This is a genomic window from Mucilaginibacter rivuli (genome assembly GCF_019391655.1).
Classification (GTDB): Bacteria; Bacteroidota; Bacteroidia; order Sphingobacteriales; family Sphingobacteriaceae; genus Mucilaginibacter; species Mucilaginibacter rivuli.
Map to the genome: position 1 here is coordinate 1 of NZ_JAHXPQ010000008.1, position 57,671 is coordinate 57,671.

Below are 57,671 nucleotides of genomic sequence, written 5' to 3' on the forward strand. Positions count from 1 at the left end.
GCGATGGGTTAGGTTTATTTAAACCGCTTCACAAAGCCATCTATCCCACTCAAATAATCACCACCTTCTCCCAAAAACTTAACAAAAGCGCTACCTACTATGGCACCGCGGTTATACTGACAAGCTTTTTGGTATGATGTTTTATCAGCAATACCAAAGCCTACAATAGTGGGGTTTTTCAATTGCATGTCTTCAATACGTTTAAAGTACGCATCAAGCCCGTCGCTCATTTGGAGGCTGTTACCGGTGATGGATGCTGATGATAACAGGTAGATAAAGCAATCGCTCAACTCGTCTATCTTTCGAATCCGCTCATCTGATGTTTGCGGTGTAACAAGGATGATATTGCTCAGGTTATTATCGGCAAACGTCTTTTTATAAAGTGTTTCGTACTCATACATCGGCAGATCGGGAATGATGAGGCCATCCACACCAACTTCTGCCGCTTTTTTGCAGAAACGCTCCACTCCGTATTGTATCACCGGGTTCACATAGCCCATCAAAATAATAGGGATACTTACCCGCTTGCGCAGATCGGCCAGTTGATCGAACAGCAGGTTCAGATCCATGCCACTATCTAAAGACGTTTGTGAGCTATGCTGGATGGTAGGCCCATCAGCAACAGGATCAGAATACGGAAAGCCTATCTCCAGGAAATCGGCACCGGCTTTTTCCAAAGCCTCGGCAATATCAAGCGTGCTGCTCAAAGTTGGGTAACCTGCCGTGTAGTATATGGATAGCAGGTCTTTTTTGTTTCCTGCGAAGAGTTGTTGTAATCGGTTCATTAGTTAGTCATTGTGTCATTAGGTCATTGAGTCATTTTTGCCATTCGATACAATGACTTAATGACCCAATGATCAATGACCTAATTTAAAATCCAAAGTGTTTAATATACGTCGCCAGGTCCTTATCTCCGCGTCCCGAAAGGCAGATGATCACATTATCGTCTTTCTTAAATGCCATCTTCTCCAATTGGGCCAGTGCATGTGCTGTTTCAATGGCCGGGATAATGCCCTCCAGTTGCGAGCATAATAAGCCCGCTTGTAAAGCTTCCTCATCAGTAATGCTCACATACTCGGCGCGGTTAATTTTGTACAGGTGCGCGTGCTGCGGACCTATGCCGGGGTAATCCAATCCTGCCGAAATAGAATATGGTTCAACTACCTGCCCGTCATCCGTCTGCATTAAAATAGTACGACTGCCGTGCAGTACGCCCTCTTTACCTAAAAACGTTGTTGCGGCTGAGTGCCCGGTATCAACACCTTTACCGGCAGCTTCAACAGCTACCAGCTTTACCGATTCATCATCCAGAAAATGGTAAAACATACCCATTGCATTACTGCCGCCGCCTACACAAGCCATTACATAATCAGGTAATGCTTTGCCGGTATGTTCTGTGAGTTGTTTTTTAGCTTCTTCGGATATGATGGACTGGAAACGGGCCACCATATCAGGATAAGGATATGGCCCAACCACCGAACCGATGATGTAGTGCGTATCAACCGGGTTATTAATCCAGTCGCGCATAGCCTCATTGGTAGCATCCTTCAGCGTTTTGCTGCCCGATGTTGCAGGTACTACCTTCGCGCCAAGCATCTTCATACGGGCCACATTGGGGGCTTGCCGTTCAATATCTATTTCGCCCATATAAACTACGCACTCAATGCCTTTAAGCGCGCAAACGGTAGCTGTAGCAACGCCATGCTGACCGGCGCCTGTCTCCGCTATAATGCGTTTTTTGCCGAGCCTGATAGCCAGCAATATCTGCCCTATGGCATTGTTTATTTTATGCGAGCCGGTATGGTTCAGATCCTCCCGTTTAAAGAAGATATTGGCACCATACCTTTCCGAAAAACGTTTGGCATGGTACAATGGCGATGGCCTGCCTACGTAATCCTTCAATAACGACTCAAACTCGTCTTTAAACGCTTTGTCGTTAATGATAGCCATGTATTGCTGGCGCAGCTCCTCCACATTTGGGTACAACATTTCGGGGATATATGCCCCTCCAAAATCGCCGTAATAGCCCTGCTCGTTAACTCCGTATTTCATCTTAATAATTCAAATGCCTGTTTAAGGCGGTTAATATCTTTAAGGCCCGGTTCAATCTCAAAACGACTGTTCAAATCAACAGCGTAAAATGCCGGGTGTGTTATTTGCTTTACTTCGGCCAGGTTATCTAAACTTAATCCACCGCTTAAAAAGAAGGGTACATCCAATTTATATTTATCCAAAATGGCCCAGTTAAATACTTTGCCCGAGCCGCCATGTTGCACCGTTTTAGTATCGAACATAAAATAGTCAACACTGTTTTGGTAAGCGTTCAACTGTTCAAAATCAAAATCATCATCAACACCAAAAGCTTTTATTACGGTTACTTTGCCTTTATGATCTGAGCAAAACTCCGGACTCTCGCTGCCGTGTAACTGGATAGCGCCAAATGCATATTTTGCAATTAACGTATCAATATCCTGCTTTGCAGCGTTTACAAAAACGCCGGTTTTGATAATGCCTTGCGGTAGTAAATTTAATACTTCAGCAGGCATATCTGCTATAAACCTTGGCGAACGGCTATAACAGATAAAGCCCATATAGTCAGGCTTTAATGCCGCTATGGCTTTAATGTTTTCCGCATCGCGTAAGCCGCAAACCTTTATCTTCATGCCCCTACCAATGTTTTAAAACTAATGAGTGCTTTTTTGCTCAGCAGCGATTCTTCCGCTTCATAAAAACAGTCGGCAAAGCTTTTTTCGGGTTTCAGGGTTTGTATGGCCAATGCGGCATTGCACAGCACTACGTTATTTTGAGCGGTTGTGGCCTCTCCTACCAAAACACTGATAAATATATCCGCCGACTCGGGTACGGTGTTCCCTCCTGCAATTTCTTCTGGGTTTAATTTATCAAAGCCAAGGTCGGTTATCGAGTTTATCTTTTCGCCGCCTTTGCTGAATGTTTTAAAATCGCAGGTTAACGATACTTCGTCATAGCCTTCCAGCGCGTGCAGTATGGTATAGTTTTTTGATGATTTTTGATACAGGTAAGCATATACCCTTGCCAGCTCCAGGCTAAATACGCCAACGATCTGGTTTTTTGGCCTTGCGGGATTTACCAGCGGCCCCAGCATATTAAAAAAGGTTTTCACACCCAATTCGCGGCGAATTGGCGCTACATTTTTCATAGCCGGGTGAAACAAAGGAGCATGTAAAAAGCAGATATTGGCTTCGTCGATGTTTTTTTGAAGCGTACCGGCATCTGAAGTAAATTGGTAACCCAGGTACTCCATCACGTTTGATGAACCACAACCCGACGATACACCATAGTTACCATGTTTAGCCACTTTATATCCCGCGCCGGCAACTACAAATGATGCCAGGGTTGATATGTTGAAGGTATCCTTACCATCTCCACCGGTACCGCAAAGGTCAATCAATTCATCCGACGGGAGGTTAACAGGCAGGCACAATTCCAGCATCGCATCGCGAAAGCCTTCCAACTCATCAACAGTAATGTTGCGCATGCAATAGGCCGTCATAAAAGCCGCCATTTGCGAGTTATTGTATTTACCCTGCGCGATATTGGTAAGTATGGTTTTAGACTCCTCCTTGCTAAAGGTTTTATGCTCAAATAAGTGGTTTAGTATCTGTTTCATTTTGCTTTAAAAAAGCTGCTTATCAAATTGGTTATAACAAAAAAAGGCTGCCATTGGCAACCCTTTCAATATATGTATAGTTTAAACACAGGGATGCCTTACGATTAATCGTTAAGCCACCACCAATTATTTAAGCCTGTTTTTATCATTGTGCAGCAAATATGGAAATTGTTTTTTCATAATGCAAGCATACGTTTAAATTTACAGGCATAATTTAACTATATTTAATCCGTATGGGATTTAAGAAAACAAAGTTTAACCCCGAGAGCGATCTTGGTTTTGGAACGCAGGCGGTTACCAAAAATCAACGCCTGCTTAACCAGGATGGTTCGGTTAATGTAAAGCGCACGGGTTTATCGTTTTTTAATACATCGAATAATTACCACAGGCTTATTACTATGCGCTGGACGCATTTTTGGTTGTTGGTTTTAGCGGGCTACCTTATTGTGAACCTGTTATTTGCTACCATATACATGAGCATCGGTATCGAAAAACTGATCGGTATACAGGGGCATACCACCTGGGAGAAATTTTGGGACGCCTTCTTCTTTTCGGCGCAAACGGTATCTACAGTGGGTTATGGGCATATGTACCCTTACGGGATGCTCGCCAGTACTGTTTCGGCAATTGAATCCATGATAGGCTTGCTGGCCTTCGCTTTAGCGACGGGTTTATTATACGGGCGCTTCTCGCGACCATCGGCACGGATAGTTTATAGCAAGCATATGATAGTAGCCCCTTATCTTAACGGGCAGCGGGCATTCATGTTCAGGTTTGCCAACCAACGGCGCAGTACGCTGATAGATTTGGAGGTAGAAGTAAACCTGAGTTATATTGAAGTTGTAGATGGTAAACCAACCCGCCGTTTTGTACAGCTGGAACTGGAACGTAAACGGGTAAGCCTACTCAGTTTAAACTGGACTGTTGTTCACCCGCTTGATGATAACAGCCCGCTAAAAGACGTCACCCACGAAGATCTTATAAAAGCTGAAGCCACCTTTGCGATATTGCTTAAGGCATTTGATGATACTTTTTCACAAACTGTTCATTCACGCACCTCTTACCAATATGATGAAGTAGTTTGGGGGGCCAAGTTCAAACCTGCTTTTGACAGGGATGAGCAAGGTGGCATAGTGCTTGACCTGAGCAGGATTGGTGAGTATGATAAAGTTGATTTGCCTGTTTTGGTTAAGCAGTTAATTTAAACATCACACAACAAAACAGCCCTTTCCAACGATTCCATAGCATTATTCCCTTTCGGTATAAACTCCTGGGCTACAAAACCTTTAAAGCCTGTATTTTTAATGGCCTGCATAATAGCCGGATAATATAACTCCTGCGTTTCGTCAATTTCATTACGGCCGGGTACGCCGCCGGTGTGGTAATGCGCAAAGTATTGGTAGTTTTGGTTTATGGTCGCGATGATATCCCCCTCCTCTATTTGCATATGGTAAATATCATAAAGCAACTTAAAATTCTCCGATCCTAAGCGTTTAGCCAGCTCCACCCCCCAGGGTGTTTTATTACAGTGATAATCGGGATGATCTACCCTCGCGTTAAGCAGTTCCATTACCAGTACCACGTTGTGTTTTTCGGCAATGGGTAATAATGGTTTTAAGCCCTCAATGCAATTATTAAGCCCGGTTTCATCGTCAATGCCGTTACGGTTGCCGCTAAAGCAGATCAGGTTAGTATAGCCCGCCCCGGCAACTATGGGGATCATTTTACTGTAATTTTCAAATAGTTGGGCGTGGTACCGGGTATCGTTAAAGCCTTCGGTCAGACTGATCTCGGCCCCGTTACACATCGGCGAGTGCAGTTCGTGTTTTTTCAATACGGGCCATTCATCAGGGCCAACCAGGTCAATGCCAGTAATGCCAATGCGTTTTGCTTCAATACACAATTGCTCCAGCGTAATGTTGCCATAACACCAACGGCAAACGGAGTGGTTAATATTATTATTCAATGTGCAAATTTGTAAGTGTGCAGATGCCTGCCTATCGGCAGGCGGGCTCTTAATAACTAATAACTCAATAACTATCCACCTAATTCAAAGCCGGGTTTTCAGGAAAGTTAGCAATATGGGCATAACGTTGGCCTAAGCCTTTTACCACATGTTTCCATAAATTTTCCTCATCGTGGTTAAACAGCATATCCGGGTCAAATTTGTTGGTTACTATCCAACTATTTTCTTTCAGCTCATCATCTAACTGGCCTGCTTCCCAACCCGAGTATCCTATAAAAAACCTGATCTCATTGTTATTTAATTGGTAATTGTTAACCAATGCCTTAACAGTTTCAAAGTCGCCGCCCCAGTATATGCCATCGGCAATGGGGATGCCGCCTTCTATTTTATCCGGGCAACGGTGTATAAAATGAAGTGTATTATTGCCAACGGGGCCGCCGGTAAACAGGGGCATCTCTGAGTATAGTATGTCGGGCATAATATCGCCTAACAGGTATTCGCTTTCGTGGTTCAAAATAAAGCCCATTACACCTTCGGTGGAATATTCTGTGATCAGGATGACCGACCGTTTAAAGTTCGGGTCCATCATAAAAGGCTCGGATATCAATAATCGGCCGGTATCAGGGGTAATAGTACTTAGCATAGCGTGGTATTTATAACCGTCCACATAAATATATGGCTGTTAAATGTAATTTACATGAAAAATAGCGAAACGGTTTTTAAAAGTATAAAATTTGTAAATATAAAATAAGCCCGAAGCAATTTTGTAAATTTGCCACACATGGATAACACTACGATAGAAAACCTAAGGAACGAGTATAAAGCGGCATCATTGTCGGAAAAAGAGGTAACCAAAGAACCCATTAAACAGTTCGAAAAATGGTTTAAACAAGCTTTGGATGCTAATATGCTGGAGCCAAACGCCATGACACTGGCTACCGCCACTACAGATGGCCGCCCCTCGGCGCGTATTGTTCTGCTGAAAGGTTTTGACCATAATGGTTTTGTGTTTTATACCAATTACCTGAGTCGTAAGGGTAAAGAGATGGCTAAGAACCCTTTGGTATCGCTGGTTTTCTTTTGGCCGGAACTGGAGCGCCAGGTTCGCATTGAGGGTACTATAGAAAAAGTTAGCCGTGAAACATCCGAAAAATATTTTCTGACTCGCCCTAAAGCCAGCCAGATAGGTGCCATTGTATCGCCACAGAGCCAGGAAATTACTGACCGCGACCTGTTAGAGAAAAAAATGGCCGATCTTGAGGCTGTATATGCTGATGGCGATGTACCCAAACCCGCGCACTGGGGTGGATATATTGTTAAACCACGTATGATAGAATTTTGGCAAGGCCGCCGCAGCCGCCTGCACGACCGTATTGTGTATAAACTTGCCGATAAAAACACCTGGAAAATAGTTAGACTTGCCCCATGAGTTTTGATGAGATTAAGGCTTTACTGCTAAATAAATTTGGTGCCGATGTGATTGTTGGCGAAGAAACCGGTGGTTTACAAAGTGCTTTATTGATAGCACCCGAACACATTGCTAATGTTTGCTTAGTGCTTCGCGATGATCCCGGAACTTACTTTGATTTCCTGTCTAACCTTTCGGGAGTGGATTATGGTGCTGAGGATGGCCGATTTGGCGTGGTTTACCACCTGGCATCTATCCCATACAATGCCCAGTTGGTTTTAAAAGTGAGTGTGGTGAATGAGCGCTCTTTGGATAACCTGCCCACATTCCCCAGCATTGCCGCTGTTTATAAAAGCGCCGACTGGCACGAGCGCGAAGTCTATGACATGCTTGGCATCTTTTTCACCAACCACCCCGATATGCGCCGCATACTCCTCCCCGATGATTGGGAAGGTTTCCCGTTAAGGAAAGATTATGTGGAAGCGGAGGAGTATAAGGGGATTAAGATCAAGTAAGGATTACACTGATTTAGAGTGATTGCACCGATTTTCTAAATATATCTTTTAGAAAGTGATTGAATACATACGATTAAGATAACCATTGTAATGACGAATCCATTAGAAATAGGTTATTAATGGCGTAAATATAAATTTGGAATCTATTCATGTTCTTCATCTATAACATTTATATCGACAAAGTTTAATTTATATTCTTTAGGGTGTAATTCTGCTTTATAAAACTTAACATTGGAATATCCAAGTTTTATCATTAATCTACAAATTGTGGTCATTTGCTCATCAGTCATTTTCAATCCAAAAATGATTCCCGATAGAGCCTCGATTGGAAATAGAATTGCCCCACTACTTTTTGCCCATACTCTAATTTCTTGTTCATAACTCCAGTGATCTGATTTGTAAAATGGTAATTCTCCATAAATTTCCCCTTTTGGTATATCTAAGATTTTTATGTCTGGCATTAACTTTTGATAATTAACTCTTTTTAGCTCTTGGTGTATAGTTTTTAGTTTTTCAACATCAAACTCGATACATACACCTTTATGGCAATTTGAATAATGTGCCCACATTAATAAATTGTCCTGAATTTCCGAAAAGCAGCAAATCCCTATATCTCTTATGAAATGTTTCAATTTATCATATGTATCATCTAATATCTGTGGATTCTTTTTCAAATGGGAAATTAGAGTTTTAGGATCGTGCTTAAACTTTTCACTTCGAAGCAAGGATTCTAATTCCTCTTCATCTAATTCTTCATTAAAGTTTATATTGTTATCAAATGGATCGTTAAAGTCTTGAGGATTTGAAAACCACAATCTTTGACCAATCAATAAATCATAAAAATTTTGGTCAAGCTTTGTGTATTTATATATTTTTTCTGGTAATAGGTCTGATTCCATATTGCATATAAAATTTAAATATACACTATTGAATTAGCATAATATAGTTCCCCAACTGGACGAAGTTTTCAACTTTGTTCTAAAATGTCTTAAGCTTTCAGCTTAAATTGTAAACATTCACAATTGTGTATTTTCAGTTAATTTAGTAACTTTAAATATGGAAACAGTATTGGTACAAATAAACAGCAGCAAAGCCTACAAGCTCCTTCAGGACCTTGAAGACCTTAATGTTATTAAACTGCTTAAAAACAGTACCGAACCTAAACAAAAGCTTTCTGAAAAATACGCGGGCAAACTGCCTGCTGATATTGCCGATGAACTGCAAGACTACGTGACTAAAAGCCGCGAAGAATGGAACAACCGCAGTATCTGATAGACACCAACGTTATAATTGACTATTTGGGCCATAAATTAACACCATCTGGGAGTTTATTTATGGATAACATTATTGACAACGTTCCAAACGTTTCAGTTATTTCCAAAATAGAAGTTCTTGGCTTTAACGCTCCGGATGAACATTATCAGTTATTGGTTAATTTTATGAATGACGCTTTAGTACTTGACCTGACAAGTGAGATTGTTGACGTAAGCATTGCCATTCGCAAAAAGCACAAGACGAAGTTACCCGATGCGATAATTGCTGCTACGGCCAAGTTTTATGGTTTTACACTTATTTCACGCAATACTTCCGACTTTAAAAACATCGAGGGGTTAACAGTCATTGATTTGTATAAATTACAATAGGAAAATGTACTTGTCGATAAATGAAGAGAATAATTAAAATAGTTATCACAGGCTTATCAGTCCTCCTTATTGTTTAGTGCATAATTTTTGTTTAAAGCTACTTCGGTGAACGTAGTATGCGTAATAAAAATGTCTCAAGCATTCTGCTTGCCAATTCCATCACCCTTAAAACTTATTAGCGTTCAAATTAGGGTTACGGCTAGCATTAACCTGGTAGGTATAAACTGCGTTATCATCGCCTACTTCAACAATACGGTATCCTTTGTAATCGGTGCCCCAGTTGCCACCTGTATGGCTGTCAAAAAAATGAGGTAATTTATCAGTATAACGTACCCCATCGAGTGAATGGTCATGCCCATGAAATACCGCTTTGATATTCGGATAGCTGTGTAGCAGCTTTACTGTATCGGGGCAGTTTAAAAATACCGAAGCTTCTTCTTTAAGCCATTGCACAGGGGCGATATGCAGTATCACAAAGATCATCTTTTTATTGGTTAACTTATCAAATGAGGCTTTTAGAAAGTCGTTATCGGGCGATACGTATACGCCCTTGGTATCGGCAGTGTTGGCAAATACAAAAGCGATATCGCCATGCTCAACTACATATTTATCATCATAACCAAATACCTTTTTCCATATTGCTCCATCAGCAAAATCGTGGTTGCCTGGTACGGTGTGGTATGGCACGGCTATCTTATCAAAGTATTTTTCTTTTAAAACAGGCAGCAGGTCAGGCCGGTTATGTACCAGGTCGCCATTAATGATCACCCTATCTAAATGATTTTGATCATGCTCATCATTCATCCATTTTACCAGGTTAGCAGCGTTGAGGTCGAAATCGGTACCCGGTTGCGCATAATGCAGATCGGAACATAAGGCAAACCTTAGTTTTAGCTTTTTGGGAGCATTGGGTACAGGGTTACTTACCGTAGCGGCAAAAGTATTAACGGCAGGTAACAGCGTAATACCTGCTAAGCCGGTCAGGGTATTTGTTATAAATTTTCTACGGTTGCTCATCGATATAATTTTCGCCTAAAATAAGGCAGTAATGTTAACTAAATGTAATTAACCTGACGAATTTTACAAGAGAAATGAAGCCTGCCTGAGAATGTTGCATCTTCAACCTGAATGTCTCAATACCCGCCCCTCAACCTATCCGCAAACTCATTTGGCAAAGGGCTACCTTCAATCGCTTTAGCCGAAGCTTCCACATCATAAGCAAAGTGTATAAATTCTACATAAATAGGTTGATCGGGCTTTAAAGAGATCATTATATAACAACCCATTGGATTATTATCCTTTGGTTTACCTACCGAACCTATGTTGATCACATGCCGTTCTTTACCATTCGGCAACGTAACTACCCTGTGATACGGTTTGTGTGAATGACCTGCACATAATATATCGGCACCGGCCTCATCCATCAATTGGTTTACATAATTCTCATCCAAATCGGCCAATAAATATTCATCGTTACTGCGTGGCGTGCCGTGTACCAACATCAAGTTTAATTGCTCCCCACCTAATTTGTACTCCAAACGGATATGTGCGGGCAGGCTGTTTAAATACTCACGGTGTTGTGCCCCGATGATGTGATAAGCATAGTTTTTACCTGTATTAGTTAATTCTTCGGGCGCAACCGGTGCAAGCTTACTTACTTTCAAATCGTGGTTACCGGCAAGGGTGGCAATGCCGCGCCTGCGTATTTCGGCTATTACTTCGTTGGGGTAAATATGGTAGCCTACCAGGTCGCCCAGGCAATACACCGCGTCGGGTTGGCGGCTGTCCAAATCTTTCAAAAAAGCTTCAAATGCCGGTAAATTGGCATGTATGTCTGAGAAGAGGGCTATTTTCATATATTACTATCTGTGCCGGTACTTAAATATTTCCAAACAGGTATTGCCAGCGCTGCTCCCAATACAGGTGCGACAAGATATATCCAGATATGCTCTAAATGGCCCGAAACAATAGCCGGGGCTAAAGAACGTATGGGGTTCATGGATGCGCCGCATATAGGCCCGGCAAACATGGCCTCAAGGCCTACCACCGAGCCAATTGCTATTGCCGCGAACATGCCCTGCTCCTTGTTGCCATGCGCTACGTGCATAATTACTAACATTAAAATAAAAGTGAGTATCAGCTCCATTACAAAGGATTGCAGTTCGGTACCCGCGGGCATGGTAGCGCCCAATAAGGGACTGCTTGGGAAAAGCAATTTCAACGTAATGCTTGCCAGTAATGCGCCAGCCAACTGGCTAACAATATATCCCGGCAGCAACCGTGCCTTAAAACGCCCGGCAAGTGTAAAAGCAATGCTCACAGCAGGGTTAATATGGCAGCCGGATACATTACCCAGCGCACTTATCAAACTCATTACAATAAGCCCCCAGGTTATGGCAACGCCTGCATGACTTACCGCGCCGCCTGTTTGCTGGTCTATCACCATAGCCCCCGTTCCGCAAAATACAAGTATAAAAGTGCCTAACAGCTCTCCAATATATTTTTTCACGCCGGTAAATGGATTTGTATAAAACTGGCTGAGTATGTTTTGATCATCTCCCGTACCCGCCTAAACTCTTCCATTATTTCATCAGCTGTACCTGTTGCCTTGGCGGGATCAGGAAAGTTAAAATGAAAACGCTCTGCTTTAGTTGGGAAGTACGGGCAGTTTTCTTTAGCATTATCACAAACAGTAATTACATAGTCAAAGGGAATGTCTATATATTCATCTACGTTGTTTGAGGTGTGTTTTGATATGTCAATATGGTCTTCGGCCATTACCTGTATGGCTTTAGGGTTTACGCCGTGGGTTTCTATACCAGCGCTGTAAACCTTAGCTTTATCGCCCGCGAATTGTTGTAAATAGCCATGTGCTATCTGGCTGCGGCAGCTGTTGCCGGTGCATAGTACTAAAATATTCTTCATGTATTGTGTAAATTAATTAGCAGCAACCTCCGCCAGGTGTACAGCATGCGTCAGCGGTTACAGCAAGGTTCTTTAATTCAATTTTGGGTTTTTCAGTATTAGGTGCACAGCACTCTTCGCCTGTATCTGTTGTGCCACAGCTGCCGCCACGGTTTATGGCTTTGCATTGTACAGCATCAGGGCGCAGGTCAACCACAAGGTTATCACCATCAGCAATCAGTTCATTAGGGTACATCTGGCGGGTATCAAAACCCGAATTACCAAATTCAATTTTTACTGTGCCTAATGGGTTTAGGGGTAACACCTTCTCAACCACATCAATAATGGATAAGGCTTTACTTACCTTCATGGCACGTAACTGCTGTTGATTTTCAGGCTCCCATAGCTGTACAATGATCTCCGTCCAGCTATTCATCACACCGCCGCAATCAACCGATACAATGGGCGCCTGCTTTATTTCGGTGATGTGATACGATGCATCAACCCATTTATCGCCCGCGTATTGAAACTGCAGGTCCATATCCGGGTTTTGTAATAACAGGTTTTTAAAGGTTTGCCAGTTAATTGCTTCTGTATTATTCATGGTCGTATATTTAAATTAGCAACAACTTTGGTTTGATGCGATGATTTGCAGATCGCCGAAAAGTGTATTGAACTCCGCGTTGAAATCTTTAAAAGTATCCCAGTTGATACAGTAGCATGATTTTTTACCATCCACGGTGCCTTTTATCAGGCCGGCATTCAACAATTCTTTCAGGTGTTGCGATACTGTAGCCTGTGCTAATGGCATTACCTCCACTATCTCGCCGCAAATGCAGCTATTGTGTGCTGCCAGTATCCTCAGGATGGCTATCCTTGCGGGGTGCGACATGGCCTTTGCAAGGTCGGCCAGCTTTTGGTCAATAGGCGTAAATGCTTCTTTTTTGTTGATTGCCATTACGTTAAATTATATATCGCAAATATACGATAATAAAAACATAAAAAACCAACTTGATGGAAAAATTTAGTGAGCTTAGTTGTATATGAAATTTCCTGTTACAAAGCTTTGCAACAGGAATAATATAGCCGGAATAGAATAAAGTGGGATTCGCAGGTTACAAAACCTTTTCGCCAAAAGCATCGTGCAGATCTTTATCTACCTGCTTTAGTTTTTTAGAAACTACTTTAATACCTAAGCCCAATGCAACAGCAAGTAAAATTACGATCCCTGAGTTTATGGGTAGGCTATCTGTTTGCCCGGTTGCCGCATTAGCGCTAAAAACAATAGCGCAGCTTATTAATAACGTAAATAAGGTAAAGGTTACTTGTTTCATACAAGGGCATTTAATTAATAGTTACCCTTTATTACGAGAATTTGCAAGCTATGGTTTCATCTCAAACGAAAATTTTGCTTAATAAATAAAATATTCAGTCGAGATACTGCAAAATGCATGACTGATCAAGGCCGGGAAATTCATATCTTCAAACATTATAGCCTTTTTTGCTATTATAGAAAATTTAAGCTAGTCCTAATTATGTTTCATAAAGCCACCGTGTTGATTGTTTTTGCACTTAGTATAAGTATTGCCTGTGCTCAAAATTCATCAAATGATAGTTTAGCCCGCGTATTATTTGTAAAAAAGCAAACAGGCAAAGCTGACTCGTTAACCGCTATAGCGCTATCTGTAGCTAAACCAGGTACTGATAATAAGCAGCTAAACCAGGCTTTAACTCAAATTGACCAGGCGCTGCATATTTACTCCAGGTACCGTGATCTGGATGGCGTGCGGCAAAGTTTTGATAATTTAGCTTTTGTTTATCACCTGCAAAAAAAGTACTCGCAGGAGAAATGGTATATACTGCAATCAAATACATTGTCGCGCACACGGCTTGATACGCCTAATATCATCAACTCGCTGCAAAAGCTCGCAGCCGTTAAATGTGCTATTAAAGATTATGGGTTAGCCGCACGTGATGTGAATGAAGTAGTTTACCTGGCTGAACAAACCGCAAATACCCCTGTTAAAATTTTGGCTTTAAAAAGCCTTGCAGGTATATATCAAACTACCGGCGACTTAAAAAGATCAGCAGATATATTGAACAAAGCAACCCGCCTGCAAGATTCATTAAACAACTATTCTGTTCAGCAGAAAGCTGCGGCCAATCAAACAGACAGTAATGCCCGAAATAACCCCACTCAGCAGGTTGGTAAAACAAATGGTGGAAGTATAATTAATAAAAAATATATAGTACTGATTATTAGTATTTTAATACTTTTTATCTTTATTGTTTATTTAGTAAAATGGATGAAGAATAAAGGCAAGTCAGGCGTGTAAAAGGGTGTAATTCTACACAATGGGAAGTGATTTCTACAATATTCCCATATTTGTGGAAATGCTTTCTCGAAAAGCTAAATAAATGACCTGTTTATTTATTAAAAAGCCTGATAACCAGTTGTTTTAACCAAAATACAATTGTGGCATAAGTTTGGATATTGTTTAAATAACTTAAACTCGCTTAAATCTAAACAACATGGACTCACTTATCATCATTGCATGCATTGTAGTTGGCGTTCTAATTATTTCTAACGCTTCAACAACAATTATCGAGCGTTTTAAAATCCGCTAAAATTAAATCATCATTACCACCTTATGTTAAATAAAGTGGTAATGATTTTTATCTTTTTAGCTTATACGCTACTCTACCCGTAAAAGTTATAGTTTTTTTATTTCAGCACTTCGGCTAATCGCGAAGTTTCATGGTCTGCAAGTTTCTGCAGCGGACCGCTCACCAACATTTTCATCATCATATTCAGGTCGGCCGATATTAGGTAGGTAACTATCGTCTCCTCTCCTGCCGCTGCTAATACCCATTTCAATTCAAGGTCAAACGGAGGTGTTTCTGCCGGGATGATCTGTATTTCCTGGTTCTCTACCAGTGTGCCGGTTTTTAAAGCAAGCTTAGCCATGTTTTGAATGGTAAAGCGAGCCTCTGTAGCCGTTGACGACCAATTGTATATATTCTCGGGCATCAAAGCCTGATGATTGTTCAGATCAGCTAAAAATGAATAAACAGCCGCTGCCGGCTTAGCTATAGTAACCTTACTTTCTATAATGGTCATATTTATGGATTGTAAATTATTATCCTATCTCAACCTGGCCCCACTCTGATGGGTTTTCGCGCCATTTTTGTAATAGTTGAACATCCGCTTTTGATATATATTGATGCTTTTCGGCATAATCTATCAAAGCATTATAATTTGATAATGTTGCAAAAGGGCAATTGGCTTTTTTAAAATTCTCTGCCGCGGCATCAAAACCATAAGTAAATATGGCTACCAGGCCTGCAACGTTATAACCGGCATTGCGTAAAGCATCAACAGCTTGTAAACTGCTTTTACCGGTAGATACCAGGTCTTCAATAACAACAACCCTTTGCCCTGCAAAAATTTCTCCCTCAATAAGGCTGCCTGTACCATGTTCTTTCGCTTTTGCGCGCACGTATACAAATGGTAAGCCTAACTCCTGCGCCACTAATGCGCCTTGTGGGATACCTGCAGTTGCCACCCCGGCCACACACTCAACTGTACCAAATTCTTCCTGTATCAGTTTGGTTAAGTTTTGGCGTATATAAGTACGGATAGTTGGGTGCGATAATGTTGCACGGTTATCGCAATAAATTGGCGACTTCCAGCCAGATGCCCATGTAAATGGATTGGCAGGTTGTAATTTAATTGCTTTAATTTGCAGCAGAAACTCGGCCACTTGCTGTTCGATCTCACTTTTATTAAACATGGCTCAAATTTATAGAATTTATATTAACCAAAAAGCACTGTTGATAACTGAGGCTGCTCCTCACAACCTCAAAAAATTCCAACAGATTGATCAGCGGGCTTTTGATCTGAAAATAATATACCCATTTATTAACGATAATTATCCCGGGCATAATTTTTTTGTATTAGTTACTGATGCCAAAGCCTTTTTTAAGAAGATATTAAAAACAGTGCCTGTAATAACAGCCGCCGGTGGCTTAGTTAAGAACGAAAAAAAGGAGTATTTGTTTATCTATCGTAACAATACATGGGACTTACCTAAGGGGAAAATTGAAAAAGGCGAAACAATAAAAGATGCTGCCGTACGCGAAGTAGAAGAAGAATGCGGTATAACCGTACAAAAATTGGGTAAAAAGATATGCAAAACCTATCATGCATACATTTACAAGGGCGAAGTGGTGATCAAAAAAAGCTACTGGTTTAAAATGAAAGCTGTTGGCCAAAATAAACTTAAACCACAAACGGAAGAAGGTATAACTGATGTGCGCTGGTTTAGTAGGGATAAAATGTCGCCTATAACTAAAAACACTTTCCCATCCATTGCCGAAGTAATGGAAAAAACGAATTTACTTATAAGTACTGCAGCGCCTCTTTCGGAATAAACTGGTCGGCATTGCCATTGTAACGCAAAATTTCGCGTACAATAGTTGAGCTGATGGATGAGTAGCCCGGTTTGCTTACAATAAAAATGCTTTCAATAGCTGGCTCAAGCGCATGGTTCATCTGTGCGATGGCCTTTTCATATTCAAAATCTGATACGGTACGTATGCCACGTATCATAAACGTAGCTCCTATTTGCTTGCAGAAATCAATAGTCAGCCCCTCGTAAGCTACAATATGGATCTTGGGTTCGTTTTCAAATACTGCCCTCAACATTTGCTCGCGCTTCTCTACACTTAAAAAACCCTTTTTACTGCTGTTGGTACCAATGCCAATGTAAACTTTATCAAACAGGCTAATAGAGCGTTTAATAATGTCAACGTGCGCTTTGGTAACAGGATCGAACGAGCCGGGAAAAAGGGCTATTTTCATAATACTATGATTTAATTTTCATTAATCGGGTCAATCAATTTAAGATCATTGATCTTTCTAAAATCCTTAACATTTCTGGAATAAAGCGTCAGGTCATTAATCAATGCAGTAGCAGCAATTAAGCTGTCTCCTAAAGTTAAATTATGAGCTTTTCTTATCTCAATACTTTTATTAAAAACATCAGATGTTGGATATATAATCGGCACGGATTTAAAGAAATCTTTATAATAAGATTCTTCATCAAAACTTAATTTGTGATAACCAAGAACTTCTATCCTGGATATTTCTGAAGCGTAAACAGTTTCAATAAAAATCTTTCTCAAATATTCATATTGTGGCCAATAGGAATAAATAATGATGTTGCTATCTAAAAGATACATTATTTTGAAAAAGGAAGGTCTCTGTCTTGCCGTTGTTCTTGTTGCCACTTAACAGGGTCTCCAATTGATGGCGGTTGTTGGGCTTTGAAATTAAGTACGCGCTTTTTTGCAAGCTCAATATTTTCAATATCGTCGCTAACTACATCTTTACGCTCAATAATTACATTAAGCTTTTTAGCTAAGTTTATAATTTTGTCGATACTGTTTTTATCGTTAGATCTTAATAAAAGCTCCATTACTGTATGTATCAATTGAATTATAAAGGTACAAACTTAATCACAAAATATAAAGCATAAACTCAGGCGCTCACTGGTTTAAAAAACGAAAACGACGAATGCCCGTATTTGCGCTGCTCCACAAAGCCGGGCTGCTGACTCAAATTTTGCATACTCTGGTGCTCAACTATCAATAAACCATCGGGCTTAAGTAAATTCTTGGCGGCAACAATTTTTGGGATATCGGGTATCCTGTTCAGGTCATACGGCGGGTCGGCAAATACCAGGTCGTACTGCTCGCTTTCCATATCCAGGTACTTAAAAACATCAGCTTTAAAGGTTTTTATATTTTCCAGCTTGTGCTGGCGCGATGTATCATTCAGGTAGTGGATACATTGCACGCTACGGTCAACCGAGGTTACCAGCTCCGCTCCTCTCGATGCAAACTCCATGGATATATTTCCTGTGCCGCTAAACAGATCAAGCACGGTAATGCCTTCAAACGTTATCTGGTTATTCAGAATATTGAAAAGTGCTTCTTTGGCCATATCCGTTGTAGGCCGCACCGGGAGGTTTGTAGGCGGGTTAAGCCTTAACCCCTTTAATTTACCACCAATGATTCGCATAGCGTTAGTCCGGCAAGCATAAGTATTTGGTGAGATATAAAGCCGGATGGCAGCATCACTACCTGGTTTTGGTTAAAATCAACCTTTGGCAGCAGATCGCTTACGCGCTGTATCTTTTTATCCGATACGGTAATATCACCGCTTAATATAACCGATGTAGCATCGAGGTTTATATTTAACTCGTTGGCAGTTAATACAATATAGTACATTAGTTCATCGGCGTTGTTAAACCTGAAATTATTATAAAAATCAAGCTTGCCATCTTTAATGTGGTATAGCTGAATAGTATTGCCTTCAATATTTACATACAAAGGTTGCAGGTAAGGTTTTGCTATATTAACAGCCGCTATCCAGGGTTTTGCGGCAAAGAAAACCATGTTCAGGTCAAAGTGTTGCTCAATGGTTTGGGCAAGGGCTTCATCCAGTTTAAATATCACGTGGTTGTGTGCATCCAGCTTGTTAACTAATACCACATCGCCTGCCTGTGTGTCTAAGTACCGGGCGTAATCAGCAACCTTATTATCCTGGTACAGGTCATCATGAATAATGGTAAACGATTGCGACAGTACACCAATTTTTACGCTATCAAAATCAGCTAACAGTATCTCGTTTAACTCCTGCGGGTCTTTTAATTCCTGTAGTTTGTACTGTTCGCCCCATACCAATACTTTTTTCGATGCTTTTTGAATAATGGTAAATGAAAAGTAATCGCCCGTTATCATGATCAGCAGTTCGCTATCATGGCTAACATTAGCAAGTGTAAATTCAGGATCGTAGTAATTATAGCGCTGATTGCTCATCAAAACAAAAGTAAAAAAATAATACATCTCTTACTAAGCCTTTTTATGCGCATTTTTGGGATGTGAATCCCGAAGACGAATACATATCAAAATGTTTCCCGCATACACCAACAGGCCAGCAGCTTGAGTTGTTCAGCCGGCTACATGCCTTTTTAAACAGCGATAACGGAGATGATTGCTTTATTTTGAAAGGATATGCAGGCACGGGTAAAACAACGGTTATCAGCGCGCTGGTGAAGGCTTTAAGGCATTACCAGTATAAATCGGCATTGCTTGCTCCTACCGGTCGCGCAGCTAAGGTAATTACAGGATATTCGGGTAAAAAAGCTTTCACTATCCATAAGCGTATTTATCGTAAAAAATCGGCCATGAACATTGACGATTCATTTATGATAAGCGATAATATGGCTACAGATACACTTTTTATTGTTGATGAAGCTTCCATGATATCAGACGAGCCGAATGGCAGTAACCATAAAAGCCTGCTGCAAGATCTCATTAATTACGTTTACAATACCAAAAACTGTAAACTGATGCTGGTGGGCGATACCGCGCAATTGCCACCTGTAGGATCAGATACCAGCCCGGCATTAGAAGCAAAGGTACTGAAAGACCATTTTCACCTCACTGTTTTTAGTTACGAGCTAACCGATGTGGTACGGCAGGAAAAGGATTCGGGTATTTTGATGAATGTTACCGGTATCCGCAACCTTATCCGCAAAGGTGTGCCGGGTATACCTCAAATTATAACCAAAGGTTTTAAAGATGTATACCGCATTAACGGTGATAAGCTTGAGGAAGGGTTAAATTATGCCTATAATAAGTTTGGTATGGACAGAACGCTGGTGATATGCCGGTCGAACAAAAATGCCAATTTATATAACCAACAGATACGTAACCGCATCCTTTTCAGGGATGAGGAAATAACCGGCGGCGATCAGTTGATGGTGGTACGCAATAACTATTTCTGGCTGCAGGAAGAGGAAGAGAACAGCACCGGCTTTATTGCTAACGGCGATATTGCGCGCATAAAAAAGATACGCAATTTTGAAGATATGTACGGTTTTAGGTTTGCGGATGCCGTTTTGGAGTTTACCGATTATGCCGAAAACCTAACTGTAAACTGTAAGCTGATGTTGGATACTTTATACGCCGACGCCCCTGCCCTTGCACCAACCGATCAGAAGCTTTTCTTTTTGGAGGTAATGAAAGATTATGACCATATTCCTAATAAACGCGATAAATACAAGGAGTTAAAAACTAACCCTTACTATAACGCGCTGCAGGTTAAATTTGCTTATGCTGTAACCTGCCACAAAGCACAAGGTGGCCAATGGGACGCTGTTTTTGTTGATCAGGGCTATTTAACTGAAGATATGATAAACTATGATTTTTTGCGTTGGTTTTATACGGCTTGTACCCGTGCTACCACTACGCTTTTCCTGGTTAATTTTAACCAGCGATTTTATCCTACCGGCACCGGTACGGGAGATATGGATTGAGGCAGCATCATGGTAAACGTACTGCCTTTGCCTTCAACACTATCAACAACAATATCTCCGCCGTGTTTTTTTACAATTTGCCGAACAATGCTCAAGCCAAGGCCTACCGAGTTTTCGCCACGCAAACCTTTGCGGCTTGCCTTCGAAAACCTGTCGAATACATGTGGCAATAGCTCTTCCGGAATGCCAAGGCCTTTATCTTTAACCTTAACAAAGCATTTACCGTCGGCGTTTTTTAACGTGATCTCTATCTGGGTACCCGCATCCGAAAATTTGATCGCGTTACTGATCAGGTTATCCATAACCCGCTGCATTTTTTCTTTATTTATCCAGGTATAAACCGGTTTTTTGGTGCCTGTAAATACCAATTTAGCCGAGCCGGTTTTATTTTGCAGCCACTCGTGTATTACGGCCAGTAAAAAATCGTTCAGGTCTACTTCCTGTAAACCAAAGCCATCTTCGTTATCATTACGGGCAACTTCTATCAGATCGTTTATAATTATCCGGGCTTTCTCACATGATGCCTTTATCATGCTTAAATTCTCAGTTGTGCTTTCGTTCTTATCCTCATTTTCAATTTCCATTAACATGGCTATTGATTCGATGGCTCCTAAAGGGTTTCTCAGGTCATGCGCTACAATGCCAAGTATTTCATCTTTAATATGATTGGCATTCTCTATCTGGTCGTTTTTATTTTGGATGGTTTTTAACTGGATGTAATGGTTGGCCCTGTATGAGAACACGTGCCTTGATGAGAAGAAGAACAGAGTAAGCAATATCACTATTACTATCTCATTTTTAAATACCTCTGTAGTGCTGGTTTGAAAATGTGGCAATATCAGGCTGAATGACACGAATGAGATCAGCATGATCAACAGCGTTTCGTAAAACTCGAACACAAAGAAAACGCTTACGGTTGTTAACCATATCATATACATCGTCAATGTGTTACGAGGATTATGTACAGCATTAAATGTGGTCATCATTCCCCTGCTGATCACGTATAAAGAGAACGCTATGACGATCAGTTGCGACACCAGCAGAAACGCGCCACCCTCGTTAAACCGTTTTGTTAACAGGTAAGTTACCCCATAAAAAACAGGTATAATAAATAACGACAGAAAAAGAGATGATGAAAAACCTGGTATTTGAATAGCCTTATCAAGATCGAAATTTAAGATAAGCGTGGTAAGCTGGAAAAGCATTACAATGCCGAAATAAAGAGCGCTGACGCTCTTCGCCATTTTTAAGTTCTGGAAAATGTAATGAGCGCGAAAATCACTTCGGGTTTGCTTATCAGTACGGCTAAACAGGTAAATTTTCACACCAATAGTTCTTATTCCTGCCTAAATATATAAAGATTATCTAAATACTTATCAAACATTTTTTTAATGATTGATATACAGGCAATTCTATAAACTTGAAAACACGATTGACAAAAAGAGGCGACCATAAATATGGCCGCCTCACTAATTGTATCATTTTTGTTGTTACCTGCGCTGAAACTCAGGCGAGCCAATAATTATACCTACTACCTGTGCAAGCATATTGGCATTTGGTGTATTGCTCGTCTGCATGTTAACTTTTGGCGCTGCCTGGGGTTTTGATGCACCCTGGTTATTGGTCATGGTGGCCATATCCTGCACGGGCGTTAAATTGGCCGGTTGCGGCGCTGGTACTTTATTAGCCGCGTTATTAATTTTAGCCACCAGTTGCGGATCGTTTAACAATGGTGCCAACCTTTGTATGGTTTTATCCAGGTCGCGTTCGGGCATAACCAGTTTACTGTAGGTTAACAATGCCGCCTGTGCGCTTTCGGGCTCATGGTGGTTATTCAATGCAGCCAGGTTAACCGTTACTCCCGGTATTTTTTGCGAAGCCAGGGCCAGGCCAAAATTCATGCGGTTTAATAATGAACCGGTATTTATCCAATAATTACCCCTATCCGGGAAACCGGTTGGAGCCTGATAATAGTACATTTTTTCGCCCATACGGTTAACCCAGTTATATACCTGGTATGGGTCGGTAATGCTGGCATTTAAACCACGTATTGAACTGATAGCCAACTCAAAAGGTGATTTTGTTTTTTCGCGCACAGCATCCTTTTTCCAAAACTCCGGCGAACTTACCATCGTGATGATCACTTGCTTAATATCGCCATCCTGCTCGGTAAAGGTTTTAGCCATTTTGGCTATCAATGCCGGCGATGGATGGTCGCTTACAAAACGCACAGCCAGTTTTTTGCAGATAAATTTAGCCGTAGATGGATGATGTGCAAGCATCTCTAACAGGTCAACACCCTCCTGGTATCCTCCATTCGCATCAAAATGATGGCCCAGCACTATTTTTTCGCCCATATCATGACGGGTTGGTGTAAATAAAAAGTCGCCTATGTGTACAAAACCTTTTTGTTCAAGGTTGCTCACTCCTATCCTGTTTACAAGGCCTTTCATCGCGGCGCCATAACCATCGGCAGCTATGGGGTAAATAGTCCAGCCGGTTAAAACGCGTGCGGCCTGGGTAACATCGGTTTGGGTATAGCCACCATCCACACCTAAAGTATGCAGTTCCATCACTTCGCGGGCAAAGTTTTCATTTAAACCGGTCACATTTTTTTGCGGGGTAATGGTTTTAACGGTCGGCGCCTGCTTTTTAGGTGCTGCATCCATCATCATCATACTTTGCTCGGGCTTTGCCGTGGCAGGTTTGGCTGCTGCCGATTGCATCCCATCGCCCATCATGGTATTACCATTATCTGCAGGTTTTACAACAACAGGTTTATTATTGGGTTTAGCAGCGGCAGGCGGCCCAACGCTGGCAAAATTATCCAGGTAATACAACATCGCCGGCGATTGTGCCTCGGCTATCAGCATCTTATCAAATTTGCCTAAAACATTGGGGCGTATCACATCGCGCTCATAAGCGGGTATAAATGCGGCGCACTCCCCTTTTGTAAGCGATACATTAAAATGGTTGAACCAAAAATCGGTTAACACTTCCTGCAACTGGTTATTGGTGTAAGCGGCCCGTAATATCTTCTGGCTAATAAATTGTTTATACAACTCTTGTTCAGGGCGGTAACCTTTACGCGCCATATAAGCATTCAAAGTATCGTTAAAGGCTTTTTTATTTACAGCCTTATCCACAGAGTCTTTATTTATCGCACTATCTCTTATGGCATATTGTCTTACCACAAAGCCCGGCGGGAATTTCTGTTCTACTTCGGTATTCGACAGATTTAACGCATCGTATTTGCTGAGCTTGTTATTTAACGAGTCATCAGGCAATCCGGCGGTCAATTGCTGTTCAAACCATTTTTCAAGGCCCATGCTAACTACCTGATCAACCTGACCTGGTGTAGCACCGTAGCTAAAGCGGTCTAACAAATGCGCGGCGGCTTGTCTTTCTGTTAATCCTCCGCGCTTGTAGGGGAACTTCATTTCCTTTACAGGAAGTGCTGTTGTGTCAAAAAATGAAGCTAATAATATCCCGCTCAGCGAAATAATTACAGCTATTGTAATGTACTTAAATGTTTTCATAAGGCAGATCAGTTACATAGGGTATAGTTTAGACAAGTAACCTTATGCAAAGTTTAAACTGATACTTAATAATTTTAATCCACGAGTGCGAGCCTGGCAATCATCTTCTCTGGTATTCCGGCGAACCGATGATGATGCCCACAACCTGATTAAGCATACTATTATTGCCCACGTTACGCACAGTATATGTTCCGGGATATAACCCCTTATTTACATTTATTACTGTAATTTCTCCACCGGTCATCATCATATCCTGATTATTGATCGTTTCGGTTGGTTTTGATGTCGGTGTAGTGGCAGCATTGTTAATAGTTGCTGCAAGGTTGGTTTGCGTTAGCAAGGGCGTTAAGCGTTTTATGGTTTGGTTTAGGTCGCGCTCGGGCATAAACAGCTTGCTGTAGATATTTAAAGCTGCTTCGGCACTTTCGGGTTCGTGGTTGCCGTTAAGTGCTTTCAGGTTAAAGTTCACACCCGGTATACGTTGCGATGCCAGCGCCAGTCCAAAATTCATTCTGCTCAATAATGAGCCAGTGTTTATCCAATATGTGCCCTTATCGGGGAAGCCTGTTGGCGCCAGGTAATAATACATACGCTCGCCCATGTTACTTACCCAATTGTAAATTTGCCTTGGTTGTTTAACATCGGCATTAATACTGCGTAAAGAGCTTATGGCCAGCTCAAACGGCGATTTTGTTTTCTCCCGCAATGATTGCGAACTCCAAAACTCCGGCGATGATACCATTGTGATGAGCACTTCCCTGATATCACCGTCATGGTCGGTAAATGATTTTGCCATCTTGTTCAGCAAGCTTTGCGGCGGGTTATCACTCACAAAGCGTATGGCTATTTTTCGGGTAATAAATTTAGCTGTAGATGGATGGTGCGCCAGCATTTCCAATAAGTCAACACCTTCCTGGTAGCCACTGCCATCAAATTGGTGATCCAAAACAGTTTTTGGGTTTTTATCATGACTGGTTGGATTAAACAGAAAATCGCCCTGGTGTACAAAGCCTTGTTTTTCCATACCCTCAACGCCATTCCTGATGTATAACTGCGATACGCGGTTATTTGCATCGCCGAAAGGGTAATTCGTCCAGCCGGTTAACACCCGGGCAGCCTGGGTAACATCGCTTTGTGTATAGCCGCCGTCAACACCTAAAGTGTGCAATTCCATTACCTCACGGGCATAGTTCTCGTTCAAACCTGATGTTCTCCGGCGACGAATGGGTACCGGCGGCGTTTTATGCGTGGTATCCCCCATCATCATCATGTCCATCTGCGGCGGCGGGGCTACCGCGGCCATTTCGGGTGCCGGCGCAACACTGGTAAAATTATCAAGAAAATGTAACATGGCCGGTGATTTGGCAGTAGCCATTAATATCACATCAAACTTTCCAAATACATTCGGGCGGATCACATCCCGCTCATATGATGGTATAAATAACTGCGGCCCGTTTTTACTGTACGATACATTAAAATGATTAAACCAAAAGTCAGTCAATACCTCCTGTAGTTGATTGTTAGTATAGGTTGCCCTCAATATCTTTTGATCGATAAACTGGTTTTGCAGGTCCTGGTTGCTGCGATAGCCTTTTAGTTTCATAAAAGCCTGTATTTGCGCGTTAAATGCACGCCTGTCTTTAGCCACATATAGCGAATCTTTACTTACATAACCGGCTGCAGCGGCCATATTGTACAAGGCTTCCCTTTCGGGGTAAATATCTACCGCCTGCTTATTGGTAAAAGCGAGAGCGTCATATACACTCAGTCTTTTATTTAAAGAGTCATCGGGCAATTTGGCATCCAGTTGTTGCTCAAACCATTTTTCGAGGCCAGTATTTACCACCTCGTCAATTTGACCGGGTGTTGCCCCGTAAGTAAAACGGTTTAGCAGATGTGCAGCGGCCTGTCTGTCGGTTAAACCGGTTTTTTTATAGGGGAACTTAAGTTTTTTAGTAGATGATTGCGGCCCTGAATAGAAAGAGAATAGCACGATGCTGCAAAAAACAACAATTGCTGAGGCGGGTAATTTTAACTTCATAATGGTGTAATTTAGGCAGGTGTAAGGCTTTGACCATTAAACAATTGGATGGTTTAAGTGCGCTGAATCAAATATAAAACTTTTGTGTTATATGGTTGGGTAACAATTGCTTGACAATTAGTCATTTAAAAAATGTTTCGCCTGACTTTTTTTCAGTTTAAACACTGTGGCAATAGTTTTGATTGTACTTGATTACTATGAATTTTAACAATTTTACCATAAAAGCACAGGAAGCTGTTCAAAAGGCTTCCGAAATTGCAGTTGGAAATCAACAACAGGCAATTGAGAATGCTCATTTACTAAAAGGTCTGCTTTTGGTTGATGAGAATGTTGTAAGCTACCTGTTAAAAAAACTGAATGTAAACATCAACAGGTTAAGCGAGCAGCTCGACCAGCAGATAACAACCTATCCAAAAGTTAGCGGCAGCGATGTATACCTGTCATCGAGCGCTAACTCAGCATTACAAAAAGCTACATCATATTTAAAAGAATTTAAAGACGATTTTGTATCGGTTGAGCATATTTTATTAGGCATACTATCAACAAGCGATAAGGCATCTACCCTATTAAAAGATTCGGGCGTAAACGAAAAGGATCTGAAGAAGGCCATAAAGGAATTGCGTGGCGATAATAAAGTGAACGACCAGAACGCTGAAGCTACATATAACGCATTAAACAAATATGCCCGTAACCTTAATGAGTATGCAGAGTCGGGCAAGCTCGACCCGGTTATTGGCCGTGATGACGAGATACGCCGCGTGATACAGATATTAAGCCGCCGTACCAAAAACAACCCTATTTTAGTTGGTGAGCCCGGCGTAGGTAAAACCGCTATTGCAGAGGGCATTGCTTTCAGGATATTAAAAGGTGACGTACCGGAGAATCTGAAAAGCAAAACTGTCTATTCGTTGGATATGGGGGCGCTAATAGCAGGTGCCAAATACAAAGGCGAGTTTGAGGAACGCTTAAAAGCCGTTGTAAAAGAAGTAACACAGGCCGATGGCGAGATCATCCTGTTTATTGATGAGATACACACTTTAGTTGGTGCAGGTGGCGGCGAAGGCGCTATGGATGCCGCGAACATATTAAAACCGGCCCTTGCGCGTGGCGAATTAAGAGCCATTGGCGCAACTACTTTGAATGAATATCAGAAATATTTAGAAAAGGATAAAGCGCTGGAACGCCGTTTCCAGAAGGTAATGGTGGATGAACCGGATACCGCTGATGCGATCTCGATTCTTCGTGGATTAAAAGAACGTTATGAAGCGCACCACAAGGTGAGGATATTAGATGAAGCTATTATCGCTTCCGTTGAAATGTCGCAGCGATATATTTCGGACAGGTTCCTTCCCGATAAGGCGATTGATCTGATGGATGAAGCCGCGTCAAAACTGCGTATCGAAATGGATTCTGTTCCCGAAGTGGTTGATGAACTGGAACGCCGCATTATGCAGCTGGAAATTGAGCGCGAAGCCATTAAACGCGAGCATAATGATAAACGTGTGAAAGAACTGGGTGAAGAGATTGCCAATTTATCTGCTGAGCGTGATTCACTTCGTGCAAAATGGAAGGCTGAAAAAGATGTGGTTGACGGTATTAACACCAAAATTGAGCAGATAGAAAACTTTAAACTGGAAGCCGACCAGGCCGAACGTGCAGGTGATTACGGCAAAGTGGCTGAATTACGTTACGGTCGTATCCGCGAAACACAGGAAGAAGTTGAGAAACTAAAAGCTGAGTTGTTAGCCAATAAAGACAACTCGCGCATGTTGAAGGAAGAAGTTACTGCAGACGACATTGCAGGCGTAGTTTCACGCTGGACGGGTATCCCGGTTTCTAAAATGATCCAAAGCGAGCGCGAAAAACTGCTTAGTCTTGAAGATGAATTACACAAACGTGTTGCCGGGCAACAGGAAGCCATTGAAGCCATTAGCGATGCCATACGCCGCAGCCGTGCCGGTTTGCAGGATAAACGTAAGCCTATCGGTTCGTTCATATTCCTGGGTACTACCGGCGTTGGTAAAACCGAGTTGGCAAAGGCCTTAGCCGAGTTTCTGTTTAACGATGAGCAGGCGCTGGTGCGTATCGATATGTCGGAATACCAGGAGCGCCACGCGGTGTCACGATTGATTGGTGCGCCCCCTGGTTATGTGGGTTATGATGAAGGCGGACAGTTGACCGAAGCCGTACGCCGTAAACCATACAGTGTTGTTTTGTTGGATGAGATAGAGAAAGCACACCCCGATGTATTTAACATCTTGTTACAGGTATTGGACGATGGCCGCCTGACTGATAATAAAGGCCGTGTGGTGAATTTTAAGAATACCATCATCATCATGACATCAAACATTGGTTCGAATATTATACAGGAGAACTTTACCGAACTGGATGAAGGTAACCATGATGAGATTGTTGCCAAAACCAAGAACGAATTGTTTGAGCTGCTCCGCAAAACCATACGCCCTGAGTTTTTGAACAGGATAGACGAGATCATTATGTTCACACCTTTAAGTCGTGATGAGATAACCGATATTGTGAAATTACAGTTCAGGCACCTGCAGGATACGTTAGCTGAGATGGGCATCACGATAGAAGCCAGCGAAGAAGCCCTGGATTGGTTGGCCCAGTTAGGTTACGACCCTCAATTTGGCGCACGCCCGCTAAAACGCGTTATCCAAAAGAAAATCCTGAACGAGCTATCAAAACAGATACTCGCCGGTAAGGTAAACAAGGACAGCAAGATCAAACTGGATAGCTTTGACAACCAGTTTGTATTTTTGAACGAGTAAATTTAGATACGCCTCCCACTTCAACAAAACCATCCCGTGTTAGTACAGGATGGTTTTGTTTTTTTCAATATTAATCTTTGCTCACAACCGTTGCTAATTACCAGTTAGCAGCCTGAATTATAAACTATAAATTTCATAAAAAATGAGCAAGCTTATCCAAAGGGGTATTTGTACTTTAATGTTATCGGCTATTGTGAGTAGCGTTTTCGCTGATGTTAAGTTAGCCAGTCCTTTTACCAATCATATGGTATTACAATACAACATGCCGGTACCGGTTTGGGGTATAGCAACTCCCGGCGAAAAGGTTACTGTAAAGTTTGGGAAGCAAATTAAAACAGCCATTACCGGTGCTGATGGTAAGTGGATGATAAAACTTGATAAACTAAAGCCAGGCGGGCCCTTCAGCCTGTCTGTTATCGGGAATAATAAAATTGTGCTTACAGATGTATACGCAGGTGATGTTTGGTTATGTTCCGGCCAATCAAATATGGATATGACGGTTGCCCGCGAAGATCGCTACTGGTGTGGTGTTTTTGATGAGAAGTTTGAAGTGGATAATGCTAACTATCCGCTCATACGGGTATTTGATACCGACTTTGCGCCCAGTGCCGAACCCAAAACCGAAGTTGCAGGCAAATGGGAAGTGGTATCGCCTAAAACTGTAGGGCATATATCGGCAGCAGCTTATTTTTTTGCACGCGACCTGCAAAAAAAGATCAAGATACCCATAGGTTTAATTACTACATCTTTTGGCGCCAGTACAGCCGAGGCATGGACACGTAAGGAAGCATTGCAGGCTAATCCAAAAACTAAATACCTGGTTGATAACTTTGAGGCTAAACTGGCAAAATACCAGGCAGATACAGTAGGTAAAGCGGCATATCAGGTAGCGTATGCGAAATGGAAAATTGAATCTGCCAAAGCAAAAGCCGAAGGTAAAGATGAAGTGCGTGGCCCTAAAAACAACGACCCTGTTCGCGACCAACATAATGCATCTGTTTTGTGGAACGGTATGGTAGCACCGCTTATTCCCTATGCTATTAAAGGCGAGATATGGTACCAGGGCGAATCAAACAGCCCTACAGCAAGTATATTCGGGGATATTAATGAAACTATGATAACCGACTGGCGCAAGCAATGGGCACAAGGCGACTTTCCGTTCATCTATGTTCAATTAGCTAATATTGGTAAATCAGTAGAAGATGTACCGGCAAAAGGCGGACAAGAAGCTGTTAAACGTGAAGCTCAATTGCAAAACCTATCTATACCAAATAGTGCCATGGTATGCGCTATAGATAACGCCGACCCCTTAAATATGAACAATGTACATTGTAAAAATAAACAAGCCATTGGCTACAGGCTTGCTTTGGCTGCACAGGCAATAGCTTACCATATTAATACACCCTATTCTGGCCCGCAGTATGATAAAATGGAAGTAAAAGGCAACACCATACGTTTGTACTTTAAACATACCAATGGTGGTTTAATAACCCGCAATGGCAGCCTGGATGGCTTCGCCATTGCGGGGCAAGATAAGAAGTTTGTTTGGGGTACCGCTAAAATCGAGGGTAATACCATCGTGGTTTCTAATACCGGAATTGAAAAGCCTGTTGCGGTGAGGTACGCCTGGGGTAATAACCCACCTACCAGTTTATATAACGGCGCAAACTTACCGGCAATCCCATTCCGTACTGATAATGATTAGCCAATAGCAAGGCGCTAAATAATTTAATGGTATAAGGATTGCTATGCATAGTTTATAATTTATAAACTATGATTAATCTGACTACCAAAAGAATTTTAAGACCGGTTTTGGCTCTTGCTGTTTTAGTTACAATCTTTACTTTTCAAGCCTGCCGGAAAAAGAAAGCCCGGTCGGACATGGGTAAAACTTTGTACGATAAAACCCATAATAAAGTATTTAAAGATATTACGCCGGAAGCCTTTGCGCCCATATTCCAACAGGCTTTAGCGGCTCAAAAAGCCAAACTGGTTAATCCAAAACTCATTACTGCATGGTATGAACAAAACGATTACGACCCTGCCTTTGTAATGGAGCATTTGCCGAATGATGATCTGAAAACTTTTGTCGGCTATCTTGATCATTCAGAAGAGCACGGCCTTGATTCTGTTATGTTTCAAACCGCTAAAATAAACGCCTTACTGGCTAAGTTTTACAGCAAAGAGGCCATTAAAAATACTACTGAGGCTTACCAGGACATGGCGCAATTGGAAATATTGGTTGCCAATGCCATGATCAATTATTCGAATGCCTTGCAGTTTGGCGTGATGAATCCGCGTAAGATATACGCCAATTATTTTACCAAAACCAAGCGCCCCGATAGCGCATCAATGCTCAGGGTATTTAATGTTCATGATTTTAAAAGCTACCTGGATAGCATCCAACCTAAAGGGCCTCAATATGTTGCATTACAAAATGCTTTAAAGAGCGGCAAAAATGCCCCCGGTATGTCAAAGGAAGAAACCCAACGCATATTGGTTGTTAATCTGGAGCGTTTACGCTGGAAGAACAAGCCCACCGAAAACAAATATGTTATTGTTAATATTCCTGATTTTCAACTGGATGTGGTTCAGGATGGCAAGTCAATCATGAATATGAAAGTTTGTGTTGGCGAAGGACGAAATAAAGACCACGCAAATACTTTGGTTGATTATGATGAAAGTGATAAGGTTGACAGGCCGTTCTCGCACGAGACACCGCAACTGAACAGCATGATCTACGTTGCCGAAGTTAACCCGGTATGGAATATCCCATCAAGTATCGCCGTAAAAGAGATCATGGGGCTGGCAATGAATGACCGCTATTACTTGTCAAATAAAAACATTGACGTATACAAAAATGGTCAGAAAATTGAGGATAGCGAAACTATTAATTGGGACGACGTAAAAAAAGATCCTGACTCTTATTCTTTTAAACAACAACCGGGCGCCGATAACGCATTAGGTAAAGTTAAATTCCTGTTCCCTAATGCAACCAATGTTTACCTGCATGATACACCAGCACAACTGCCTTTTAAAAAGGATATGCGTGCTGTTAGCCACGGTTGTGTACGGTTAGAAAAACCGCTTGATTTTGCCAAAGCCATGTTTGGCGATGGAGATAAGTACGATACCATTGCAAAGGATATGAGCGAAGATAATGCTACCCCTACTCAATTAATGTTGCCCAAAAAGGTACCGGTGTATTTAACCTATGTTACCTGTTGGGCAGACGCTAATGGGGTTATACAGTTCCGCCATGATGTTTATGCGTTGGATATTGTACTGTATGGCCATATGAAAAAATTCTTTTCTGCATAAGATTTGACAACTTTTAGAAGTTGTTAAATCTATTCAAATAAAAAAGCCCCGGTAACCATCGCGGTAACCGGGGCTAAAAAAAATCACTTCCTAAAATTATAATGAAGCGTTTAACGCTGTTGCGTTTACAGGATTGCCAAACGAAAAGTTTGCTGCAAGATCCTGGTTTAGGTATTTTGAGTTATAACTGCTATCATTCGCATTAATAAATAATACAGTTTTTCCTTTTATAGTATTGATAACCTGGTTTACCACCGATGGCGATACTGCAGGGCAACCCTGGCTTCTGCCTAAGCGGCCCAAAGCATTTATTGAACCCTGGCTAACATAAGGTGCTGCGTGTACTACAATATCACGGTTGTTGGCTTGGTCGTTAAAACCTTCGTCCATACCATCTAAACGTAGTGATACGCCATGTTTACCGTTATAAACATTATTGGTTACGTAAAAGCCAAGGCTGCTTTCAAACGAATCCTTTTGGTTTGAAAAACGGCAGGGCACGTCTTCGCCACTCCCATTTCCATGAGCTACCCATGTGTTTAGCAATAGCACCTTTTTGCTCAGGTCAACTATCCACATACGTTTTGATTTACTCGATTTGTTGAAATCAACTACTGTGATAACCGAACTGTTTGCCGATAACTTATTGGCCATTTTAAGATTAAAGTAACCTGTAACCGCTTTTTCAAATACAGCCTCATCAAGTCCTGCTTCATTTAAGCGTGCTGTGGTGAAAATATCAGCCACATAACTACTAAACATTTTTGTGCTTGTGTTGGCTAATGAATCGGAAGATGTTTTTGATTTTGGGCCGCCAAATTTATCCGACGTCCAACTGATGATAATAAAGGCTAAAACGATTGTGGCGCAAATTTGCCATAAAGAGTTTTTTCTCATACAATAATCAAAATAGTTTAATTAATAGTTTATGTTCTTTTACGGAAACGGTGATCAAAATGTTTCGCCTCCTTTATCGGCCTGAAAGAAACATTTAATCTTAAATTACCAACCAAAACAATCGGTGTAATTTATTTAACTATTAATATAACGAAGTACTTTGTAGATTATTGTATGAGTTGTATTACCCGAACAGATTACTGCTTAAATACCTGTCGCCCCTATCGCAGGCGATAAAAACGATAACACCATGTTCAATCTCGCGGGCTACCTGCAACGCGGCCGCGCATGCGCCCCCACTGCTCATTCCGGCAAATATGCCTTCCTTTTTAGCCAGCAGGCGCGTCATTGCAGTAGCATCAGCTTCTGATATGTCTATGGTACGGTCAACGCGCGTAGCATCAAATATTTTTGGCAAATAAGCTTCGGGCCAGCGGCGTATGCCGGGTATTGATGAGCCTTCAACAGGTTGGCAACCTACAATCTGTATATCAGCATTTTTCTCTTTAAGGTAACGGGAGTTACCCATAATAGTACCGGTAGTACCCATCGAGCTAACAAAATGAGTTATCTTACCCTCGGTATCCTTCCAAATTTCAGGGCCTGTAGTTTTATAATGGGCCATATAATTATCAGGATTGGCAAACTGGTTCATTAAATAGAATCCCTTGGTAGCACCCTTCTCTTCGGCATAATCGCGACATTTTTCAATATCATCAAGCAAGGTAACTTTTGCACCAAAAGCCTCCATAATAAGGGTGCGCTCCCGGGTTGAGTTAGATGGCATTACCAGTTCAATATCAATGTGATATAAGCTGGCCATCATAGCTAAAGCAATACCGGTATTACCGCTTGTAGCCTCAATAAGTTTAGTACCGGGCTTAATATCCCCCCGTTCAATCGCGCTGCGTATCATATTCAGTGCAGGCCGGTCTTTCACGCTGCCACCGGGGTTGTTACCCTCCAGCTTGGCATAGATCTTTACGTTCGGATTCGGGTTTATATTCTTTAATTCTGCAAGCGGTGTGTTACCAACCAGGTCTATTATGCCAGCCATTACTAATCGTTATTTACTAATACAGTTATTTCGGGTGTGTGGTACACGGTAGATCCGGGCGCTATGCTTTTAGTTAGCCACACGTTACCCCCTATTACACTATTTTGGCCTATTATTGTTTTTCCACCCAGTATGGTAGCACCCGAATAGATCACAACGCCATCTTCAACAGTGGGGTGGCGTTTGGTATTGGCCATACTTTTATCAACACTTAAAGCACCCAGCGTAACGCCCTGGTATAGTTTTACATTATTACCAATTTCGCAGGTTTCGCCAATAACAATACCCGTACCATGGTCAATGTGAAAATATTCTCCTATTTGTGCCCCGGGATGTATATCTATACCAGTATGTGAGTGCGCAAACTCTGTAAGTATACGTGGCAGTAAGGGAACAGCTAATAAATGCAATGCGTGTGCCATACGATAAAACATTATCGCATAAAAGCCCGGATAAGTACGTATCACCTCAAATTCAGTTATCGCAGCCGGATCTCCATTAAATATGGCTTGAATATCGGTATTTAATATCTCGTATAGCTTAGGTATCTGGTTGAAGAACTTTTGGGCAACTTTGTCATTATTGCAATTGCTGCATGCCTGGGTAGCATTCATTATTTTGCATAACTCATCCTGCAATACAGCAAATTCATCTTTAATTTGTTGTGCCGATGTAAAGCTATATTTGGCCTGCTCCGGAAACAACAAGTGAATAACGCGATGTGCCCAATCCGCTATCTCCTGGTTTGAAGGTACAGCTTCAACAAGTCGTTGTTTTTTTAAAATATGTTCGTAAAAATCCTTGTCCATTATATATGTACCCTACCGTTTTACTATTTTACGGTACAAGTTTATGAAAAAGAATGTTATTGATATGTAAAAGGATTTTTTAGTGTGATTATACTATCGTACAACACTCACACTACCTGATTGCCTGATATCTATATTACTATAATTATCGTGCCCGTTAAATAACCAATAATAGGTGCCAACGGGTACATATTTGTTATATGATTTAGCATCCCAGTATTTTGTAGGATCGTTAGTTTCAAATAATAACTTACCGTAAGAATTATATATTTTGAATGATTTTAAAGTAACGTAAAATGGTACATTAAACTTATAACCATCGTTAACGCCGTCGCCGTTGGGTGTAAAAACATTGGTGCTAAAATCAATAGGTGGTGGCGGGTTCACTACTACTTTTACAGCATATACATTATAACAGCCATGTATATTTGTAGCCTTTATATAATACGTAGCTGTACGGTCAACAATAGAATTAGGTAGTTGCCTGGTAAGTGTTGTATCTCTCCAAAAGGTGTAAAAAACATCTGTTTGCGGGGTAAATGTAGTTTTGAGGTCGGTTACTGTAGGATAAACAACCGGAGCCGGGTTGGTAACTATAATTGGTGCCGGCGGTGCAAAAATACTAACATCAACAGGTTTGATTACATCACAACCATTACTTGTTGTGGCACAAATATAATAGGTACCGGTTTGGGTAATGGCATTTGGGTTTGTTAATGGTTGGGTTTTCGCCGCATCCAGCCAATAGGATATTTTAAAATCAGATGAGCTGCCCGCGGTAACTAAGGGTGAAGTAATATCAATACTTATACAACCGGGTGCAAGCGCGTTAACTACCAGTTTAGGCAACTTATTTACAATTACCTTTACCGGTTTAATTGCCTCACAACCAAAAGTGGTGGTCGATTTAATATAATATGTCCCCGAGGAATCAATAGCCGTAGGGTTATTAAATTTTATAGTGGCTTTATCATCTTTCCAATATGTAAGGATAGATCCTGAGTTACTTCCGGTAATAACCGAGGGATCGGTTATATCAACAGTAGCAGGTTGGCACACTGCCGGCGGATCGGTAATGTTTAAAAAAGACTGCCCCACAAACACCACTACAGGTTTTACTGCAGAGCAGCCACCCGGTGTGGTGGCTTTAATATAGTAAGTGCCACTTTTTGTAACAGCTTGCGGACCTAACAAACTACTATTGCATGCAGCATCGGTGTAATAAGTATAAGTAAAATTAACGTTGCTGCCTGATGTGATGGCCGTATCTGTTAAGTTTACCGATGGTGATGTGCACTGCATAATGGTATCTTTTACTTTTAATACCAATGGCTCGCTTTGACGGATGGTGGTAGTTATCACATCCTCGCAACCTATGCCGGGGTAAGGTACTATCTTTACGCTGTAGCTTGAACCTATGGGCGCTGCCGGTGTTAGCGTTAAGGTATTCCCCCTGCCTATCACTTTCGAAAAATCTTTATCATTATACCAATAGTACTCCTGGAAACCCGAAGGGGCAGATAATACCGTTTGGCTGCTGCTAACTATTCCCGGGCAATATACGTTTCCCGAAACCGGCGATGTACAATTTTGATTAACATCAAGATAAACGTAACCAAAATGCCCGCCGGGAGAACAATCATTTGTTGTAAACTCAAGCCGTAGCGTTTTTCCTTCTAAACCCAATAAGTTAAGGGTTACAGCCGACCAATCCTTGTATAAAACAGAGTTGCCTGCCGGCGATGGTAAAAATCCCGGTAAGCTGGCACTCGCTTCAAAATTAAAAGCACCGCAAGTAACATATTGATTATCAGTAATATTAAAAACATTTGCCGTAAAGCGTGGTTGCTGTAATGGTGTATGGTTGGGGTTTTGAAAAACTACTGCGTAATAATATATCAAGCTAAAATCAGGGTCGTTGGCGGGTACTGTAAAAGTATACGTAAGCTGTTCTGCTTGTGCACCGGTACTGCTGTTACCCAATCTTACGCAAGCGCTGCTGCCATTGGGGCTTGCAATTAAAAACCTACCATAGGGATCAGTTGCATGGTCTTTAGCATAAAAAATTGTTTGCCTTCCATCAACCAGTCCCGGCACATCAATTGTGATCACCCCGGTATTTGCCACTTTACCCGTGCCGCCGTCCCAATTGGTAAAATCGCCAAAATCAAACCCAATATTTATTGGGCATTGTGCAAAAGCAATGCTTGTAATCAGCATGAAAAATATCCCTGTAAGGGATACCTTAAACTTATACATTGAAGTAGTTTTTTTTCAAATGGTTATTGAGTAAGCTCAAAATTAATAATTTAAACACAAAGTGTTAACTACTAATTCCTGTTTTTCCACAATTCGCACCAATTAAAAAAAATCAAATGCTTCTTAACCGGTACGTTTTTCCTTTCAGCGTATTAAACGTTGTTAAATAACCAATATTACTTTTAACTGATTTTATTGTTATACCTGCTATGCTAAGCGGTGTAAGGGTACGCAATTTACAAACCCCTCCTATTTGTGATGTTATAGTTGCCGATATTAATTTGTGGTTTTTCCAGCTTATAGCAACATTAAAATCACCCCGCGCCTTTAATCCTTTTATCGAGCCTGTCGCCCATTCATCCGGTAAGGCAGGTAACAGGTCTATCTCGCCAAGGTGGCTTTGCAACAGCATTTCAGACATGCCCGAAACACCGCCAAAGTTTCCGTCTATCTGGAATGGCGGGTGCGCATCAAACATGTTGGGGTATGTGCCTGAGCCGCTGCCTACATAGTTTTCAGTAGTGCTCCCTCCTGCCGCATGCAGCAAGTCGCGTACCAGGCCGTAAGCGTGGTTTCCATCAAGCAAGCGTGCCCAAAAGTTTATTTTCCAGGCCAGACTCCAGCCTGTACCGGCATCGCCACGCAGTTCCAGTGTTTTTTTTGCAGCATTGGCCAGATCGGGAGTTGTAATAGGTGATATTTCGCGGCCTGGATGCAAACCAAACAAATGCGATACATGCCTGTGATGCGAATCAACATCTTCCCAGTCTTTATACCACTCCTGCAGGTTTCCTTTCTTGCCGATGTGTAACGGATATAATTTATCGCGTTTGGCGATGATCAGATCGCGGAAAGCATTGTCATTTCCTAAAATATTGGCCGCATCTATAATATTGGTGAACAGGTCCCATATGATAGACATATCCATTGTAGTGGCTATGGATACGCTTCCCTTCTGTCCTTTATCATCAATAAAATCATTTTCGGGCGAAAGTGCCGGTGCGGTTACCAATAAGCCATTTTTATCTTCAACCAACCAACTTAAACAAAATTTGGCCGCTCCTTTCATTAACGGATAAGCAGTTTCTTTCAGGAACTTTTTATCGCCGGTGTATTGATAATGTGTCCATAAATGTTGTGACAGCCATGGCGATCCCATCGACCAGTTGGCCCATTTCGGGTCGCCCTTCATATCCCCAACAGGGTTTGATAATGCCCATATATCACTATTATGGTGTACCGCCCAGCCATCGGCATGGTAAAACTCTTTTGCAGTAGCCGCACCCGTTACCGACAGGTTTTTAATGAAAGCCAGCAAAGGTTCATGCATCTCCGAAAGATTAGCTACTTCGGCAGGCCAGTAATTCATCTGTACATTAATATTGGTGGTGTAATTTGAGCTCCATGGCGGACGAACGATATTATTCCAGATACCCTGCAAATTGGCAGGCACACCACCCGGCCGCGAGCATGATATAAGCAGGTAGCGCCCGTAATTGTAATACATGGTCTCTAAAGCCGGGTCTTTAGCTCCTTTTGTATATCCTATTAATCGCTGGTCGGTTGGCATAGCCGCGTTGGCATTATCAGCCGGGGCTTCTAATTGGAATGCTACACGGTTAAAGTATTTATGGTAATCGGCAACATGAGCGTTAAACAACATGTTCCAATCTTTTTTGATTGCAGCATTTAAATAGTTTTCGGCAAGTTTTACTTCATCCTTACCATCCGTATCCGGCGATCTGTCAAAACCATTAAAACTGGTAGCGGCAGACAGGAATATGGTAACATTTGTACCACCTTTTACAGTGATACCTGCCGTGTCGGTAGTTATTACACCATCACCTAAAGCTCTGGATAATAACACATAGCGCATACCCTGGTGGCCCAGGCTATCAGTGTACATCACAGGTGTCTTGTTGTATTTAACGTATGACGGATCAGCATGAAACGGCGCATGTCCGTTCATGGAAATTTCACTTGAACTAATTACCGAATTTTTAAATTGGATTGGGCTTTTGGTATTCACCTTAAAATTGAGCGCGCCGGGTTTGTTGGCTGTAAAGCGCATTACAATAACCTGATCGGGTGCCGATACAAATACCTGGCGGGTAAATTCGGTGCCGTCAATAGTAAAGCGGGTGGTTGCTATGGCATCGGCAATATTCAGATCACGGTAATAAGCCGTAGGGCTGCTTTCCTTAAAATCCTGAGTAATTACCAGGTCGCCCAGAGGCTCGAAAGATTCTGAATATACGCCCTGCAACTTGCGGGCAAGCTGTGCGGCTTTACCGTAGTTTTCTGCAAATAAGGCTTCTCGTGTTTGCCCTAAAAAGGTATATGCATCAGGGTTAACATTGTGTTTTACAGGGCCGCCTGTCCACAAGGTACTTTCGTTCAACTGTATTAACTCGCTGTTTACACGGCCAAAAATCATGGCACCCAAACGGCCATTACCTACAGGCAGGGCTTCTGTCCACACTTTTGCAGGTTGTTTATACCATAGTGTAGTATTATTTTGACAAAGGCCCGTAAAGGGTAATGCCAGTATGGCAAATAGCAGCTTGTTTTTCATAATAATGTATAATGGTTACAATTGAGCAGGGAAAATAGCATATATTTCATCAACAAACCCTCCTGTACTGTTATGATTTAACAGTGCTTTTTAAAAAACACGTGTTAGTTTAACACCAAACATATTATATTTACGAACATAAACCTATTGTTTAATATAACACTGCAATTTCCCCATGTATAAAAAGCTTAATGTTTTTATAGCCTTATTGTGCTTTGTATTTTTATCAAACTATGGCAATGCCCAAATAAGGCTGCCTAAAATCATCGCTGATAATATGGTACTGCAGCGCAATCAGCCTGTACCCGTTTGGGGATGGGTTAGACCCGCACAGCAAGTTAAAATAAACTTTTCCGGGCAAACAAAAACAGCGGTAGCTAATAGTGAAGGCTATTGGAAAATAATGCTTAACCCTATGCCTGCCAATGATAAGGATCAGCAAATGATCATCACATCAGACACCAGTAAAATAATATTAAAAAACATATTGATAGGCGAAGTTTGGTTTTGCTCGGGCCAATCAAACATGGAGTATAGTATGAAACTGATGAAGGGTTATACTAAGCCGGGTAAAGGTATTGATAGCGCTGAGCTGGAGTTGTCTGTAGTTAACCCTAATATCCGTTTGTTTAAGGTTGAGAAGGTTTACAGTTTGCCCGATGTTACTACTAAAAGCTGGAACATATCAGCAGGCACTGCGTTAGAAGAGTTTTCGGCTGTTGGTTATTATTTTGCTAAGAACGTTTATGCTAAGCTCCACATCCCGATAGGAATGATCGAAGCATCATGGGGTGGCAGCCGCATTGAACCCTGGACACCGCCTTACGGTTACGCCGCATCTGCTGCTTTTAAAGCCGAAAGCACGTTAGATCCGATGGTTGTTGATAGCTCGGCAGTAGGTAAAATGTACAAAAGCATGGTACACCCTATTGCTCCGTATGCTTTGCATGGCTTTTTATGGTACCAGGGCGAATCGAACTGTATGATAAACGAAAAAGAAAACCGCTATGTTGATAAGATGCAGGCTTTAATAGATAGCTGGCGCAAAGAGTTTGAAGCTCCAAAAGCTTCTTTTTACTCGGTACTTATCGCCCCATACTATTATACCAAACGTAAAGACCACGTGCCGCATACCACCGAAACATTGCCGGAGTTTTGGGAACAGCAAATAGAATCGACAAAGATACCTTACAGTGATATTGTAAGTGTAACCGACCTTGTTGATAATTTTAGCAACATACACCCATCTTATAAATGGGAAGTTGGCCGCAGAATGGCGCTTGTTGCTTTAGCAAAAGATTATAATTATAAAAATGTAGTTTATAGTGGCCCACGCTATCAAAAAATAGAAATAAAAGACGGCAAAGCTATTTTGTACTTCAATAATGCTACCGGCTTAAAAAGCAGCGACGGGCAGGCGCTAAATTACTTTTCGGTTGCGGGTGCCGATGGCAATTATATGAATGCGGATGCTAAAATTGAAGGCAATACGGTTGTAGTATCATGCTTATTGGTACCTAAGCCCAAAAATGTAAGGTTCGCGTGGACAGAAACCGCCACCCCAAATTTAGTAAATGCCGCGGGCCTTCCCGCTTTCCCGTTCAGAACAAGCAAAAAATAAGCAAATAATTATAAGTGTTAATATGTAGCCCGGGCAATGTATTTGCCCGGGCTTTTTTTGTTTCATAATATTTTGATCAGCATATAGTTATAGCAGATAATACCTATCTTGTTAAACAATTAATAAGCATCCCCGGCTTAATTGTCTTTCACCCAATTATTACAACCATATTAAGGAGAAGCCGAAAACCTTTAACAGAGTAGGCGTCAAAAATTTTCAAAAACAAATCATCATGAAAAAGTTATTAATAATAACCTTTGTTTTAAGCCTTTCTATTTTTACAGTAAAAGCCCAGGATACCTGGACACAAGGGTACTTAACCGGATGGACAGCCGTAAACGTTGGGCCGGGTGGCATTAATTTAGTCACCACATCTGACGTTGATATAACAGGAGTAAATAATAATGGATGGACATTGATATACCTTTCTGTTTATGCCGATGTGAATACACCCGATGGCGATTTTGGCTACTTTAATAAAGTAGGCCCGGATTATTTACCAACCCAGGGAATAGCCTACCCTGCGATTGATTATCCTGATAATACGGTTCAAATTAATAACCCGGTGCCATCAACAACGTATTATACTATAAACTTTCAGTACTACGCTGTATACCAGGATAGCAGTTTGAATTTACATTACGACTATATAAACCAAACTATATTGTAGCGTAAACTGTGGTTGTAGTAAGGGTAACCACTTTAAGTTTGTCTTAAAGTGGTTTTTTTATTTATACCACTGCCGACTCGCAGCAATAAGTAGGCACTATGCCAAGCGAGTTAATGCGTAATTCGGCGTCACGCTGTAAGGTATTACCTGTAAATACCAACATGGTATCCAAACCAAACTTGTTGCCGCCCAAAATATCAGTAGTCAGGGTATCTCCTATCATCAGGATATCCTTTTTACCTACACCCGGAAAACTCTCGCGAACAAGATCATAAGCGAACATAAACATCTGCGAATCGGGCTTGCCGAAGCGGATAAAACGTTTGCCCACAATACTTTCCAACATACTGGCAATACCGCCAATGGCTATTGATATTTCGTTGGCATTTAATGGGTATGATCCGTCGGTATTAGCCACAATGCAAGGGATATTACGGCGGCGCAACAGGTTAACGGCTTTATTTAGGTCTTTAAACCAATCGTATCCTTCATCATCAAGCAATACCAGCGCGTTTACCTGGTTAATATTGGTTTCATCAACAGCGCCTACAGGTAGTGTATGTAAACCCGATGATTCGATATAATGAGCAGAGTTTGGTGTTCCCAAATAGGCAACAATACCGTCATGCACTTTCAGATCAAGGTACTCCTTTGCCAACATACCCGATGATATTACGCAATCTTCGCGCACAGCATGGAGCCCCATTTTGTGAAAGCCTTGCGCCAACTGCAGCGGACTGCGCGATGCATCGTTGGTAACAATGTAGTATTTTTTCTTTTGCTCTTCCAGGTAATCCAGTGTTCTGTCAACTCCCGGTACCAGGCCTTCGTAGTTTTTTATTACACCAAAGGCATCAAAAAATATAACTTTATACTGATCAATAATCTCTTTAAAATTCCGGGTTTCTATCATTCGGGGTTAGGTTAGGCTGAGTGTAATTAATGGTGTGTTAATTCGGGGTATTTATGCCAAGCGCAGTAATTATCTTTTCGGCATCAAATTCCTTTTCAATTGATGGCAGGTAAATATTAAGTGCCTCGGTACGGAGCTTTTTGGCGTATTGCTCGTTAAAAAAGTAGCGCCCGTCTTTTATCACATAATTCAGGATAAAAAAGCGGTAAGCGTCTTTCATAAAATGTATTTCGGGGGCTGTTAAAGGATACTCTTTATGGTACTCTTCTAAAAACATCATAAAGCGCTCTTCCATCATCGGTCCTATTACATAACTGAATACGGTTCGGTCGCCGGCATTGGATACTACCCTGCTCAAAAAGTAAAAATCCATCATGCGGCTACTCATCCTAAACCAATCATAATCCCAGCGCGAGTAGAGCTGCACTTTATCATTAACCGAAAAATTACCTATATTCCAATCAATAAATACAGGGATAGTACCCAAAGAACCTACCGCGTTGTATTTGGTGCGGTTTTTCATAAACACATCGCAATGCTGCCTTAACATGGTTACCTGCTCGGGTGTGCCAAATTTATCGGGCGTTTTTTCCAATTGCTCTATCAGAATACGAATATCCGTACCCAGCGTTTTTGAAGATTTTGGTAAGTTTTTAATGCGAAAACAGGCTTTATGAAACTTTGCCATTTGTGTTCCCAGTGTCCTGATATGGTGCTCTTCCAGGCGGCGCGGCAAACGCTGATCAATACGTACAGGATTATAAAATACTACCCAGGCATCTTCTTTGCGGTACCTGTGGCGATAGGTATAAACCCTGTTGTTTTTTAGTAATGATTTAGCGATGAGGTTTTCGAAGGGATAAAGCAGGTTGTTGGATAAGGTATGGATGATACGGTGATCTTCTTTAAAATTCTCGTACTTACCGTATTTAGATAATTTGGCGATGATGATATCATCGTCTTCAAACCGGATGCGGAATACATGGTTGGTTGATACCATAGCGCTGATATCGTCAATATCGCGTATCAGCTTAGATGCGTCATAACCCGCCCATGCCTTTTTTATGATTGAATGGTAGTTCATATTCTTTAACCACAGAGTTAACAGAGTTTTTCACAGAGAGACACAGAGCCTTTAATGTCCGTTAATTACCCTTTTAATTCCGTCTTTTAGCATAATACATTAAAATTTATTAGTAACCCTAATCGGTAATTTCCAAGTTTCATATAGGTTAGTGTTTGAGCGAGGTGAATATCATTAAGGACATCCACACTTTTCACTTCAATTACTATTCTATTCTCAACTAAAATATCAATTCTGTAGCCTACATCAAGTTTTACTTCTTCGAAAATAAGAGGCATCCCTCTCTCCTTCTCAACATATAAACCCGATTGAACTAATTTATAAAACAAACACTCCTTATAAGCACTTTCTAATAACCCAGGCCCTAAAGCCTTGTGTACTTCTATAGCTGCACCAATTATACTCCCCGAAATCTCATTATCAGTCATATATTCCCTCTGTGAAACTCTGTGCTTTCTTGCTCTGTTACCTCTGTGGTTAATTAGTTATCAAATAACCTCAAAATACCTTTTCAATTCCCAGTCGGTAACGTGTTTGGCGTATTGTTTGCATTCCCATAAACGTGTTTGTGTAAAGTGTTCAACAAAACCCTCGCCAAATAGTTCTTTGGCTATAGCCGACTTTTGCATATCCATACTGGCATCATACAGGTTTGAGCGTAACCTTCCGTTTTTAGTATCCAGGTAACCGTTACCTGCTGTTGGCGCAACATCAAGCTTTAATTTGTTTTTGATACCGTATAAGCCCGAAGCTAACGCTGCCGACATAGCCAGGTACGGATTACTATCAGATCCGGGTATGCGGGTTTCTAAACGGGTGTATTTTTTTGATGGGTGCAATACGCGTAAGGCGGCCGTGCGGTTATCAAAACCCCAGGTTATTGTTGTTGGTGCCCATGCGCCTTCAATAAGGCGTTTATAGCTGTTAATGGTTGGCGCGTACATGGGCAGCAAATGTGGCAGGCAATACAACTGCCCGGCAAGATATTGTTTCATTAAATCGCTCATGTTATGGGTATCACCTGCGCTGTAAAACAGGTTATCTGTTCTATTTTTATCCCACAAACTTTGATGGATGTGGCCACTGCAGCCCGGTAAACTCTCGTTCCATTTGGCCATGAATGATGCCATAATGCCGTGTGCGCCTGCTATCTCTTTTACCGCAGTTTTTAACAGTGCAGCCTTATCCGCAGCAGCCAAAACATGATCGTGCAAAATGGCGGCTTCATAAACACCGGGGCCTGTTTCTGTATGTAAGCCCTCTAAAGGGATATCAAATTTCTCTAACTGGTTAAACAGCGCGTAATAAAAATCGCTCTGTTGCGATGTACGTAAAACAGAATAGCCAAACATACCGGGTGTTAGTGGCTGTATGTTGGTAAAGCTTTTATCTTGTAATGATTGTGGTGTTTCTTTAAAATTGAACCACTCAAACTCTTGTGCAAACTCAGGGTGGTAGCCCATATCTTCACATTGTTTGGTAATGCATTTTAACAAACTGCGCGGGCAGGCATGCAAATCATCACCATTGGCTTTGCTAAAATCAGCAATAAAAAAAGGTATATCATTTTGCCAGGGAATGTTGCGCATAGTTGATACATCTATCCGGCATGGCCTGTCGGGGTAACCGGTATGCCAGCCTGTTAAATCAACATTATCATAGCAGCTATCACTGCTATCCCAGCCAAAAACCACATCGCAAAAACCGTAACCATCATCAAGGCCGTCAATAAATTTTTGAGTGTGAATAATTTTGCCCCGCAAAACACCATCTATATCCGCGAAAGCGAATTTTATTTTATGTATATTATTATCTTGTAAATACTTAACTATCTGATCTTTATTCATAACAATATGATGCAAAGCAATTATTTAGGTGGCTGCAAATATAAGCTAATCCAATTTACGAAATAATGATGGGATATTGCGCTGTGAATGAAAATTTAAGGCAAAAAAAAATCCCCTGAATTTACATCCAGGGGATTTGTTATCTATGTTAGATCAGCTTACAATTTTGCTGATTTTACAGTTTTGATGATAACCGCAGCTACTTTGTACGGATCGGCAGCCGAGTTAGGGCGACGATCTTCTAAGTAACCATTCCAGCCTTTTTGTACTGTGTAAAGCGGGATACGGATAGAAGCACCACGATCAGATACACCGTAGCTGTAATCGTTGATTGAAGCAGTTTCGTGTTTACCTGTTAAACGTTGCTCGTTATCAGCACCGTAAACAGCGATATGCTCAGCAACAACTTCTTTCGGACGGAAAGCTTCTAATATTTTAGTGTAAGTTTCTTTGCTGTTCGCAGTTCTCAAAGTAGTGTTCGAGAAGTTAGCGTGCATACCAGAACCATTCCAGTCTAACTGACCTAATGGTTTGCAATGCCAGTTGATAGATACACCGTAAGTTTCGCCTATACGCTCTAATAAATAACGTGCAACCCAGATCTGGTCGCCTGCTTCTTTAGCACCTTTAGCAAATATCTGGAACTCCCATTGACCGGCAGCAACTTCAGCGTTGATACCTTCAACATTTAAACCAGCCTCTAAACATACATCTAAGTGTTCTTCGATGATATCGCGACCGAAAGCATTGTTAGCACCTACTGAACAGTAGTAAGGGCCTTGCGGACCTGGGTAACCACCTTCAGGGAAACCTAACGGTTTGTTGGTTTTTGGATCCCACAGGAAATACTCCTGCTCAAAACCAAACCAAAAATCGTTATCATCATCCTGGATCAAAGCACGGCCGTTAGATTCGTGTGGCGCGCCTGTTGAGTCAAGTACTTCGCACATTACTAAGTAAGCATCTTTTCTTTGTGGATCAGGGCAAAGGAAAACCGGTTTCAGGATACAATCAGATGAACCACCTGGTGCCTGCTCAGTTGAAGAACCGTCGAAGCTCCAGTTTGGAAGGTCTTCTAATTTACCACTGAAATCTTTTTCAATTTTTGTTTTGCTGCGAAGGCTTTGTGTTGGTTTGTAACCATCAAGCCAAATGTACTCGAGTTTTGTTGCCATTGTTTAATTGTTTTGTAAAGCTTGCTTCAAATATGTGATTTTTATTAGAGATATTGCAAATATAAATGCGAATTTATAAAAACTTTTCTTTTTTTCAGAAAAATCTATAGAAATAATCTACTTAGTAGACTGAAATTTTTACTTTATGGTATTTTCAATACAAATGGCGTACTTTTTTAGTTAAAACACAATTAAATGCGCTATAAAGCGCTAAAAAACTATTGTTTTTTGTGATTTTCATCATACTTTGTAATTCTCGCAAAAAGCCCGGCAAAAACACTGGTAAAAATGTAATTTCCTTAAAAAAAATAAATTCACCTTTTCTATCCGTTGCCCATTACTCATTTTTTGAAAATGACACCTATGATTTAAAGCTAAGTTTAAAAAGTTATTTTTTTTGGATAAACCACTTAAATTTGCTCTCTTAGCAATATCTACACGTATAAATAATGAAGAGATTTTTAGCCAATTTTTTATCTGTTATATTAATACCATTATTGGCGCCTACCTATCTTTATATCATCATTCTATTCTTTTTCCCGCAAACAGCGCACGTTATTAATTTAAGTGATAAGTTGCTGGCTATTTTATATATAGCCTTAACTACTACCCTGCTGCCTTTTATAGTGGTGTTTATATTATATAAACGAAAGGTGATCTCAGACCTGACATTACACAGGCAGGAAGACCGTACTATCCCGCAGATATTTTCGTGCGTTATCTATTTAGGTATCTCATTGTTTTTGGTTAAACAGGTAGGTTTTAGCAACCCGCTTGCTTTATCAATGATAGCGGTTACCATTTCAGTTATGTTTTTAACCATTATTACCCCGTTTTGGAAGATAAGCACACACGCTTGTGGCGCCTGGGGTATGTTCGCTATTCTATATGTATTGCAATACCGTTTTTACGAAAGTAATTTTGTGATATTATATTATGTGATCCTTGCATCGGTAATAGGTGTTTGTCTGGCAAGGTTGTATTTAAAGGTGCACACACCATTACAGGTATTAGCAGGCAGTATTTTAGGAACAGCTATCGGTTTTTCGCTGTTTCATTTTTATCTGGCTTAAGCTACCATTGCGAATACGGGTGTATTGACAGGTTAGAATTAAAATAACGTTTATCGGCAGTAACTTCTTCACCCAACCATTCGGGTAGCTCAAAGGTTTCCGTTTCACTATTCAGTTCAATTTCGGCTATAAGCAAGCCTTTATTATCACCTGCAAATTCATCTACCTCCCATAGCTTACCTGCAAAGCGTACTTCAAAGCGTTTTTTGGTGATAACAGATCCGCAAAAGTCATTTAAGAGTTCTTCGGCATCGGCTAAGGATATTTCATATTCATATTCGCTGCGCGACATGCCGGATGATTTACCTTTAATGGTAATAAAACCTTGTTTATCGGCAACTCGTACCCTTACCGTTTTTTCCGGTTCTTTAACCATATAACCTTGCCTTAAATACTTAGGTACAGGTTTAGTTGCAGCATCCCACTTTTCAAGGTTTACCAGATATTTACGTTCTATCTCTACTCCCATAACGCTAAATTACGAAAGTGCGGCCTTCAATAGCTAATTCAGTGTTTGGGAATACAGACGAAGCTTCGTCATACAATTCGGTAAGTGTTTTATAGCGGGCTGAGAAATGACCTATAATGAGTTTTTTTACATTATTGATCCTTGCTGCTTCGCCGGCCTGGAAAGCTGTGGTATGGTGCGTTTCGTTAGCACGGTCGAGCATGTCATGTGCAAAGGTAGCTTCGTGGTAAAGTAAATCAACACCGTTTATCTGGTCAAAATAACTTTGATTGTATAGTGTATCCGAGCAGTAAGCATAAGTTTTGGGCTCTTCGGAGTTTGTGGTAAGTTCACTGTTAGGGTGTGTTGTGCCATCCAAAGCAAAAAAATCTGCACCGCGTTTTAAGGCGGGATAATACAACATAGGCACGTTTAGTTCTTCGGCCCTTTCTTTAATTATTTTACGCAGGCGGCGCTTTTGGCGGAAAAGAAAGCCTGTGCAGGGTATGCGATGATCAAGAATAATAGTCTCGACAGTAATATCCTGGTTATCTAATATTACTTCGCTCGCTTCCGTATTGGTTGGCTTGAATATCAGTTCGAAATGGAGTGTTGTTTGCGAATACTTCAACTGCATTTCAATGATCTCGATAAGCTGCGGCGGGCCAAACAAAGAGATGGGTTTTTTACGCCCGTTTAAATGTAATGACGAAAGCAAACCCAATAAGCCTAAATAATGATCGCCGTGCAGGTGGCTGATAAATATATAATCGATACGGCTGGCTTTAATATCAAAACGCAGCATTTGCTGTTGCGTGCCTTCGCCGCAATCAATAAGGTATAAGCGCTCGTTAATATTGAGTGCTTGCGCCGTTGGATTTCTGTTATAAATTGGTGTTGCCGAACTACTGCCCAGGATCGTTACATCAAACCTCATGTCCGGAAAAAAATAGAAAGAAATTATTTACCTCACTTCTCTGTTCAACCCTTTTTCGATCTCTTCCATAAAGATCAGGTCGATAGCTTCTTCGGTTTTATTAACTATTGCCAGCACATTATCTAATTGCGATATGGTTACTAACCTGGCAACAGAATCGGTTAAACCGGAAAGAATAAAACAACCATCGGCATTTTTACATAAACGATGGCCTACCAATAAACTGCTTAAGCCCGATGAATCAGCAAACTTGATGGACGAAAGATCTAAAATGATATTTCGTTGCCCTTCGGTATTCATCAATATCAATTCAGATTTTAGCTGAGGTGTTATGGACGAGTTAAGCTTTGTTTCATTCAGCTTAACCAATACATATTTCTCGTGTTTATCTACACTAAATTTCATTGTTTAAATTTAAGATGATAAAGATATATATTTTTACCTGCAATAAAAATAGGGTTAAAAATTACTTAATGCAAGCATAATATTTTGCTCCACCCTGTTTACTACATCTTTATTTTCGGGTTTTACAAACTTTTCGCCAATGATCTGCTGGTAAAGTTCAATATATCGTTCGGATATTGATAGCACTTTTTCGGGTGTCATCACAGGTACTTCCTGCCCTTCTTTACCCTGAAACCCATTTTCTATGAGCCACTGGCGCACAAACTCTTTTGATAATTGCTTTTGTGCCTCGCCTTTTTCCTGGCGCTCCTGGTAACCTTCTTTGTAAAAGTATCGCGATGAATCCGGCGTATGTATTTCATCTATCAAAAATATTTCATCGCCAACTTTACCGAACTCATATTTAGTATCAACCAATATCAATCCGCGTTTGGCAGCCATTTCTGTACCGCGTTTGTAAAGGGCGCGTGTATAAGCTTCAAGCTTAAGATAATCTTTTTCGGTAACAATGCCTTTGGCTAATATATCCCCGCGTGATATATCTTCATCGTGCCCTACGGCAGCTTTTGTTGTTGGTGTAATAATAGGCTCGGGCAGTTTATCATTCTCTTTTAAGCCTTCGGGTAAGGTTACGCCACATACTGTGCGCTTACCTAATTTATATTCGCGTGCGGCATGGCCGGCAAGGTAACCACGTATCACCATCTCCACTTTAAAGGGCTCGCAAATACGGCCAATGGTAACATTCGGGTCTGGCACGGCCAATACCCAGTTTGGTACAATATCGGCAGTAGCTTTTAAAAAGGTGGCGGCTATTTGGTTCAATACCTGCCCTTTATAAGGTATTGGTTCGGGTAAAACCACATCAAAGGCCGAAATACGGTCGGTAACAACCATAGCCAGGTATTTATTATCAATAGTATAAACATCCCTTACCTTACCTTTGTAAAAGCTGCTTTGGTTTGGGAAGTTGAAATGTGTTTCTTTTAATGCGTTCATGTGTTGGGTTGTTGGGTATTGAGTTATTAGGTTATTGAGTTGTTGGGTTATTGAAAAAACAACGAATAACCTTACTAACTAACTCAAAAACTTAGTAACTCAGCAACTTAATAACTAATCTTACTGTATATCCCCATAGGCAGATAATATCTTTCTTACCAGTTTGTGGCGCACCACGTCTTCGCCGGTAAGGTAAATAATATCTATTCCTTTTATGTCTGTTAATATTCTCAACGCGGTGTGTAAACCCGATTGTTGTTTTTTAGGAAGATCTATCTGGGTAACATCGCCGGTAACAATAAACTTTGCTGATGGGCCCATACGTGTTAAAAACATCTTCAACTGCATATCGGTGGCGTTTTGCGCCTCATCCAAAATAACAAAGCAATTATCAAGCGTACGGCCACGCATAAATGCCAACGGCGCTATCTCGATGGTGCGGTTCTCCAGGTAAGTTTTCAGTTTCTCCGCAGGGATCATATCATCCAATGCATCATATAAGGGGCGTAAATACGGATCGATCTTTTCTTTCAGATCACCGGGTAAAAAGCCGAGGTTCTCCCCTGCCTCAACTGCAGGGCGGGTAAGAATGATACGTTTAATTTCTTTGTTTTTTAAAGCGCGCACAGCCAGTGCAACAGCGGTGTAGGTTTTACCTGTACCTGCAGGGCCAATGGCAAACAAGATATCGTTGGTGGCGATAGAATCTACCATGCGGCGCTGGTTAGCCGTACGTGCCTTAACCATAATACCGTTAGGGCCAAATACGATCACCTCGCCGGTGGTTGATCTGTCGGCAGTTGCATCCGGCTCAGGCTCTTCTATGCTTGAACCTAATATGCGCGACAGGTCGTTACTATTCAGGCTGTCAAATTTCTCTACGTGCTGTATCAGTTTGTTTAGCTTGTCTTTGAACAGGTTTATCTCGTTCTCGTCGCCCAGTATTTTAACATCGCTGCCACGGGCAACAATTTTAAGTTTTGGATACTGTTTTTTAATGATCTCGAAATGATCATTATTAGCGCCCCATAATACTGCGGGGTTAATGTTTTCTATAGTTAGTTTTAATTCGTTCAAGCTATGGATTTTTTAAAAATGCAGTTTTTTATGGATTAAATTTGAATATTTGCACGCTGATTATTGCATGTACAAGATTAGTAAATATATTTCTAAAAATTAATGGCAATTATAACTTTAACTACTGATCTGGGCGACAAAGATATTTATCAGGCGGCGCTTAAAGGTAGTATTTTAAAGTTAATGCCAACCGTAACCATTATTGATATTACACATTCGGTCGCGGTGTTCAATGTACAGCAAGCTGCCTTTATTTTAAAGAACAGTTTCCATTATTTTCCGGATGATACGGTACACCTTATCGGGATAGATACCGTGTTTAGTGAACATACCCGTTATTTAGCTGTACGTTACCAAAATCAGTATTTTGTTGGGGCGGATAATGGTATCTTCTCGCTCATGTTTAATAAAGACGCGCAGGAGATGGTGGAGATCAATATTATGCAGGACCTCAAGTTTTTGCACTTTCCGCTGGCCGATATTTTTGTGAAGGCAGCATGCCATTTAGCCGAAGGTGGCGCGTTAACAGATATAGGCATCCCGGTAACGGAGTTTGAAAAGAAAATGAACCTGCAACCGGTGGTGGAGAAGAATGTGATAAAGGGTAGCGTTATTTACATCGATTCGTTCCAAAACGTAATTACAAACGTTACCAAGGAATTTTTTAACAAGGTACAGAACGGCAGGCGCTTTATTTTATATTTTAAACGCAATGAAACCATAACCACATTAAGCTGGCATTACAACGAAGTACCCGAAGGCGAAAAGCTGTGTATGTTTGGTATTAGCGATCATTTGGAAATTGCTATAAACAAAGGGAACGCAAGTGGGTTATTAGGATTGAACCTGGGCGATAGCGTGATCATCGATTTCCAGTAGTACTTAATTAACCATGAAAAAACTATTGATATGCCTTTTTCTATTGGCACCCCTTACATCCGTATTTGCAGTTAGCAATACCGATTCCCTTGTTTACCAGTTACAACGTAAAAAAATTAACGGATTGCTTGAAGAGCGTAGCCGCAAGTTTGGCCAATATACCCAAAGCCTCGACCAGCATACCGGCATATTTGGCTGGCAAACCAAAAAAGATATTAAACGCTCGGGCGAAATATTGATGGACATTGTGCAAACGGACAATAACATTTTTAAAGAGTTGAAAATATTGTTCGATTATAAGAATGTGCAGCAAACACAGGTGCAGCAACAATCACACGAATCTGAAAGCCAGCTTGCGGGTTATATGCTTACCATTAACAAATTACGCCAGCAAAACGAAATACTGGTAAAACAGCAAAACGACCAGGAGAGCGCATTGAAAGGCCGCCAAACTACTTTATATATCATTATTGTATTGCTTGTGTTTACGTCTGTTTTTATGTTTACCAAGCGAAACAGGATCAGGAAAAGATAACCGGCGTAAAAAAGTTAAAGTAATTTGATTGGGTATCCGTCTACCTGTTTAGTAGCAACAGGGTTGTACTCCATTGCATTGTCAATTTAAAAGTGCAGTCTGTCTATTTTTGCTATCTTTCAAACATAAAACACGGAATAACATAAATGGCCAAAGGAAATTATATAAGAGGAACAACTAAAGCGGACATCCCAAAAGCAAAACTAAATAAGGAAAACCTGCAGAAGTTTGGAAAACTGCTGAGTTACATAAAACCTTACCGGGGCAAGTTTATAGCGGGTTTTTTCTTTTTGGTGATGGCCAGCTTAACACAGTTGGCATTCCCGGCTTTTTTGAAGGCTCTGCTTGATGCTACACAAGGGCATTATAACGCAATAATACCCAAACAATTCAGGAGTTTGATGTATGTGGGCCTGGGTGCCATGTGTATTCAATTGATAGGTGCTGTAGTTTCCTTTTTTCGTGTTACTTTTTTTGTGCAGGTTTCTGAGCGGTCGGTGGCCGATATTCGGCGTGATACGTTTTTTAAGCTTATCACTCTTGACATGAACTTTTTTGCCAACCGACGCGTTGGCGAGCTGAACAGCCGTATCTCTACAGATCTGTCGCAAATACAAAGCGCCATCACCAGCACCTTTGCAGAAATGATAAGGCAAACCATAATTATTATCGGCAGTATCACATTTTTGGTTATCCTTTCGCCCAAATTAACATCAGTATTATTGCTCACCGTTCCGGTACTCATTATTTCGGCTAAATATTTCGGGCGCTTTATCCGGAAATTATCACGTGACACACAGGATAAGCTGGCAGAATCGGCCACTATAGTGGAAGAAACGCTACAGGGTATATCGAATGTAAAGGCATTTGTAAACGAAGCATACGAAGCAAAACGATATGTGGCTGTTATTAAGGATGTGGTAAAGTTATCTATTAAAGGCTCTAAATTCAGCGGGTTATTTTCATCGTTCATCACTTTTGTGATGTTCGGGAGTATCTTTTGTATGATATGGTACGGAGCCACGCTTATAGCAACCCCTGGTAGCGGTTTTGATTTTCCGGCCTTACTTGGTTTTATTTTATATGCCGCTTTTGTTGCGGCGGCCATGGGTAGTTTGCCCGAGCTTTATGCCAATGTGCAAAAAGCTATAGGCGCCAGTGAACGGGTATTGGAGATATTGGAAGAAAAAGGCGAAGACATTTCTATCCACGAAAGTGAGAACGTTATTAAGCAAAAAATTAACGGGAACCTGGCGTTTAATAACGTGAAATTCCATTATCCATCGCGGAATGAGGTGGAGGTATTGAAAGATATATCCTTTGAGGCTAAAGCCGGACAAAAGGTAGCCATTGTTGGGCCGAGTGGCTCGGGTAAATCAACCACGGCGGCCTTGATACTGCAGTTTTACCATCCGCAAAGCGGCGAGCTGATGTTTGATGGTAAGCCGGCCTCAGCTTATGACCTAACCGATATACGTAACCAGGTGGCTGTAGTACCGCAGGATGTAATGCTGTTTGGCGGCACCATACGCGAAAATATCGCTTATGGAAAACTAAGCGCTACCGAAGATGAAATTATAAGGGCGGCCAAACAAGCCAATGCTCACGAATTTGTGAGCGGTTTCCCGGAAGGGTATGCTACTATAGTTGGCGAGCGCGGCGTAAAGTTATCAGGCGGACAAAGGCAGCGTATAGCCATAGCCAGAGCTTTGCTGAAGAACCCGGCAATACTGATACTCGACGAAGCGACATCATCGCTCGATTCGGAGTCTGAACGTTTGGTTCAGGAGGCTTTGGAGGTACTGATGAAGAACCGCACATCGATTATCATAGCCCACCGCTTATCTACCATCCGCGAGGCCGACCAGATAATTGTACTGGAAAAAGGTGAGATCATAGAGAGAGGCAACCATGATGAGTTGGTGAAAAATGAAGGTGGTTTGTATAAGTACCTGAGTAGCCTGCAGTATGTAGCGGAAGCCCCCTAACCTCTGAAGGGGAATGAAATTTTATAATATGGAGGGAAATCCGTATATTGTATGGGTTGGCATACTTAGAAATGATGTGTGCAAATGTTCTTTAAGAAATACCAGTGAATGCCACGCTTGGGGTTCATTTTTTGTTTATTGTTGATAGAAATTGTTTACAAAAATATACCCATAAATACCCAAGGTTTTCGTGAAATGCATGGCGTTAAGCGCTAAACATCGGTTGGGTTGAAATTGCGAAATTGATAATTCAGGAAGTGAGATTTAGCTGAAAACACCCAAGAATACCCAAGGTTTTACCTGGTATTAGGTATTGTAATTATAAAAATGATAAAAATTAAATGTAAGATGTAAAGCGTAAGATGGAAGATGTATAAAAGGCGTGAATGAATATGCCTTCACATATTTCATCTTACATCATCCATTTTACATAGATGATATAAAATATTGATGAAGTTAACCATACATGGTGCAGCCCAACAGGTTACCGGGAGCATGCACCTGCTCGAAATAGGAAAATATAAAATACTGGTTGATTGTGGCCTTGATTACGAAAAAGACCATAATGTGATGATGAACGAAGAGTTTCCGTTCAGGCCGGAAGAAATTGATGTGGTAATATTAACACACGCGCATATTGATCATTCGGGCAATTTGCCAACTTTAGTGCGCATGGGCTTTAACGGCCAGATATTGTGTACCCCTCCTACAGCCGAACTAACTGAGTTGTTGTTGCTCGACTCTGTAAATATATTTTTACGAAGGGAAGAAAAATCGCGCAAGCATAACCGTAAAAGGCCAGGCAGCGGCGGCAGGCAACCTTTGTACCTGCAAAAGCATGTAATGGATACGGTTGACAGATTTATTACGATCGGTTTTAACCGTCCGTTCCATGTTACCGGCGATGTGGAGTTAACTTTTATCCCTGTCGGGCATTTACTGGGTGCGGCTGCCGTTATTTTGAAGATCAACGATAACGGAACAGAAAAAACCATAGCCTTTACAGGCGATATAGGCCGCAAAAATTATCCGGTACTTAATGACCCGCAAGAGCTGCCGAAAGTTGACTACATCGTATCAGAATCAACCTACGGAGGACGTCATCATACCAAAGATAAAACCATTGAGCAGACGCTTGTAGAAACCATAAACACCGCATGTATAAAAGAACAAGGCAGGCTGATTATACCGGCATTTAGTATAGGGCGTACTCAGGCCCTGGTATTTTCGCTGAATAAGATATTCAGCAGCGGCTTGCTCCCTCCTGTTAAGGTTTTTGTGGATAGCCCCATGGCTAACGCCTCCACAGGGATATTCAGAAAATACCATAACCTGCTGAACGAAGAAGCGCACGATTTTTATAACCGCAAAGGCGATGAGTTTGAATTTGATAACCTGAGCTATGTTGAGAATTTACACGAGAGCAGGCAGGTGTCGAACTATTTTGAACCTTGTATTATCATTTCATCGGCAGGCATGCTGGAAGGCGGGAGGATACAGGATCACCTGTATCACAATATTCAAAACTATTATTGCACCATACTGTTTATAGGATATTGTGCTAAAGGTACGCTGGGTTACAGGCTGTTGCGCGGCGACCCGATAGTACATATACGCGACCGCGATTTGGCCGTGTATGCCACCATTAAAAAAACAGACCTGTTTAGCGCTCACGGCGACCATGATGATTTAATAAATACAATTAAGAGTCAGGATCCGGGTATATTGAAAGGTGTTTTTTTAGTGCATGGCGAAACGGAAAGTATGCAAATGATGGCAGATACATTGCAGGCCGATGGATATAAAGTTACCATTCCTGTTAAAGATATTGTTTACGAGTTGTAGCAGTACTGCATAATATAAATAGTATACCAACGTTTAGGTTTTTATCGATCAAAAGCATTGGAAACTATGAAAAGGATTATTACATCAGCATCGTTAATATATGTGGCCATCTTTGTTTTTGCGGCTTTCGCGATTACATCATGTACAAAACAAGAGGGGCACCTTACCGGGATCACCGGGGTTACAAAAACAGGTAATGTACAATTCTTTATCCAGGGCGATACTACGCACACACTTACTACCCCCGCCGATACCATATCGTTTGTGAGTGTAGCCACACCGCAAACTTTGGTTAAGAGCCAGAACGGGGCAAAATTCAGTATATGCAATTTGCAATTTAGCGCCAATACCAAGGGTACATTTAACCTTGACGCGTTTACAGTAAGATATAAGCAAAAATCGGGCACGGTATTTAC

At 41.3% G+C, this 57,671-nt stretch carries 58 protein-coding genes (1 of these 58 running past the window's edge); 19 read left to right on the forward strand and 39 right to left on the reverse strand.

The annotated features are described in order from the left end of the window. Positions 1-14: 14 nt before the first annotated feature. The 4 genes from trpA to trpD form a co-directional block, all read right to left on the reverse strand. Positions 15-785, reverse strand: a complete 771-nt coding sequence (gene trpA, locus KXQ82_RS17175; RefSeq protein WP_219489696.1) for a tryptophan synthase subunit alpha — start codon at positions 783-785, stop codon at positions 15-17. A gap of 85 nt (positions 786-870) precedes the next feature. After that, complete coding sequence (trpB, locus tag KXQ82_RS17180) at positions 871-2,052, reverse strand: tryptophan synthase subunit beta (protein ID WP_219489697.1); 1,182 nt, start codon at positions 2,050-2,052, stop codon at positions 871-873. Continuing rightward, complete coding sequence (locus tag KXQ82_RS17185) at positions 2,049-2,663, reverse strand: phosphoribosylanthranilate isomerase (protein ID WP_219489698.1); 615 nt, start codon at positions 2,661-2,663, stop codon at positions 2,049-2,051. The genes trpB and KXQ82_RS17185 overlap by 4 nt, the downstream gene beginning before the upstream one ends. After that, the gene (trpD, locus tag KXQ82_RS17190; protein WP_219489699.1) at positions 2,660-3,649 is read right to left on the reverse strand and encodes an anthranilate phosphoribosyltransferase; all 990 of its coding nucleotides are present in this window, start codon (positions 3,647-3,649) and stop codon (positions 2,660-2,662) included. The genes KXQ82_RS17185 and trpD overlap by 4 nt, the downstream gene beginning before the upstream one ends. 233 nt (positions 3,650-3,882) lie before the next feature. Here trpD and KXQ82_RS17195 point away from each other — a divergent pair, with 233 nt between their 5' ends. Beyond that, the gene (locus KXQ82_RS17195; RefSeq protein WP_219489700.1) at positions 3,883-4,854 is read left to right on the forward strand and encodes an ion channel; all 972 of its coding nucleotides are present in this window, start codon (positions 3,883-3,885) and stop codon (positions 4,852-4,854) included. Here KXQ82_RS17195 and KXQ82_RS17200 read toward each other — a convergent pair. Then, on the reverse strand, positions 4,851-5,615 hold the full coding sequence (locus tag KXQ82_RS17200; protein ID WP_255563707.1) for a hydroxypyruvate isomerase family protein: 765 nt from the start codon (positions 5,613-5,615) through the stop codon (positions 4,851-4,853). The genes KXQ82_RS17195 and KXQ82_RS17200 overlap by 4 nt on opposite strands. Before the next feature lie 79 nt (positions 5,616-5,694). Beyond that, a complete protein-coding gene (locus tag KXQ82_RS17205; RefSeq protein WP_369412479.1) occupies positions 5,695-6,282 on the reverse strand; it encodes a YqgE/AlgH family protein in 588 nt (195 codons plus the stop codon). A gap of 114 nt (positions 6,283-6,396) precedes the next feature. On the opposite strand from KXQ82_RS17205, the gene pdxH reads away from it, so the two are divergent. Then, positions 6,397-7,044 (forward strand): pyridoxamine 5'-phosphate oxidase, encoded by a 648-nt coding sequence (gene pdxH, locus KXQ82_RS17210; RefSeq protein WP_219489701.1) that lies wholly within the window; start codon positions 6,397-6,399, stop codon positions 7,042-7,044. After that, the gene (locus tag KXQ82_RS17215) at positions 7,041-7,538 is read left to right on the forward strand and encodes an NADH-quinone oxidoreductase subunit C (RefSeq protein WP_219489702.1); all 498 of its coding nucleotides are present in this window, start codon (positions 7,041-7,043) and stop codon (positions 7,536-7,538) included. The genes pdxH and KXQ82_RS17215 overlap by 4 nt, the downstream gene beginning before the upstream one ends. Before the next feature lie 143 nt (positions 7,539-7,681). Here the strand turns inward: KXQ82_RS17215 and KXQ82_RS17220 are convergent, their stop codons facing one another. Further along, positions 7,682-8,437, reverse strand: coding sequence for a DUF2971 domain-containing protein (locus KXQ82_RS17220; RefSeq protein WP_219489703.1), 756 nt, complete (start codon positions 8,435-8,437; stop codon positions 7,682-7,684). A 157-nt stretch (positions 8,438-8,594) separates the two neighbouring features. On the opposite strand from KXQ82_RS17220, the gene KXQ82_RS17225 reads away from it, so the two are divergent. Both KXQ82_RS17225 and KXQ82_RS17230 read left to right on the forward strand, forming a co-directional pair. Next, the gene (locus KXQ82_RS17225; RefSeq protein ID WP_219489704.1) at positions 8,595-8,810 is read left to right on the forward strand and encodes a hypothetical protein; all 216 of its coding nucleotides are present in this window, start codon (positions 8,595-8,597) and stop codon (positions 8,808-8,810) included. Then, on the forward strand, positions 8,789-9,181 hold the full coding sequence (locus tag KXQ82_RS17230; RefSeq protein ID WP_219489705.1) for a type II toxin-antitoxin system VapC family toxin: 393 nt from the start codon (positions 8,789-8,791) through the stop codon (positions 9,179-9,181). The genes KXQ82_RS17225 and KXQ82_RS17230 overlap by 22 nt, the downstream gene beginning before the upstream one ends. Positions 9,182-9,346: 165 nt before the next feature. On the opposite strand, the gene KXQ82_RS17235 is transcribed toward KXQ82_RS17230, so the two are convergent. From KXQ82_RS17235 to KXQ82_RS17265, 7 genes are all read right to left on the reverse strand, one after another. Beyond that, the gene (locus KXQ82_RS17235; RefSeq protein ID WP_219489706.1) at positions 9,347-10,198 is read right to left on the reverse strand and encodes a metallophosphoesterase family protein; all 852 of its coding nucleotides are present in this window, start codon (positions 10,196-10,198) and stop codon (positions 9,347-9,349) included. A 116-nt stretch (positions 10,199-10,314) separates the two neighbouring features. Beyond that, on the reverse strand, positions 10,315-11,037 hold the full coding sequence (locus KXQ82_RS17240) for a metallophosphoesterase family protein (RefSeq protein WP_219489707.1): 723 nt from the start codon (positions 11,035-11,037) through the stop codon (positions 10,315-10,317). Continuing rightward, positions 11,034-11,690 carry an MIP/aquaporin family protein gene (locus tag KXQ82_RS17245; protein ID WP_219489708.1) on the reverse strand — a complete coding sequence of 219 codons (657 nt, stop codon included), beginning with the start codon at positions 11,688-11,690 and terminating at the stop codon, positions 11,034-11,036. Before KXQ82_RS17245 ends, KXQ82_RS17240 begins: the two co-directional genes overlap by 4 nt. Next, entirely contained in the window at positions 11,687-12,106 is a 420-nt protein-coding gene (locus tag KXQ82_RS17250) for an arsenate reductase ArsC (protein WP_219489709.1), read from the reverse strand. Before KXQ82_RS17250 ends, KXQ82_RS17245 begins: the two co-directional genes overlap by 4 nt. 16 nt (positions 12,107-12,122) lie before the next feature. Then, positions 12,123-12,689, reverse strand: coding sequence for a DUF6428 family protein (locus tag KXQ82_RS17255; protein ID WP_219489710.1), 567 nt, complete (start codon positions 12,687-12,689; stop codon positions 12,123-12,125). A 15-nt stretch (positions 12,690-12,704) separates the two neighbouring features. Further along, positions 12,705-13,043 (reverse strand): ArsR/SmtB family transcription factor, encoded by a 339-nt coding sequence (locus tag KXQ82_RS17260; RefSeq protein ID WP_219489711.1) that lies wholly within the window; start codon positions 13,041-13,043, stop codon positions 12,705-12,707. 157 nt (positions 13,044-13,200) lie between these two features. After that, on the reverse strand, positions 13,201-13,419 hold the full coding sequence (locus KXQ82_RS17265) for a hypothetical protein (protein ID WP_219489712.1): 219 nt from the start codon (positions 13,417-13,419) through the stop codon (positions 13,201-13,203). Between the two features lie 201 nt (positions 13,420-13,620). On the opposite strand from KXQ82_RS17265, the gene KXQ82_RS17270 reads away from it, so the two are divergent. Then, the gene (locus KXQ82_RS17270) at positions 13,621-14,421 is read left to right on the forward strand and encodes a tetratricopeptide repeat protein (RefSeq protein WP_219489713.1); all 801 of its coding nucleotides are present in this window, start codon (positions 13,621-13,623) and stop codon (positions 14,419-14,421) included. 389 nt (positions 14,422-14,810) lie between these two features. On the opposite strand, the gene KXQ82_RS17275 is transcribed toward KXQ82_RS17270, so the two are convergent. Together KXQ82_RS17275 and pyrE are read right to left on the reverse strand one after the other, a co-directional pair. Continuing rightward, positions 14,811-15,206, reverse strand: coding sequence for an SRPBCC family protein (locus KXQ82_RS17275; protein ID WP_219489714.1), 396 nt, complete (start codon positions 15,204-15,206; stop codon positions 14,811-14,813). Positions 15,207-15,225: 19 nt separating this feature from the next. Beyond that, complete coding sequence (pyrE, locus tag KXQ82_RS17280; protein ID WP_219489715.1) at positions 15,226-15,879, reverse strand: orotate phosphoribosyltransferase; 654 nt, start codon at positions 15,877-15,879, stop codon at positions 15,226-15,228. Here pyrE and KXQ82_RS17285 point away from each other — a divergent pair. Further along, on the forward strand, positions 15,878-16,519 hold the full coding sequence (locus KXQ82_RS17285) for an NUDIX hydrolase (RefSeq protein WP_219489716.1): 642 nt from the start codon (positions 15,878-15,880) through the stop codon (positions 16,517-16,519). The genes pyrE and KXQ82_RS17285 overlap by 2 nt on opposite strands. Here KXQ82_RS17285 and coaD read toward each other — a convergent pair. The 5 genes from coaD to KXQ82_RS17310 all read right to left on the reverse strand — a co-directional run bounded on the left by coaD (position 16,488) and on the right by KXQ82_RS17310 (position 18,970). After that, entirely contained in the window at positions 16,488-16,949 is a 462-nt protein-coding gene (gene coaD, locus KXQ82_RS17290; protein WP_219489717.1) for a pantetheine-phosphate adenylyltransferase, read from the reverse strand. The two genes, KXQ82_RS17285 and coaD, sit on opposite strands and share 32 nt — an antisense overlap. Before the next feature lie 11 nt (positions 16,950-16,960). Beyond that, positions 16,961-17,329: a type II toxin-antitoxin system VapC family toxin gene (locus KXQ82_RS17295; protein ID WP_219489718.1), complete on the reverse strand. Its 369-nt coding sequence runs from the start codon at positions 17,327-17,329 to the stop codon at positions 16,961-16,963. Continuing rightward, positions 17,329-17,565: a hypothetical protein gene (locus KXQ82_RS17300; protein ID WP_219489719.1), complete on the reverse strand. Its 237-nt coding sequence runs from the start codon at positions 17,563-17,565 to the stop codon at positions 17,329-17,331. The genes KXQ82_RS17295 and KXQ82_RS17300 overlap by 1 nt, the downstream gene beginning before the upstream one ends. 62 nt (positions 17,566-17,627) lie before the next feature. Next, positions 17,628-18,170 carry an RsmD family RNA methyltransferase gene (locus KXQ82_RS17305; protein ID WP_219489720.1) on the reverse strand — a complete coding sequence of 181 codons (543 nt, stop codon included), beginning with the start codon at positions 18,168-18,170 and terminating at the stop codon, positions 17,628-17,630. Further along, the gene (locus KXQ82_RS17310) at positions 18,146-18,970 is read right to left on the reverse strand and encodes a DUF3822 family protein (protein ID WP_219489721.1); all 825 of its coding nucleotides are present in this window, start codon (positions 18,968-18,970) and stop codon (positions 18,146-18,148) included. The genes KXQ82_RS17305 and KXQ82_RS17310 overlap by 25 nt, the downstream gene beginning before the upstream one ends. A 62-nt stretch (positions 18,971-19,032) precedes the next feature. On the opposite strand from KXQ82_RS17310, the gene KXQ82_RS17315 reads away from it, so the two are divergent. After that, on the forward strand, positions 19,033-20,472 hold the full coding sequence (locus tag KXQ82_RS17315; protein ID WP_219489722.1) for an ATP-dependent DNA helicase: 1,440 nt from the start codon (positions 19,033-19,035) through the stop codon (positions 20,470-20,472). Here KXQ82_RS17315 and KXQ82_RS17320 read toward each other — a convergent pair. The 3 genes from KXQ82_RS17320 to KXQ82_RS17330 form a co-directional block, all read right to left on the reverse strand. Continuing rightward, positions 20,436-21,716 carry a sensor histidine kinase gene (locus KXQ82_RS17320; protein ID WP_219489723.1) on the reverse strand — a complete coding sequence of 427 codons (1,281 nt, stop codon included), beginning with the start codon at positions 21,714-21,716 and terminating at the stop codon, positions 20,436-20,438. The genes KXQ82_RS17315 and KXQ82_RS17320 overlap by 37 nt on opposite strands. Before the next feature lie 246 nt (positions 21,717-21,962). Further along, entirely contained in the window at positions 21,963-24,011 is a 2,049-nt protein-coding gene (locus KXQ82_RS17325; RefSeq protein WP_219489724.1) for a DUF1800 domain-containing protein, read from the reverse strand. Between the two features lie 100 nt (positions 24,012-24,111). Further along, positions 24,112-26,052 carry a DUF1800 domain-containing protein gene (locus KXQ82_RS17330; RefSeq protein ID WP_219489725.1) on the reverse strand — a complete coding sequence of 647 codons (1,941 nt, stop codon included), beginning with the start codon at positions 26,050-26,052 and terminating at the stop codon, positions 24,112-24,114. A 197-nt stretch (positions 26,053-26,249) separates the two neighbouring features. Here KXQ82_RS17330 and clpB point away from each other — a divergent pair, with 197 nt between their 5' ends. From clpB to KXQ82_RS17345, 3 genes are all read left to right on the forward strand, one after another. Then, the gene (gene clpB, locus KXQ82_RS17335) at positions 26,250-28,841 is read left to right on the forward strand and encodes an ATP-dependent chaperone ClpB (RefSeq protein ID WP_219489726.1); all 2,592 of its coding nucleotides are present in this window, start codon (positions 26,250-26,252) and stop codon (positions 28,839-28,841) included. Positions 28,842-28,983: 142 nt separating this feature from the next. Then, the gene (locus KXQ82_RS17340; RefSeq protein WP_219489727.1) at positions 28,984-30,546 is read left to right on the forward strand and encodes a sialate O-acetylesterase; all 1,563 of its coding nucleotides are present in this window, start codon (positions 28,984-28,986) and stop codon (positions 30,544-30,546) included. Between the two features lie 176 nt (positions 30,547-30,722). After that, entirely contained in the window at positions 30,723-32,162 is a 1,440-nt protein-coding gene (locus KXQ82_RS17345) for a L,D-transpeptidase scaffold domain-containing protein (protein WP_255563709.1), read from the forward strand. Positions 32,163-32,258: 96 nt separating this feature from the next. On the opposite strand, the gene KXQ82_RS17350 is transcribed toward KXQ82_RS17345, so the two are convergent. The 5 genes from KXQ82_RS17350 to KXQ82_RS17370 form a co-directional block, all read right to left on the reverse strand. Further along, the gene (locus KXQ82_RS17350) at positions 32,259-33,059 is read right to left on the reverse strand and encodes a murein L,D-transpeptidase catalytic domain family protein (protein WP_219489729.1); all 801 of its coding nucleotides are present in this window, start codon (positions 33,057-33,059) and stop codon (positions 32,259-32,261) included. A gap of 184 nt (positions 33,060-33,243) precedes the next feature. Beyond that, complete coding sequence (cysM, locus tag KXQ82_RS17355) at positions 33,244-34,116, reverse strand: cysteine synthase CysM (protein WP_219489730.1); 873 nt, start codon at positions 34,114-34,116, stop codon at positions 33,244-33,246. 2 nt (positions 34,117-34,118) lie between these two features. Then, positions 34,119-34,925 carry a serine O-acetyltransferase EpsC gene (gene epsC, locus KXQ82_RS17360; RefSeq protein ID WP_219489731.1) on the reverse strand — a complete coding sequence of 269 codons (807 nt, stop codon included), beginning with the start codon at positions 34,923-34,925 and terminating at the stop codon, positions 34,119-34,121. A gap of 93 nt (positions 34,926-35,018) precedes the next feature. Then, positions 35,019-37,184: a T9SS type B sorting domain-containing protein gene (locus KXQ82_RS17365; RefSeq protein WP_219489732.1), complete on the reverse strand. Its 2,166-nt coding sequence runs from the start codon at positions 37,182-37,184 to the stop codon at positions 35,019-35,021. 112 nt (positions 37,185-37,296) lie between these two features. Then, positions 37,297-39,759 carry a glycoside hydrolase family 95 protein gene (locus KXQ82_RS17370; protein WP_219489733.1) on the reverse strand — a complete coding sequence of 821 codons (2,463 nt, stop codon included), beginning with the start codon at positions 39,757-39,759 and terminating at the stop codon, positions 37,297-37,299. A 175-nt stretch (positions 39,760-39,934) separates the two neighbouring features. Between KXQ82_RS17370 and KXQ82_RS17375 the strand changes: the two genes are divergently transcribed. After that, positions 39,935-41,380, forward strand: coding sequence for a sialate O-acetylesterase (locus KXQ82_RS17375; RefSeq protein WP_219489734.1), 1,446 nt, complete (start codon positions 39,935-39,937; stop codon positions 41,378-41,380). Between the two features lie 232 nt (positions 41,381-41,612). After that, the gene (locus KXQ82_RS17380) at positions 41,613-42,050 is read left to right on the forward strand and encodes a hypothetical protein (protein ID WP_219489735.1); all 438 of its coding nucleotides are present in this window, start codon (positions 41,613-41,615) and stop codon (positions 42,048-42,050) included. 61 nt (positions 42,051-42,111) lie between these two features. On the opposite strand, the gene KXQ82_RS17385 is transcribed toward KXQ82_RS17380, so the two are convergent. The 5 genes from KXQ82_RS17385 to KXQ82_RS17405 form a co-directional block, all read right to left on the reverse strand. Further along, positions 42,112-42,963, reverse strand: coding sequence for an HAD-IIA family hydrolase (locus tag KXQ82_RS17385; protein WP_219489736.1), 852 nt, complete (start codon positions 42,961-42,963; stop codon positions 42,112-42,114). 37 nt (positions 42,964-43,000) lie between these two features. Next, the gene (locus tag KXQ82_RS17390) at positions 43,001-44,047 is read right to left on the reverse strand and encodes an aminoglycoside phosphotransferase/kinase family protein (protein ID WP_219489737.1); all 1,047 of its coding nucleotides are present in this window, start codon (positions 44,045-44,047) and stop codon (positions 43,001-43,003) included. An 86-nt stretch (positions 44,048-44,133) separates the two neighbouring features. Beyond that, positions 44,134-44,475 carry a GxxExxY protein gene (locus tag KXQ82_RS17395; RefSeq protein WP_255563710.1) on the reverse strand — a complete coding sequence of 114 codons (342 nt, stop codon included), beginning with the start codon at positions 44,473-44,475 and terminating at the stop codon, positions 44,134-44,136. A 60-nt stretch (positions 44,476-44,535) separates the two neighbouring features. Beyond that, complete coding sequence (locus KXQ82_RS17400) at positions 44,536-45,894, reverse strand: glutamine synthetase family protein (RefSeq protein WP_219489738.1); 1,359 nt, start codon at positions 45,892-45,894, stop codon at positions 44,536-44,538. Between the two features lie 158 nt (positions 45,895-46,052). Then, positions 46,053-47,069: a glutamine synthetase beta-grasp domain-containing protein gene (locus KXQ82_RS17405; protein WP_219489739.1), complete on the reverse strand. Its 1,017-nt coding sequence runs from the start codon at positions 47,067-47,069 to the stop codon at positions 46,053-46,055. A 449-nt stretch (positions 47,070-47,518) separates the two neighbouring features. Here KXQ82_RS17405 and KXQ82_RS17410 point away from each other — a divergent pair, with 449 nt between their 5' ends. After that, entirely contained in the window at positions 47,519-48,142 is a 624-nt protein-coding gene (locus KXQ82_RS17410; protein ID WP_219489740.1) for a phosphatase PAP2 family protein, read from the forward strand. 1 nt (position 48,143) lies between these two features. On the opposite strand, the gene KXQ82_RS17415 is transcribed toward KXQ82_RS17410, so the two are convergent. The 5 genes from KXQ82_RS17415 to KXQ82_RS17435 all read right to left on the reverse strand — a co-directional run bounded on the left by KXQ82_RS17415 (position 48,144) and on the right by KXQ82_RS17435 (position 52,008). Continuing rightward, entirely contained in the window at positions 48,144-48,611 is a 468-nt protein-coding gene (locus tag KXQ82_RS17415; protein ID WP_219489741.1) for a CYTH domain-containing protein, read from the reverse strand. A 4-nt stretch (positions 48,612-48,615) separates the two neighbouring features. Further along, entirely contained in the window at positions 48,616-49,527 is a 912-nt protein-coding gene (locus KXQ82_RS17420) for a ribonuclease Z (RefSeq protein ID WP_219489742.1), read from the reverse strand. A 27-nt stretch (positions 49,528-49,554) separates the two neighbouring features. After that, entirely contained in the window at positions 49,555-49,932 is a 378-nt protein-coding gene (locus tag KXQ82_RS17425) for an STAS domain-containing protein (protein WP_219489743.1), read from the reverse strand. Positions 49,933-49,986: 54 nt separating this feature from the next. Then, a complete protein-coding gene (locus tag KXQ82_RS17430) occupies positions 49,987-50,931 on the reverse strand; it encodes a phosphoribosylaminoimidazolesuccinocarboxamide synthase (protein WP_219489744.1) in 945 nt (314 codons plus the stop codon). A gap of 120 nt (positions 50,932-51,051) precedes the next feature. After that, positions 51,052-52,008 (reverse strand): PhoH family protein, encoded by a 957-nt coding sequence (locus tag KXQ82_RS17435; protein WP_219489745.1) that lies wholly within the window; start codon positions 52,006-52,008, stop codon positions 51,052-51,054. A 102-nt stretch (positions 52,009-52,110) separates the two neighbouring features. Between KXQ82_RS17435 and KXQ82_RS17440 the strand changes: the two genes are divergently transcribed. The 5 genes from KXQ82_RS17440 to KXQ82_RS17460 all read left to right on the forward strand — a co-directional run. After that, on the forward strand, positions 52,111-52,887 hold the full coding sequence (locus KXQ82_RS17440) for an SAM hydrolase/SAM-dependent halogenase family protein (protein ID WP_219489746.1): 777 nt from the start codon (positions 52,111-52,113) through the stop codon (positions 52,885-52,887). 13 nt (positions 52,888-52,900) lie between these two features. Further along, positions 52,901-53,422 carry a hypothetical protein gene (locus KXQ82_RS17445; protein ID WP_219489747.1) on the forward strand — a complete coding sequence of 174 codons (522 nt, stop codon included), beginning with the start codon at positions 52,901-52,903 and terminating at the stop codon, positions 53,420-53,422. A gap of 146 nt (positions 53,423-53,568) precedes the next feature. Beyond that, positions 53,569-55,410, forward strand: a complete 1,842-nt coding sequence (locus tag KXQ82_RS17450) for an ABC transporter ATP-binding protein (RefSeq protein WP_219489748.1) — start codon at positions 53,569-53,571, stop codon at positions 55,408-55,410. Between the two features lie 450 nt (positions 55,411-55,860). Beyond that, a complete protein-coding gene (locus tag KXQ82_RS17455) occupies positions 55,861-57,255 on the forward strand; it encodes an MBL fold metallo-hydrolase (RefSeq protein WP_219489749.1) in 1,395 nt (464 codons plus the stop codon). Positions 57,256-57,321: 66 nt separating this feature from the next. Next, positions 57,322-57,671, forward strand: the 5' portion of a protein-coding gene (locus KXQ82_RS17460) for a hypothetical protein (RefSeq protein ID WP_219489750.1). Its footprint extends 142 nt past the window's final position; 350 of the gene's 492 nt are visible here — the first part of the coding sequence; its start codon is at positions 57,322-57,324; its stop codon lies beyond the right edge, outside the window.

Coding starts and splice junctions, on each gene's coding strand:
- KXQ82_RS17305 (WP_219489720.1), bottom strand. CDS start 18,170: ATGCGAATCATTGGTGGTAAATTAAAGGGGTTAAGGCTTAACCCGCCT.
- KXQ82_RS17405 (WP_219489739.1), bottom strand. CDS start 47,069: ATGGCAACAAAACTCGAGTACATTTGGCTTGATGGTTACAAACCAACA.
- trpB (WP_219489697.1), bottom strand. CDS start 2,052: ATGAAATACGGAGTTAACGAGCAGGGCTATTACGGCGATTTTGGAGGG.
- KXQ82_RS17285 (WP_219489716.1), top strand. CDS start 15,878: ATGGCTCAAATTTATAGAATTTATATTAACCAAAAAGCACTGTTGATA.
- KXQ82_RS17430 (WP_219489744.1), bottom strand. CDS start 50,931: ATGAACGCATTAAAAGAAACACATTTCAACTTCCCAAACCAAAGCAGC.
- KXQ82_RS17295 (WP_219489718.1), bottom strand. CDS start 17,329: ATGTATCTTTTAGATAGCAACATCATTATTTATTCCTATTGGCCACAA.
- pdxH (WP_219489701.1), top strand. CDS start 6,397: ATGGATAACACTACGATAGAAAACCTAAGGAACGAGTATAAAGCGGCA.
- KXQ82_RS17375 (WP_219489734.1), top strand. CDS start 39,935: ATGTATAAAAAGCTTAATGTTTTTATAGCCTTATTGTGCTTTGTATTT.
- KXQ82_RS17350 (WP_219489729.1), bottom strand. CDS start 33,059: ATGAGAAAAAACTCTTTATGGCAAATTTGCGCCACAATCGTTTTAGCC.
- KXQ82_RS17220 (WP_219489703.1), bottom strand. CDS start 8,437: ATGGAATCAGACCTATTACCAGAAAAAATATATAAATACACAAAGCTT.
- KXQ82_RS17400 (WP_219489738.1), bottom strand. CDS start 45,894: ATGAATAAAGATCAGATAGTTAAGTATTTACAAGATAATAATATACAT.
- clpB (WP_219489726.1), top strand. CDS start 26,250: ATGAATTTTAACAATTTTACCATAAAAGCACAGGAAGCTGTTCAAAAG.
- KXQ82_RS17225 (WP_219489704.1), top strand. CDS start 8,595: ATGGAAACAGTATTGGTACAAATAAACAGCAGCAAAGCCTACAAGCTC.
- KXQ82_RS17270 (WP_219489713.1), top strand. CDS start 13,621: ATGTTTCATAAAGCCACCGTGTTGATTGTTTTTGCACTTAGTATAAGT.
- KXQ82_RS17230 (WP_219489705.1), top strand. CDS start 8,789: ATGGAACAACCGCAGTATCTGATAGACACCAACGTTATAATTGACTAT.
- KXQ82_RS17275 (WP_219489714.1), bottom strand. CDS start 15,206: ATGACCATTATAGAAAGTAAGGTTACTATAGCTAAGCCGGCAGCGGCT.
- KXQ82_RS17345 (WP_255563709.1), top strand. CDS start 30,723: ATGGGTAAAACTTTGTACGATAAAACCCATAATAAAGTATTTAAAGAT.
- trpA (WP_219489696.1), bottom strand. CDS start 785: ATGAACCGATTACAACAACTCTTCGCAGGAAACAAAAAAGACCTGCTA.
- KXQ82_RS17215 (WP_219489702.1), top strand. CDS start 7,041: ATGAGTTTTGATGAGATTAAGGCTTTACTGCTAAATAAATTTGGTGCC.
- KXQ82_RS17265 (WP_219489712.1), bottom strand. CDS start 13,419: ATGAAACAAGTAACCTTTACCTTATTTACGTTATTAATAAGCTGCGCT.
- KXQ82_RS17240 (WP_219489707.1), bottom strand. CDS start 11,037: ATGAAAATAGCCCTCTTCTCAGACATACATGCCAATTTACCGGCATTT.
- KXQ82_RS17425 (WP_219489743.1), bottom strand. CDS start 49,932: ATGAAATTTAGTGTAGATAAACACGAGAAATATGTATTGGTTAAGCTG.
- KXQ82_RS17445 (WP_219489747.1), top strand. CDS start 52,901: ATGAAAAAACTATTGATATGCCTTTTTCTATTGGCACCCCTTACATCC.
- KXQ82_RS17455 (WP_219489749.1), top strand. CDS start 55,861: ATGAAGTTAACCATACATGGTGCAGCCCAACAGGTTACCGGGAGCATG.
- KXQ82_RS17385 (WP_219489736.1), bottom strand. CDS start 42,963: ATGATAGAAACCCGGAATTTTAAAGAGATTATTGATCAGTATAAAGTT.
- KXQ82_RS17420 (WP_219489742.1), bottom strand. CDS start 49,527: ATGAGGTTTGATGTAACGATCCTGGGCAGTAGTTCGGCAACACCAATT.
- KXQ82_RS17450 (WP_219489748.1), top strand. CDS start 53,569: ATGGCCAAAGGAAATTATATAAGAGGAACAACTAAAGCGGACATCCCA.
- KXQ82_RS17310 (WP_219489721.1), bottom strand. CDS start 18,970: ATGAGCAATCAGCGCTATAATTACTACGATCCTGAATTTACACTTGCT.
- epsC (WP_219489731.1), bottom strand. CDS start 34,925: ATGGACAAGGATTTTTACGAACATATTTTAAAAAAACAACGACTTGTT.
- KXQ82_RS17440 (WP_219489746.1), top strand. CDS start 52,111: ATGGCAATTATAACTTTAACTACTGATCTGGGCGACAAAGATATTTAT.
- KXQ82_RS17250 (WP_219489709.1), bottom strand. CDS start 12,106: ATGAAGAATATTTTAGTACTATGCACCGGCAACAGCTGCCGCAGCCAG.
- KXQ82_RS17365 (WP_219489732.1), bottom strand. CDS start 37,184: ATGTATAAGTTTAAGGTATCCCTTACAGGGATATTTTTCATGCTGATT.
- KXQ82_RS17260 (WP_219489711.1), bottom strand. CDS start 13,043: ATGGCAATCAACAAAAAAGAAGCATTTACGCCTATTGACCAAAAGCTG.
- KXQ82_RS17195 (WP_219489700.1), top strand. CDS start 3,883: ATGGGATTTAAGAAAACAAAGTTTAACCCCGAGAGCGATCTTGGTTTT.
- KXQ82_RS17370 (WP_219489733.1), bottom strand. CDS start 39,759: ATGAAAAACAAGCTGCTATTTGCCATACTGGCATTACCCTTTACGGGC.
- pyrE (WP_219489715.1), bottom strand. CDS start 15,879: ATGTTTAATAAAAGTGAGATCGAACAGCAAGTGGCCGAGTTTCTGCTG.
- KXQ82_RS17320 (WP_219489723.1), bottom strand. CDS start 21,716: ATGGCGAAGAGCGTCAGCGCTCTTTATTTCGGCATTGTAATGCTTTTC.
- KXQ82_RS17235 (WP_219489706.1), bottom strand. CDS start 10,198: ATGAGCAACCGTAGAAAATTTATAACAAATACCCTGACCGGCTTAGCA.
- KXQ82_RS17390 (WP_219489737.1), bottom strand. CDS start 44,047: ATGAACTACCATTCAATCATAAAAAAGGCATGGGCGGGTTATGACGCA.
- trpD (WP_219489699.1), bottom strand. CDS start 3,649: ATGAAACAGATACTAAACCACTTATTTGAGCATAAAACCTTTAGCAAG.
- KXQ82_RS17300 (WP_219489719.1), bottom strand. CDS start 17,565: ATGGAGCTTTTATTAAGATCTAACGATAAAAACAGTATCGACAAAATT.
- cysM (WP_219489730.1), bottom strand. CDS start 34,116: ATGGCTGGCATAATAGACCTGGTTGGTAACACACCGCTTGCAGAATTA.
- KXQ82_RS17330 (WP_219489725.1), bottom strand. CDS start 26,052: ATGAAGTTAAAATTACCCGCCTCAGCAATTGTTGTTTTTTGCAGCATC.
- KXQ82_RS17185 (WP_219489698.1), bottom strand. CDS start 2,663: ATGAAGATAAAGGTTTGCGGCTTACGCGATGCGGAAAACATTAAAGCC.
- KXQ82_RS17415 (WP_219489741.1), bottom strand. CDS start 48,611: ATGGGAGTAGAGATAGAACGTAAATATCTGGTAAACCTTGAAAAGTGG.
- KXQ82_RS17325 (WP_219489724.1), bottom strand. CDS start 24,011: ATGAAAACATTTAAGTACATTACAATAGCTGTAATTATTTCGCTGAGC.
- KXQ82_RS17255 (WP_219489710.1), bottom strand. CDS start 12,689: ATGAATAATACAGAAGCAATTAACTGGCAAACCTTTAAAAACCTGTTA.
- KXQ82_RS17380 (WP_219489735.1), top strand. CDS start 41,613: ATGAAAAAGTTATTAATAATAACCTTTGTTTTAAGCCTTTCTATTTTT.
- KXQ82_RS17410 (WP_219489740.1), top strand. CDS start 47,519: ATGAAGAGATTTTTAGCCAATTTTTTATCTGTTATATTAATACCATTA.
- KXQ82_RS17395 (WP_255563710.1), bottom strand. CDS start 44,475: ATGACTGATAATGAGATTTCGGGGAGTATAATTGGTGCAGCTATAGAA.
- coaD (WP_219489717.1), bottom strand. CDS start 16,949: ATGAAAATAGCCCTTTTTCCCGGCTCGTTCGATCCTGTTACCAAAGCG.
- KXQ82_RS17340 (WP_219489727.1), top strand. CDS start 28,984: ATGAGCAAGCTTATCCAAAGGGGTATTTGTACTTTAATGTTATCGGCT.